Origin of the sequence: Microcoleus sp. B9-D4, assembly GCF_036705105.1 — a bacterium.
Classification (GTDB): Bacteria; Cyanobacteriota; Cyanobacteriia; order Cyanobacteriales; family Microcoleaceae; genus Microcoleus.
Window position 1 is genome coordinate 38091 of sequence record NZ_JAUBTS010000015.1, and the last position, 57671, is coordinate 95761.

Consider the following 57671-nt stretch of genomic DNA (forward strand, 5'->3'; position numbering starts at 1 on the left):
AAGTCCCCGTCATCCCTGTGGAAGTCCCCGTCATCCCTGTGGAAGTCCCCGTCATCCCTGTGGAAGTCCCCGTCATCCCTGTGGAAGTCCCCGTCATCATCGGCTCCGTTCCCGACGACGGCGTAGGCTGCGGCACCGTACCGCTATCCAAACTATCCCCGTTCTCATCGGGTAGCCGCCCTTCGAGAAAAATTAGTGGTACTGCACTTGGCATTGTTCCGACTCCTTGCGACGCTACTCAAAAACTACTAAATAAACTTAAAGTCAGATGCAGTAATGACGGTGCTGAGCGCTCCCGGCACTGTAGGAATAGAATTCAACACTCCCAAATCGAAAGCTGGGAGACTGTCATCTGCCACATTCGGGTCAAAGCCGAGAACGTACTTGTTAAAAGTATTGTTCAGGTAAACGAAGAAAGCTCCCGTTTTGCTCGAACCCTTTTGATTCTTCAACACTGCATTTACTGCTTGAGCGTTATCAAATTTAGATTCAAACAAAATGACTGATTGCTTGCTGATGTCGTCGCCGCTAGACCCGATATTCCTGACGATAAAACTGGTGAAATCGAGAGTAGTTCCTGAGTTTGTTAAACCTGCGAAATTTGACGATCTGAACAAAAATCTGTCGGTCTCGCTGCCGTTAGCGTTAAAGTCAGCTATCACGTCCACACCTTCGCTGGGAGTTTCGTAGTAGAAGAAATCATTGCCAGCATCGCCCGTGAGCAAGTCAGAACCGGCACCGCCACCCAAAATGTCATTGCCTGCACCGCCGGAAAGCGAGTCGTTGTCATCGCCGCCCAATACCAAGTCATTGCCGAAGGCGCCGCTGAGACAGTCGCTGCCGGCACCGCCGTCGAGAGTGTCGTCGCCCGCTTGGCCGTCGAGGGAATCGGTGCCGGCCTCGCCCAACACGTAGTCATTGCCCGAACCTCCGAGTCCCGTGTCGTTGCCTCCTCCACCCAAAATCGTGTCATCGTTGCCGCCGCCCAAGATGGAATCGTTATTGATACCGCCGTCGAGCAAGTTTCTGCCCAGTCCACCGTCGAGGATGTCGTCGCCTGCACCGCCGTCGAGGGAGTCATCGCCAATGCCACCAAGTAAGGTGTCGATCCCAGCGCCACCAAGTATCGAGTCGTCGCCGGATTCTCCCAACATCGAGTCATTGCCTGTTCCGCCGTCAATTGTGTCGTTGTTGTCACCGCCCAAGAGGTTGTCATTGTCATTGCCGCCGAACATCAGGTCGTTGCCCAGTCCGCCGATCAGCGAGTCTATGCCGTCTTGGCCGTCAACGGTGTCGTTGCCCAGTCCGCCGTCGAGGATGTCATTGCCGATCGCACCCACCACCGAGTCGTTGCCTGCTTCACCGAATTGGATGTCGTTGCCGCCATTACCATCGATCAGGTCGTTGCCGTCGCCCCCAGAGAGGGTATCGTCGCCGGCCCCGCCGAGGATGAAGTCGCTGAGGTTGCTGCCTGTAAAGCTGCTGGCCGGGAGTGCGCTGCGATCGACAATATTATCTACCACCGTGATGCTGAAGGATGCCGGCCCGATAGTTGCAGATCCGTCGGAGGCTGTAAACGTGAAAGTGTCGCTCCCACCTGCTGCCAGCAAGTTGTATTTGACGATGTTGTTGTTGATATCGTCTTGGCTGAATTTGCCGCCGACGTTGAGAAACGTGCTACCCCTTTGGACAAAACCTCTGGTAGCATCGGGGGCTTTAGTAATCGTGTAAACGATTTCCAAGGGGCTGTTGTCGGGATCTGTGACTAACAAATCGGCGGCAGTGATTGTCTGGATAGGATTACTTTTGGCAACCACCACACCGTCGTTAATTATTAGCTGGGGCGGGCTACTGACGTTGATGGTTACTACCGCCTTACTTGTGGCGCCGCTGCCGTCTGCGATCGAGTAGCTGAAGCTGTCAGTACCCAAGAAGCCGGGATTCGGGGTGTATTTGAATACGCCACCGCCCACGGGGCTCAGGCTCCCCTTGGCTGTTGGAGTAAAAGTCGTGACAGTCAGAGCGCTTTGTTCCTCGTCAGTGTCGTTCAACAGAACGTTGAAACTGAGTTCTTGACCCGCAACCGTGGTGAAGTTGTCGTTAACTGCTCTTGGAGGTTGGTTCAAGATGGGCGTCGGGAACGTCGGCGTCGGACTTCCTGTCGGCGTCGGACTTCCTGTCGGCGTCGGACTTCCTGTTGTCGGCGTCGGGAACGTCGGCACCGGCTCTGTCGGCGTTGGTGTCGGCGTCGGTGTCGGACTTCCTGTCGGCGTCGGTGTCGGCGTTGGTGTCGGCGTTGGTGTCGGCGTCGGTGTCGGCGTCGGTGTCGGCGTTGGTGTCGGCGTCGGTAGGGGAAGCGGAGTGGCGCTGCCGGGAACTGTGGGGGCAATTACAAATGAGCTTCGCCCTAGGGTTCTGCTGTCTACTCCGGGTAATACTGCTAGAAAGTCGCCGCTGACGCCGTTGCGAATAATCGTACTGCCGGCTTTGGTCTCAGTGCTTTGGAAGATTACCAAATCTTCAAACTTGAGGTCGCCGGTTAACCCGATTAAATCTTCGCCTTGGCGAAAGTCTGTGAAAATGTCGGCATCGGCGATGTCGGGGCCGCCTGTGGTGATAAATGCCGCGTTAGTGCCGTCGCTGCTGCTGCCACTGGGGGAACTGAAGGCACCGATGACGAAGACATCTCTGCCTTCGCCTCCTGCCATTATGTCTTTGCCTGCTTCGCCCCAAAGAACGTCATTGCCAGCACCGCCGTCCACGATGTCATCACCGTCGCCGCCGAATACGATGTCGTCGCCGTCGCCGGAAAAAAATGTGTCCCCGCCGGCGTTTCCGTATAGCCAGTCGCCTCCTTCGTTGCCAAATAGCAAGTCTTCGCCCTCGCCACCGAAGAGCGAGTCGTTGCCTTGGTCGCCCCACACGATGTCGTCGCCTCGATCGCCCAAAAAGCTATCGTCGCCAGCACCCCCACGCAAGCTGTCGCTGCCTTTTCCGCCGTAAGCCGTGTCTCTGCCTTCGCCTCCGATTACCGTGTCGTTGGCGTCATTGCCATACAGCAGGTCAGGGTTATTTGCCCCGTCGAGGCAGTCGTTGCCTTTGCCTCCGTACAGGGTATCGAGTCCTGAACCACCGTCGAGAACGTCGTTGCCCTCATTGCCGAACAGCACGTCGTCATCGTCGTTGCCAAATAGTAAATCGTCGCCTCCGACTCCTTGCAAGGTGTCGTTGCCTTGCAGCCCGGAAATCACGTCTGGGCCGGGACTGCCAGCTAAGGAGTCGTTGCTTTCTGTGCCGCGGACTACGCCGCCGATGACTGCAGGCGAGGTACCTTGGCCTCCGCCCACTGTGTCATCTATGCCACCAAAGGTGTCGTCCCCGGAGGGAGGTGGTGTTGGTGTCGGAGTCGGAGTCGGAGTTGGTGTTGGCGTCTCTGGTGTTGGCGTCTCTGGTGTTGGCGTCTCTGGTGTTGGCGTCTCTGGTTCTGGTTCTGGTGTTGGTGTTGGAGGTGGTATAATTACTAATGGCACTGCACTTGGCATTATTTTGGCTCCTTTAAACGACGATCCCGATTAACTTTAAGAACTGATTAGTATCAGTTTGTTGCCACAAATCTGGCTTAAAATTGATTAATAACCCCATCATTTCTAACATACTAAATCAAAACTGCCACGGCTATAGATATTTTTTAAGCCGGGCATCTTTTGATATCAAAATATTAATGATTGCACGTTTTGATGCCTATGTTGGGTATACTTTAATATCGCGCCAGTTCGAGAGAACCTAGAAGTCGGGCTTGGAGTCAGCCCGGTTTATTTATCCAGAATCAGAAAAAATAAAAATCCTCGCTGTCATAATTTTTTCTTTCCGAATGTCGAATGCTGAATACAGATGTGCCTGCTTTGTAAAACTTACCTAAACTTGTCTAAAATCGTTTTTAGACACAATCCGAGTTCACTTCCTACGCTGTTGGGTAGACGGCTAATCCCAAGATAAGTAGGCTATCCCCCAATAGCCTTGGGTTCCCAGTTTAAAATATTTAAACTCGCATTCAAATCACGATCTAAAGATATGCCACAAGCATGACAGTCAAAAGTCCGAACGCTTAGTGGCATATCTTTTTTATGGCCACACTTAGAACAGGTTTTAGAGCTAGGGAACCATTGATCTACCAGCACTAAAGTTGCTCCATACATTTTGCACTTGTAATCAAGTTGGCGTTTGAATTCGTAAAATCCTATATCTGATATTGCCCCAGCTAACTTGTGATTCGCCATCATGCCTTTTATATTCAAGTCTTCAATCAAAATTCGCTTGAAATTTTTGGCTAAATAAGTTGTTAACTTGTGAATAAAATCTAGGCGAATGCAAGCTATCCGCGCGTGGAGTCTGCTGATCTTATTATAGGTTTTGCGTTGGTTTTGGGAGCCTTTTACCTGTTTTGATGCTTGGCGCTGCAAGGTAGCAAGTTTGGTTTTCGCACTGGCTATTAACGGCTTTGGTGCATCAAATATCTGCTGATTTGACAGTGTGGCCGCATATTTAATGCCTACATCGATTCCCACGGATGCCTGAGACTGTTGAACTGGTAAACGTTCGGCGTCAACACAGAAGGAAATAAACCAACGACTTCCTTCTTTTGAAATCGTAAAAGTTTGAGACACGTAATCGCTTTCTAGGGCTTCGTAGAGCCGAAAAGTTCCCAAGGTAGGAATCTTTATGGTGTTGCCAGCGCTTAGTAGAACTTTTCCGTTAGACGAATCGACTGTAAAAGATTGACCGTCTCGGCGACTAGCGAATCTTGGATGACCTGCTTTCCCAGATCGATACCGACTAAACGCATCTTTTAGATCGATCAACGCATTTTGGTAAACTCGACTAGACAACTGGTTCATCCAGCCGAATTCAGGCTTTTTCTTGACGTAGTTGGTAAGAACTTTTTTGACTTCGTTGATTACCTTCTTGTCGGTAAAGTTCCCCTCACTATACATTTGAGTTCGCAGGCTTAATCCAAAATTAAATACTACACGCCGGAATCCTGCGTGTCTTGCCATCAAAGTCGCTTTGTTGTTATTCAATTTTAGCGCTCGTTTAACGGCAAACATAGAACTTCCTCAAGGGCGATTAAGTATGGATAAGTTTAGCGAACTATTTGGTAATTAAGTCTTGCTCTTGCCTGCTGAAGCGAATGTTATGCTGACTGCTGACAAGAAACAGAGCTGTTAATTAGGGGCAGAAGCGGCCCGGTTTGTTCTTGTCCACTGACGGATAGTTCGCTGTGGCAAAGGTAAAGCAGGGAACAGCGACTTAACAAATCTAGCAGAATTCGCCGCAGTCGCTGTTGGTCGGCCGCCGTTTCCTCTTCGGTTTCCCAGGGACGCCCCAGTTGCGATCGCAAAAATAAGGGAGCGCCAAACAATGTCGCCGCACCGCCGCTCAGCCACAGGGGCGAGCCGGCATCCAGCCAAAAGTGCCATTTGTGGCCGCGGCGGCTGCTGCGGTACTGGAAGATGTTGGCGAGGGTGACGGCTCTGGCTGCTGGGCCTTCTGGACGCACTGGAAAGGGGTTGGCGGTGACGGTTCCTTGGCGCAACAACTGGATGAACCGGGCGATCGTTTCTGAGTCGCCGCCGTTTGTTGGTTCTACGCGCTGCATTCGCCCGTTGATTTCCCAGTAGTGGGTGGCAGTTTCCATTAACTCGCGCAGGGCTGCTAGCCGATCGTAGGGCAGGTATCTGTCGTTCATGAGAAATTTCTGGATGGCTCGATCGAGTAGGGCAATTGGACTCGGCAACAGCCGCTCCTGCTGTTGCGATCGCTGTTGTTCGATCCACTCGACAATGTGCTCGTAGGCCCTGGCTGCTCGGTGTCCCACTCTGTCCCACCGGGGAAAGGCTGTAATTGGCAGCAATTGAGGTCGATCGATATCTGGACAAAAACAGTGATCGGCGATTAAACCTGCTCTCACTTGGTCGATCGATTTTTGATTGTGAATTTGAGATTTTAGATTGAACGTCGAGTTGGAATCTTCTGTTTCCAATGAACGGTGTTTCTGGCTGCCCAACACTACCAGCATTTCGGCTGCGCCGTCTCGATCGACTAAACGGCCGAGTCCCGGATAAACTAAGGCTAACAAAGTGAGTAAAGCTCGAATCTCTGGGGTAGTCGAGAGGGGACGCTGATCGTTGAGAGATACGGCGGCGATACCATCTCGCGCGAGAATTTCCGTTAAACTGTAACGGGCGATCGCATCCATCCCAGGGGCAATTACGGCGATTTCCTGCGGTTCCACGGCTTGTGACTTCACCGCATCGACGATGATTTCGGCGGTTTCTCGCAGCAGTTGAGCGCGGGAAGTGGTTTGGAGCGATCGAACTTTACCGGGCAAACTCAAGCCTAAAGGATAAAAACCCTCAGAATTAACTGCTAAACTTACCGCTAACTCTCCAATCTCTGCGGCTAAACCCGCTTTTGCGTCCAAATTTTCCACACTTTGACAGCGGCTTTCGAGTCGGGCTAGGTATTCCGTGTCAGCTCCCAAGCCCAAACGCACTCCTCCCTCTGGATTGTAGGAGAAAGCCCCCGCTGCACCGAAGTCGAGCATTCGATCGAACAAATGGCGACTTATCGCCGGATAATCGTCAACATCGTCCGCGATCACAGCTTGATATCTAGAGGCCAAATGCTGCTGGTAACTGACATCCGGCAACAAATAGCGCCAGTAGAGTTCGCAAACAATCCCGTAAGTCAGGAGCCCCCGCGTCAAGCACCATTCCCGCCACCTTTCCAGCAACTCTCCCATGCTAGTCCACAGGTTTGTCGAGCCGCCGTCAGCCGCAAATCCCTGTTCCAGAATGCTGGGAATCTCTTCTCTCGGTGTACCGCTGACAGCAGCAAGTTGTAATAAGTCTAGTGTTCGACGCACCATTCGGTTTGGACTTACCCCTGTTTTTTGCAAAATGCCTTCGTCTAGTTCGCGACGCCAGAGTCTCGCGGCAAGTTCCAGTTCTGTTTCAGGTTGCAGCCGTAGGGGAAATTGAGCTCTCACATCCAGCGACTGAACTAGCAGGGGCCAAAATAACAATACTTCCTGCTCAAAAAAACCGAAGGGCGTTGTGGAGTGAAAGGTATATTTTCCTTCGGTAGCAACGGCGATGCGATCGGCCAATTCTAGCCGGTTGTCTCCGTTAGCTGCTAAGACTAAAATTGCTGGGGCAGTTTGTCCAGCCCGGCGCCGCCCCGAACTCGATCGCCCTGAAACTTTTGTGGGCAAAGGCTTGACAGTTTTGCTCCAAATGCAGAACTGCTCGACTAAACGAGTGGTTTTACCGCTGCGGGCAGATCCGACAATCCAAATTGAATCCTCGGTGGCAGTTCCCAATTTATGTAAATTTGTTACCATACCATGAATACTTTAATCAATAATGTCTGCAGCCAACTAACAAGCTTTAGCTATGAATACTTCTCCGTGGCACAGGATTGTAAAATATCTCTACAGCCTTCACCAATGGTATCGAGAAACGCCTGAGAGGGCCCTAGAACAGGCCTACGATGCTGCGTTAGCAATTAAGGCGATCGAAGACGAGCATTTTGGCGGTCAAGGAATCTCTGAGCGATCGGGAGATTACGGACAAAGCACCCTGTCTTACTTTAAATCCGAACTGCAAAAATACCTCAAGGTTATCCAAACCCGAATGGTTGAGTTTAATGCTAGCCGTTCTTTTTTGGAACTGCCGGAGCGAGTGGGGGCCAAACCGAAAACGGGGCACAGCGCGGATCATCACCAGCACGGATTACATCTCAACAATAAAGATAGAGCCTCCCTTATATTTGAGAAGCTAGAGTTTATTGATGGAGTCATCGACAAGTATATTAATACTAGTAGATCGACGGCAATTGTTCCGGTTGTCAGTTCAGTAAATGTGCAGCCAAAATCTACAAAAAATAGCAGCTCTCCACCTGATCAAAATAAAGGTTCAGTTAATTCTGTTAAAATTCACGATGGTGAGGTTGATACTAACTATGAAGAAGTGAATTTATTACCGCGATCGCTTCTGGGAACTTTGAATCGAATTACTAAAGATTTAGACCCGGAAGCGGAAAAAGAAGTAGTTAAGAATTTTCGCAATTCCAAAGTAAAAACAATTATTTCTCTGAGATTTATTTTGCTTTTGATTTTAGTTCCGCTGTTGACGAATCAAATTTCCAAAAACTTTTTAGTCGGCCCGGTAGTAGACCATTTTAGGGGCAAAGAAAATGCTCCACTTTTCATAAATGTTAACCTGGAAGAAGAAGCATTCCAAGAACTGGAGAGATTTGAGCAACACCTCAAATTTGAAAGGTTAATAGGCATTGCTCCGTCGCTTTCTTTAGAGGAAACGGAAAAGAAGATTGCCGAGAAAGCAGTTGAGCTAGCGGAGGAATACCGCGCTGAAAGTGGTGGAGCTATTAAAAATATTTTTGCCGATTTGATGTCCTGCATTGCCTTTGCAGCGATTATCGTCACTAACAAGAAAGAGATTGAGATTTTAAAGTCTTTCATGGACGATGTGATTTACGGCCTCAGCGACAGTGCGAAAGCTTTCGTAATTATTTTGTTTACGGATGTGTTTGTCGGATTCCACTCGCCTCATGGTTGGGAAGTAATTCTTGAAGGTTTATCGAGGCATTTGGGACTACCAGAAAATAGGCAGTTCATATTTTTGTTCATTGCAACGTTTCCAGTGATCTTGGATACGGTATTTAAGTATTGGATATTCCGTTATTTAAACCGGAGTTCGCCTTCGGCTGTTGCTACGTACAAGAATATGAACGAGTAATCAGGGGCGAAGGAAGAAGGAATAAGGAATAAGGAAGAAGGAAGGAAGAAAAGATGTAATAATAGCAAGGGTTTCAGCCATTAATAACGTCCTCAGTAGGGCGTCCACTGCACAGAGAGTGGCTTACTCATAGCGCATAAAACCATTTATTTTTTGCGTCAGGAGTGCTTGAATTAAGTTGATCTACTGAAGATGTGGGGCCTCTAAATTTTATTTTTGGGCGGGTTCTGGCGCGCACCCCACAAGAATTTTATCAAAGTTGACTGTCATCAAGGCACGGCTCAGGAAGCGTAAAATTCAGATGGGCCTTGGCCCATCGAAAAAAAAGGCGATCGCCCGCAGAATTTCTCGAAAGAAATCAAAAGGGCGATCGCATTCCCAAAACTCATTACCAATTACCAATGACCTAATTCCAACGCTTCTTGCGCTGTCGCTGGCTTGCTACAGCCTCCACCAGTCCCAGGCCGAGAAAATTACTCAGCAGCGACGCATTCCCGTAACTTAGGAAAGGCAGTGGAATGCCCGTAACCGGAGCCAAGCCAATGTTCATCCCAATATTCACGAACACCTGAAAAATTAACATTGAGAGTACGCCGATCGCCAGCAAAGAACCAAAATTATCGTTAGCAGTTTGAGCGATCGTCACCAACCGGAAACAAATTAACCAGAACACAAACAGCACACAAATGCAGCCAATAAACCCCAATTCTTCGCCAATAGCTGAAAAGATAAAGTCTGTATGCTGTTCGGGAATAAAGTTAAGCTGAGTTTGCGTTCCCTGAAACAAACCCCTGCCTTTCAGTTCCCCTGCCCCAATAGCAATCCGAGATTGAATCAAGTGATATCCGCTGCCTAAAGGATCTTTCTCTGGGTTTAAAAACCCTGTCAGACGCATTTTTTGATAATCCTTGAGTACATTCCAAAAAAGCTGTCCGACTTGTCCAGAAACAACGTTCACCAACACAGCACCGAAAGTCCCCAACCAGGGCCAAGGCAGGGTTCGCCAAGCGATAATACCTGCAACAACTACCCAGGCTACCCAAATCGGTGTAGACAGGTTATTGAGGAGAACTGAGATGAGAGGAGAGAATAGCAATATTAGCCAGCCGGGATTGACATTACCCCAGTAAAACATCCCCATTGTGATCGCGCCGAACACCAAGGAAGTACCTAAATTTGGTTCGGCAAAGATCAATCCCCAGGGTACAGCCATAATCGCCAGCATCCTCAACATATTACCCACCGTGGGGACAGTCTTGTCGTGTAGGAGAGCTGCTAAAGTGATAATCATGCCTACTTTCGCAAATTCTGACGGTTGCAGGTAAAAGCCGCCGATGTTGATCCACCGCTGGGCACCGAGCCCTGTAGTACCGATAAACCGCACTGCGATCAGGGACAAATTGATTAATATGTAAATCGGCCATTTCCACTCAATCAGTGTTTGGTAACGGCAGCGGGAAATGATGATGGCGAGGAACAAACCGACTGCCCCAGTTACCCAGTGCCGCCACCAGTCGATCAGCCCCTGGTTGATTTCGACGCTGCGGATCATGACTCCCCCGAAGATGGTGAGGGCGATGCAAGCGCCAAACAGCCAAGGGTCTGCTTCTTCCCAGGGTTTGAAGATTGATTTCCAGCGGTTTCTGACTTGTATTCTCTGCAACATGAGGATTTTAGATTTTAGATTTTAGATTTTAGATTATGGAGCCGATTTTCGGAAGTTGTGGATATATTTCGGATTCACAGCCTGCACGTTACTTTAGAAGCGTCGGTGTAAGTATGTAACTTTATTCGGCGAGTTTTAGGGAGGTTCCGGGCCGTCCGCAACGGGCATTGAGTGCGCGGACACACTAATCTGTAAGGTGCGCCAGACCGCGCACCTTACGCGGATTTAGCCCGATCGCCGCGATCGGCAAGTCCGAAAATAGTCAGGCCGGTTCGTAAAGGTACTCGAAGCCGTTCCCATCTGGATCTCTGCCGTAAAAAGATGCAGTACCGTCGCGGTGTTCGTGAATGTGGGTGACGGAAACACCATCGGCTTTGAGTTGTTCGTAGGCGGATTCCATTTCGGTACGATCGTCAAATACAAACCCAAAATGCGGCCCTGCTTGGTCGTAACTCGGACTCAACAGCGCCAATCCGTCCTCTCCTGCTTTCAAATAAGCCCAGTCTGCATCTTTCCAGACTAACTCCATACCCAAGTTGCGGTAGAATTCTGCAGACTTCTCTATGTCTTGCACGCAGACGGCTACGTGTCCCAATCGTTTTAGTTTCATATCTACAAAGTTTATGGTTGTTCTTTCATTTATTGTATCTATTTTCTGATTTGTTGCTGGATTAATTAGGTATTTTTTCGGTTTTTTTGTCGGGGCTAACTGTACTTTTTCTACTTGTTTGCTAGCGTCCATTTCGCTGAACAGTTGAAGGGCGCGGTCAAAATTTTCTTCGTTTTCTCGATGTTACCAATTTTTTGTTCTGTCAGTGCTAGTTGATAGCAAGCTTCGGCTCGGTCTAATTTAGCGCTGGCTCGATCGAGTATTTCTATTGCTTCTGGATGGTGCTGCAGGGCTTGGTCAAATTCTCCCGGTTCTCGGTACAGCGCTGCTATACCGCTGAGAGCTTTGGCTTTGATGCTGCTGTACTGGTTTTGGTCGGCGATCGCGATCGCTTGGCGGTACAAGCTCAAAGCTTTCTCTGTCTCTGGCAGGTTTTGATAGGTGGCGGCGAGAAAAACTAATTTGTATCCCGTACCCACCAACTGACTGTTTTCCCGATCGACATAAAGTTTTTCGGCGAGCTCTTCCGCCTCTTTTTTGGCTCCGATACACGAGTTGAGGAAAGCTAACCCGACATTGATCGAATAGCTATTAATCCCGATTTCGTCCCGCGAATTTTTAAGCTTGACAAATATCTCCATAGCTGATTCTAATTCGCGCATTTCTATTTGACAAAAACCTATCTATATTAATTGCAGCGTTAACTTTCCCAAATTCCAGATTTGCTTGTTTGCCGTTTTCATTTTCGCAGTTTTTCGCTATAATAGGCAAAGATTTAGTGGCTTTTATTTCTGATATTTAATGGCATTCTATGGCTTGATTTATCTCGTTTAAGCTCCGATAATAAATCCCTAAAATACTGTATAAACCGCTCAAATAATAATCAGAAGTGACACGGTTGAGTGTGGAGAAGAAGTTGACAGACAAGCTTCTGACATCCGCACAAATCAAGTCGAGTTTATATTCAGGAGCAAGCAGCTATGTCTATTAACGATGTTGAAACAGCGATCGGGGATGAACAAATTCGCCCTCAAGAATGCGGTGGTGTTCGTTTCCAAAACAGTTGGTGGCAGGCGAAGTGCGATCGTCTTTGAGGGCTTCGCTAACGAAAAATAACTTTGAAACCGGGTGACGTGGTTCGCGTCGCGAGACTTGACAACATTACTTTGATAGTTGAAGCGTAGTTGGGAAACCATCGGGAGGTGGGGAGTTATCGGAGGGTAGAACAAATAAATTTGCGATCGCGTTTCTATTTCGATACATTTCTCTTCAAAAGGGCGATCGTACTTCTCGCCTCTGTTAATTTCCCGATTCTAGAGTTTGACCTCAACCACAACTCACCGCTGACAGTCGCCAGTCCGCCAGACCGCCAGGGAATGAATTCCCTGTCTAATAGCTAAAGTCCTCTGAAGAGGACTAATGAGTTTTTCAGTCCTCATAGCGAGGACTTTAGCTTTGAGGCAGGGGTTTCAACCCTTGCCGGACTGCGGGTTTAACCTAGTTGTTGACACGAAGAAGGACACGGCAATGCCGTGTCCCTAATTACGCAAAGCCTATGTGTCATGCTGAGGGAAACGAAGCATCAAGCGAGATGCTTCGCCCAAATGCCTAAGTCCTATTTTTCATAACGAACTAGAAGATGCCAGAGAAAAATATCCGGGTCGTCATGATCGATCATCTCTTTAAACATCGAAACAAAAGGCTCATAGTCCAAAAACTGCATCTCCAAACTGAGTTGTTTTAATCCCGCTTCTTTAAAGATGCGATTTAACCGCAAGGGAGTGTAATAAATTTGGGGATCTTGCCACTCAGCATCCCAAACTTTATTGCCGTAGACATCGATGTATCCCTCTGTGATGCAGTGAGCGTGTTTGCGACTGAAATAGGCAATTTCTAAGAAGCATAAGGTGGTTGGAAAATATCCGTATATCTTGCCACCTGGCTTGAGAATTTTCCCAAATTCCCGAATCATCTCGCGGTTGGTTTTATCCTCACTGGAAACCACAGAATTTACAAGGAGGACGTAATCAAATTTATCGTTCCACTCCGGTTTTTGTTCGGTGATTCGCGTGGAGTCTACTTGCTCAAACACGATTTGCTGATTGTTGAGTCGAGAATCTCCATCTGCTTTTTTCCAGTCTGCTTGTGCTTTTTCAATCGCTGTTTTGGAAAAATCGGTACAGTAGATTTGTCCAATTTGGGGGCAAAATTCTAGTAAGGTCTTCTGAAGATAAATTTCCGAGCCACAACCGGGAATTAGGACTTTGATGTCAGGGGAATTGGGAATATCATAGCCGGGAGAACGCTCTGGACGGATTAAGTTTTTGCAGATTTTGGGGTCTTGGGTGATGCTGAAAGCGGTGTTGGTATAATCTTCGTGGCTTTTATCCCACATCTCTTTCTCTTCTTCAAGAGATTTCGAGCCAAGGTTATGAGAAGAGGGAATTAGCCATTTGTAATCATTTGTGCTGGTCATAATTTTTAACTCCAAAATGTTCAGTACAGGTCAAATCTGTGTGTCAACCGCTAACAACCAAGCTGCCGTTTTCCAGCACGTACATGACATCCGCACGCAAGGCATGGGCCATGCGGTGGGTAATCAAAATCACCGTGCGTTCTTTGGTGATGCGCTCGATGGTGGCGAGGATTTCGGCTTCTGTGGCGGGGTCGAGGGCGGATGTGGCTTCATCCAGAATCAGAATGGCTGGATTTCTTACCAAGGCTCTAGCTAAGGCAATTCTTTGCCGTTGTCCTCCTGATAACTCTCCGCCCCTGTCACCAACGGGTGTGTCGTAGCCTTGGGGTAAGGACAAAATAAATTTGTGAATCTCGGCGGCTTTGGCTGCGGCTTCGACTTGTTCGTCAGTGGCTTCTAGATAGCCCATGCGGATGTTTTCTCGCACCGAGCAATTAAAGAGAATTACATCCTGAGAAACCAGTCCAATTTGAGAACGGAGGGAGCTTACTGTTGCATGACGTAAATCAACTCCATCAAACAGAATGCGTCCTTTATCTGGGTCATAAAACCGCGTCAGCAAGTTGACAATTGTACTTTTGCCTGCTCCACTTTGACCGACAAATACCGCGAAGTCTCCTTGGCGAATCTTCAGGGATAGATTTTTAACTCCTCCTCTATCTTGGGAGTAGCTAAAGGTAACATCGTCAAAGTTAATATCACTGGAAAAGTGAGGTAAATCAATCGCACCCGGTGCATCCTGAATCGCCGGAGTTTCTGATAAGATATCGCTGATGCGTTGCAGCCCGGCCACTCCATCAATAAATGCAGGTATTGACGAAGTTAAACCAAGAATATTGAGATTCAAACCTACCATTAAAACTTGAAAAGAGGTAAGAGTTCCTACAGAAATTATATTCCTGTAGGTCATCACTGCACCAATACTTAAAACGATAAGCTGCGTCATGACAAAACCAATCATGGGAACTTTCTGCACTAAGTAGGAGAGAAAGGTTGCCCGGACATAAACCTGTTTTAAGTCATTCAAATCCCTGGAAAAATCCTTACTCATTTGGTTTTCCAGCCCGAATATCTTGACAACGGTTTGCGAGAGGATATTCTCTTCGACGACGCTGGCAATCTGTCCTTCTTTTTGCAGCAACTTATAGCCGACTTCGGTGGCAAGGCTGGCAATTTTTGCTGGGGCAATGGTACAGAGGGTTAAACCGATTAAACTGAGCAGGGCTAATTGCCAGTTGAGGAAGAAGAGGAAAACCAGAGAAAATAGGAAGTTAGACAGTTCTAAAACAACGACTGTCAGCCCCATTGTAATTACACCATTTTCCACCTTTTGGACATCGGCGATGAGACAATTGACAATATCCCCGGCTGAACGCCGTCCAAAAAACTCCATTGAAAGGCTTTGGAGATGCTCGAATAGAGAGTGTCGGATATTGTTGGTGATTAAAATGCCCAAACGCGCTCCTAGGAAAATTCCTAGCAAGCCGATGCAGGCATATAGAATTGCTCCGACAACTAGCAATGACAGGATTAGAACCAGAAGACTATAGTTTTGGGGAACGATGGCGGCATCGATGATAAATTTTAAGCTGGCTCGGAAGACTGAATCAAATGCTGCGTCGAATATTAGGCAGGTAAAGAGTAAAATGAATTGCCATTTGTAGGAGGCAATGTATTTGTTGAGGGTTTTAAAGAACCAAATAAGTTCCATGAGTTATGAGAGTTTGTCTACAGGCACGATTTATACTTTTACTTTGGCAGTTTTAATTTGGATAGCCTTCTTATTAAGCAGGGGCTGTTTTAAAGAGCAGAGGTTCGGCAAGTAGGGGAAGGTGGTTAAGGGAGCATCTCATATTTGTAAAAACACTTCTTCTGGCTCCTTCCTTCTGCCTCTTGCCTCCTGCCTCCTGCCTCACAACTTAGATTTCTAGCTGGGCTGCCAAAGTGAGATGCTGTTGGTGGTTAAAGCAGCAATGCTAATCCAACTTGATAAACTGTTGAATTGCCTCTACAACTGGAACCTTGTGGTTCTTATAGTAAACTTCTCCACAATCGAGATAGCATTCAGCCGCATCTTTCAGTTCTTCACAATTGTCAGGATTGTCGATCTCTTCGCTGATTTTTTTAGACTGATTCTTCTGTGTTTTAATGTATTCGTTGTAGGGCTTTTCTCGCTTGGTCAGCGTGGGTCGCAGACGACCGGGCTGTTGTTCTCCTTGGAAGCGCTGGTTTAGATCGAAATCCAAACGCAGATAATCCCCCCCTGTACTTTCCATGATTTGGTAACAGATAGCTTCAGAATTTTGGGCAGCAGGATTCATGAACATATCCGGTAGGTTTTCAGCCCAGCCCAACTGTCCCCACCCATTGATTTCTTCATAGCTGTAGGGACGAGTTGTATTGCCAGTGCCAATGGAGAGGACAGCAATATCGCTCAATTGTAATTGGTTTTGTTTTTCAATCAACAAAGCGTGGGCGATCGCCACTAACGCCGGGTTATTGGCTGAGACACCGCCATCGATATGGGGAAGACTTTGCTCCTCGTTATAGGGGAGGTTGTAAGGGGGGAAAAACGTGGGTGCTGATGCTGAGGCAGTGCAGATTTTCCAGAGTTCAATGTTGTCGTACCACGTTTTTGCATCGGCCGGGTTATTCGTAAACCACGTTGTGTTTCGGGAATAAACGTCATAAGCAGGTATCAGAATATAGGGTCGATCGAGCTCGCTCATTTTCGGAGAGCCCAACTCCGGGTGAATCAATTTTTTCTGCAATATTTTAGCTAAACCCTGCTCTCCCTGTTCGTGGGGGTATAACAAATTACTGCCGATAGCTTGACTTACTTTTCTCCATTTTCGAGCCTCACGAACCGACGGTAGGAATATATTTTTTCTCTCTTCTAAGTAGAAATCAATCATTTGCTGAACATTCATCTGACAGGTAATCGCCGCCGCCAGAATTGAGCCAGTGGATGTGCCAGAAATCAAGTCAAAATATTCATGCAATTTCTGACCTGTCTTTTCTTGTATGGTTGTCTCTACCTGCTTGAGAATTGTAGCAGATAATACTCCCCGGATGCCGCCACCATCTAAGCTGAGAATTTTGAATGTCATGGTATCCTCCCCGATCGGTTAATTGTTAAGTGAACAGTGCCTAACCTTTAGTTAGGATTGGAATTGAGAACGAAATCTTAGCTGTCATTTTTCATTTTTACATTTTCAGACGATCGCCCTGGTGAATATCTGAATTTTTAGAGATCCGAGAATGGGTTGAGATTACACAGGTGTGTAATATTGCCAGAACCAATATCCTAACCCCAAAAAAGTCAGCCCAACTAACAGAGCGATCGCTATCTTGGTAAAATCAATAGATTTTTCGGGCAAAGTATCTGTTACTTCGATCAAACTTCCTGGCTGGTTGAATTTATCGAGTAACTCGTTAACATCGGCTTGGTTTGTCACGACCAGATCGAACCCCCGCCAAATATATTGGCTATTATAAATATTTGGCTGTTTCTTGACTCCACCTAGCTTGGCAAATAACGCATCATCAAAATAGGTGGTGTCGGTTACGGCCTGGTTGTGAAAGGCAATTAACGGAGGATTCGACTCCTTATTAGACAGCGAAAAGTAAATTTTCTTCGTGTGACTAGCGATGCAATCAAAATTAGATGTTTTTTGCCCAAATGCGCGGTCAATCCAAAAACCAGGCTTCACAATTTTGTCATCTTCTCCATGCAAAATTCCAATGGGTAGAATTAACCTACTGCCAATTTGACGGATGTTTATTGGTTTGGCAGTAAACGGAGAATTGAACATTTTTAAAATCCAGATGGCTATCTGAGGAATGCCCATTTCCGTACTTGGGGCTGGAGCGGCAGTAAGAATCTGTTTGGGTAAAAACTTTTGTTGATTTTCCTCGATATAGAGAGGCCAACTCATGGCTAATAATCCTCCCAAAGAATGACCAAATACATAAAAATCAAACTCCGATTGAGCAAGACTGGGATTATCTTGACCTAATTTTTTCCAAGCTGCATCAGTTAGGCCGATAGCTTGTTGAATCCATTCCACTGGGCTGTGCAAAAGACTGAGGTCAACAGTGTAAATAAGCTGCTTCAGATTCTTTCCATAGCGGTTTTTGAACAATTTGATTACTAAAAATAGTACGACCAAGGCTAAGGAAAGGCGAAGGTACTTGAACAGGGTAGGTTTGAGGAGCTTGCGGACAACCGGGCCAATCTTCTTTCGCCGATATTGCAGTAAAGTATCCTCTATCTTGAATTTATCCCATTTTGAAACTACTTTACTCAAAATGTTCAACCAAAAAGATAAGGGTTCTTTTTCTTCACTGCCTTTGTTTGTTGTTATATCGTCGGGATAGCGGCTGTTTTGAAAATCAGGAAAAACTACATAATAGCCTTGCTTAGCCAATTCTTCTAAATGAGATTGATAGAATTTTGGCAGGCACAAAGCAAAGCCGTGCAAGTAAGTAATTAACCTCAGTTTTCCTTCCCCATCCCGGTAAGGATCATCAGGAGCGAAAACTTGGATAAAATTTCCTTTAATGTGACTCCCTGACTGATATATTTTGTAGCCATCTTTGGGGATAATATGCTCCCACTCAAAAGCTGTATCTGGATTTTTGTTTGCCATAAATATCTTCTCTTGTTGTAGGTTTCGAGCTAGTTTTTTGCCGCTTATCTGTACTTTATGCTCTGTTAACAGCAAACTTAGAGCCATTACTAATTCAGATGCGCTACTAGGGAGTGTACCTACTGTAGATGAAGGCATAGCATTACCAAGTAGGGCAATAAATGTTCCTACAAATAACCACGACCATTTCAGCCTGACCCAGATACCGATACCAATCAGTAGCATGAACAAATTAACTACAATGGTAATAATTGGTGGGCCAGTTAAGTTAGCAGGGCTATAACGCAAAATTTCCGCAAAAAACCTTGGCTCCAACTCCAATCCTATGTAGTTGGTGGTAATATCTATCCCCGCGAGTCCGAATGCAACTACCCAAGATAAAACTCGCACTATTGTAGTCGCCCAAGCTGCTCCAGCACGGTGAGCAAGTTCAACACCAATTACAATGAACAGCGGCACAATTAAGTCGTGCAAGAGAAAGCGAACCCTACTGAGAATTTCTAAAAGCTCTCCTTCACCAATTAAATTTCCTATGGACAGAATGAAATTGTCATAGCTAAGGCTGGCTAGCAATAAAGGTAAAACAATCATCGCTAAGCTGGGTGATAGCCGCCACAGCAGAATCCCCCAACCTAGTAATACCCATTCAATCAGAGCTATACCGAGATGTCCAAGGGGATAAATCATGAACAAAATGTTGTTAATCGGCAAGGAATCAGCTATTGATATAACCATATTTGCTAATTTTCTATTGCTAATTTTTCTTGATTTGCGTGACTGAATTCAGCAATGCCTTTGCTGTAAACTAACCAAGTGAAGATAGCAACTCCTGCTTCTGTTCCACCTAAGTCATGGAGAATATGAAATAAAGCATTTAAAGCGACTTGGGGGTTGGTATAGGGATCGCCTCCATATTTGTCGAGAAGAAATACAAAAGTTAAGTTGACTCCTACTGAAAAAATTGGGACTAGAATAATCTTCCAATCTTTGAGAAGCTGATAACCTCGGTAGGTCAAGACTCCAAAAACTATAGTAAGTGCAATATAAATTGGCACTTTAAAGCTAGGGTTATCAGCTTTATAACCTAAAGGGTATAAAATTGATATAACCAACAAACTGATGGCGAACAAAATGTTAACTAATCTCGTGAGGGCAGTTGTCTTGATAACCAGGCCATCTGACCACAATACAAATGCTGAAATCAAGAAAAAGTAGAACATAAAATTCAGCATGGTGAAATCGTTTTGATAATACCAGCATTGGGTAACGTGCCAGCCAATTTCAGCGGCGATCGCTACCATAATAAAAGCTAGACCTAGTTGGGAAGCAAAAATCACTTTGAACCCCAATCCCAAATTTTTTAAACCGTCGTAAAAAATTCTCATTGCTAGCGGAATCAGCGCAAAAGTGAGAATGTGCGTGACAATTAAGCCAAATTTCCAACCGCCAGTAATACAGATTCTATTTGGATTGACTAACTGAGATTGTGCGATTTCTGGCAATATTGTCAGAGTATAACCCAATCCAAATAAAGCTATTAAAAAACAGAATGCGATAAAAGCTAAGTCAGAATTGAATATTTTGCCCCTAGGGCTTTTTTGAATGTTTATCATGGATTAAATGAGTTATTTTCAGTAGTTATATTGCGGCTTTTATGGTTAACTTTATTAGCTGATACCAATTTGATAGGTTGTTGCATATAGCAATCCTAAATGATTCAGATAAATTTGTAGGGGTAGTGCTACCCCTACTCCCCGTGCCTACCCCCTATCTATCGGGCAACCACGGGGGGATTGCCCCTACAATAATTATGAGAATGATTTAGGATTGCTATATATTTCGATCCCCCTCGCATCCCCCGCGGGAGGGGGACTTTGACCACCCTCTTGTCCCCCCCTTATTAAGGGGGGTTAGGGGGGATCGGATTCTATGCAGCCTCATAAAAAATTGGTATGAGCAAAAATCGCATAAAATTTAAACACAAATAGTTATATATTGAATAATATTTAGCTATGTGTGTTTGAAAGGACAGCTATATCAACTCTTTTATCCCAACTAATGAGTGTTATCTTTTTGATTACCCTTAGTTAGATTTGAAGTTAATGCTTAAGATCGCGGGTTCTGTTCCAAAACCACTTCCTTGTGCCTGATATCTGACATCTCCAGCTTCTAAGATCGCTGGTCCACCGCATAATTCAATTAGGTTAGTACCTTGCTGAACTTTGCTAGGCATACAACCAAACTCACGTTTTCCCCCAGTACCAGTAATTTCAATCTTGTCAATTATTCCAGTTGCAGTAGAAGGCTCTAAGGAAACTACAGCAGTGTCAATTCTTTTTGATTCTTTCAGGCATCTTATATTTGTATCAACATTGAAACTTCCGTTATCAATTTTAATCTGTCTCAATGGCTGCGGAATTACAGGATTTTCAGGAGAAGAGCAAGTATCTGCCATTGCTGCTGTAGGAAAACAGAAGATCAAAACTGACAGAGCAAATGCCAAAAACTTGGCCAATCGCATAGTTTTTTTCATTGAATTCATGATGGTGTTACTTGTTGATTTTCTGATTTGAGGCGAGACGAAGTTGTATTTTTGTCTCTACGCCTATAAGACGAATCCAGAGGTCTATTTCTGAATTTTTCGAGTTAGGGGCTGTTTTTTCCTAGATCAACGTACCCTCAGTACAAGAATTTTAATTTCCACCCATTACACCAGGTTTTGTCCTTAACTTAAGGTCAGCAACAAAATATCTAGGGTAGGCGCTGACGGCAGTGCCTACCCTACTACATCAATTTTTAATCACTGATGTTCAATTACTGATAAATATTCCACTATCAGAATTGATTTTTGATGTTATAGTCTCCAGAACTGTCTCATAATTATTTTTCTCCTTTTTGCTAGTTTTAGTTTTTGTTTTTGATTGAGGTTTTATCCTCAATTTTGTTCGAGATGAGTCGAGACGAAATTGTATTTTTGTCTCTACACCTATAAGACGAATCCAGAGGTCAATTTCTGAATTTTTCGAGTTAGAGGCTGTTTTTTCCTAACTCAATGCACTCTGAGAGGTTCAGATCCCCGACTTCCCTAAGAAGTCAAGGCTCTACGCTTTAGCACGATCGCCCTTTCGCCTCTTACCTTTGAGCCGTTTCACAGCCTCCTCAACCTCCCCGCGAAAAGGGTAGAGCAACCGCCGACTCAACGCACTTCGATACGCCTGCACTGCCTCCGTCACATCCCCCAACCCCAACAACGCTCTCCCTTGCCAGTAACTAGCCATCGCAGGATCAAACTCCATCATTTCCTGAGCGAACTGACAAGCCTTTTCCAACCATTTCCGACTCGCCACCTCATCCCCCAACACTCCATAACTCTCCCCCAGCCACACCGCAGCAGACACCGATTGCAGATAACCCCCATTTTCTGGCAACAACTGCCATCCTTGCGCCAAAGCCTCCACCGCTTCCCGGTGTTTCCCCGCCAGCGCCAACACCCGCCCATGACCAAACCAAGCATCAGGTAACTGCGGTTCAAGTTGCGTCCCCCGCACAGAGACAGCACACCCCCGATCGATTTCCTGAAAACTTTCCACCAACACCCGCCCCGCCGTCGTCCAAACACTCCAGCGATCGGGAAAACGATCGAGCATCTCTTCTACTATTGATGTCAGGGTTACTTCACGGTTAGATCCCCCTAAATCCCCCTTAACAAGGGGGACTTTGAGAGGAGTTCCCCCCGTGCAATTAGAAGACTTTGCCTGCTCTAGCTCCCCCCTTTTTAAGGGGGGCTGGGGGGGATCGAGAGGATCTGGGAGACGACGGTTAGATCCCCCTAAATCCCCCTTAAAAAGGGGGACTTCCAGAGGAGTTTCCCCCTTGCAATTAGAAGACTTTGCCTCCTCTGGCTCCCCCCTTGTTAAGGGGGGCTGGGGGGGATCGAGAGGGACTGGGGGAGAGGTTAAAGGCAAAATCTCGCACAACGCCCGATAAATTTCACAATCCTGGGGATACAAACGATAAGCCTTCAGCATCGCCTCCGCCGCCCTCTGATATTCCCCCGTATGGAACAAGTAACGCCCATAGGAATACCAACCCCTAGGATGATTCGGGTGTTCCTCAGTAAACCGTTCCAACACCCCAACCCCGTTAGCCGACTCCCCCCGGAAAAGGTGATAATATGCCAGCAACTCGCGGGCATCCGCCGCATCGGGAGCCAGTTGCAGCACAGAACCAATCATCTGTTTAGTCTGCTTCCCCTCCTCACCGGATACCAATCTCATCCGGCAACGAGTATCCGCCAGTCGTTTGAGTACCCCAAAATCACCAGGAGCCACCTCTAGCACTTTGCTCAACCGCCGCTGGGCTTGGCGCACATTCCCCACCGCCTGACTCGCGTCGTAGCTGTCAATCAGCGCTACAACATCATCCGGGTTCAGTGACAAAACGGCATCAAAGGCTCGCAAAGCTGCAACCGCATCCCCTCTCCCCCTTTGCACCTGCCCCAACGCCAGCCAGTGAGCCGCATTATCTGGTTCTAGGGAAGCCGCCGACTCAAAAGCCAGTATCGCTGCCGGAGTGTCACCTTTACAGAGTGCGATCGATCCACGGATATGCTGCCGAGTCGCCTCATTGCGTGCATTGGCCAAGGCACTTTCATAAACCGCTACGGCCTCAACCTCTCGTCCCATAAGCTGCAAGAGTTTCCCCAATTGCAACCGCACGCCAATCAATGGTTGCTGCCGATCGATCACTTGGCGATATTCCTCAACCGCCTGCTCAATACGACCCATTGCATACAGCAGATTCGCCAATTCCAACCGTTTCTTCCACCCAGAAGGATACTGCTGCACGTACTCACTTAATGTTTTCAGCTTCTGGTCAATTCGGGCTGGCTTTTCGTCGAGAACCAGGTAAGCATTCAACTCCACCCCAGAGGACTGAGTGAGGGATACCACCCGGAGTGTAGTGTTTCTAGACATATTGCTGTTACCTGATAATTTATTGTCTCGCCACTGTTTTGAGGGATGGGGGCGATCGAGTCGGATGCGATCGTTTCATCGAATTGTCGGGGCAATCCCCCCGTGGTTGCCCCAGCCGTGGCTGTCCCAGCCGTGGTTGCCCCAGCCGTGGCTGTCCCAACCGTGGTTGCCCCAGCCGTGGCTGTCCCAACCGTGGTTGCCCCAGCCGTGGCTGTCCCAGCCGCGATCGCCCCAACCGTGGCTGCCCCAGCCGTGGCTGCCCCAGAATCTTGACGGGGTAGGCACGGGGGCACTACCCCTACAGTAAATTCATCGCCCATCGAGGCAACGTCCCCCTTTTTAGAGGACTCCGAGGAATCTAACAAAGCATCATCCAACCCTGACAAATACCTGCTCAAACGCTTTTGCAGAATCTCTCGTGCCTGTTGGATGCGCTTGTAAACGTTATTGAGCGAGAGAGCAAGTTGTTGGGCAATATCTTGATAGGCAATCTGGTGGCAGTAACGCAGGATAAACGGATTGCGTAATCGAGAAGGAAGAGTATCAATAGCGCGGCGAATGTACTGTCCCAACTCATGATGTAGAAGTGCTTCTTCAGGAGAGTTCAAACCAGAAATAAATGCTGAGCTTCCTGTAGCAGCTACTTCTTCAATATCCTCCATTTGCATTGCTTTCCGGCGACGTTCTCGGTGTATATCTATACAGAGATTATGGGTTAAGCAAAGTAGCCAAGCTCGGAGGTTGGTGATTTTTTCGGCATAGTCTGGTAACTTATCCCAAGCTTTGAGCATGGCGCGACTGAGCACCTCTTCGGCATCAGTAGGATTCCCTCCCATCCACTTGACACAGCAACGGTAAAGATAATCTCGATTCTGCTGCCATAGCTGCCAAAATGCTTTCTCTATATCTTCAGGACAATACCGAATGTCTGTTGCAATAAGTGATTGAGAATTTGACATGATTTTAAAGGTGGTGAAAGATAGATGTGAAGGAACATTTTTCTGTTACTTTTTTCGTTGCACCCCAATCCCGCAAACATCTAGCTGAGTCTAGTCTGAGTATTTATCCGGCTAAAGATTGGATTCAGTGTCCTTAGCCAATATTCAAGGTTTATTGTTGTCAGGGTGATTCATGAAGGAGCATCTCAATGAAAGCAGCCCTCCGCTAGAAATTGAAGTTTTGAGGCAGGAGGCAGGAGGCAGGAGGCAGAAGGAAAGAGGAAGAAGGAAGGAGCCAGAAGAAGTATTTTTACAAATATGAGATGCTCCCTTCATGAATCACCCCGATTCAGCAAAATCAAGCAAAAGGAACCGAGAACAAGACACCGCCCTCGGTATAAGGCGCTTGCAAAGGGCTAACAGGAATACCCGGGAAGTTGCGATCGCTCATTTCGCTATAGTTCCCCACTGCAGAAATCGCATTCAAAGCAAAATTATTCGCCAAACCCAGACTTTCACCCACATTTCCTTCCACTCCCAAAAAGCGGCGGACAACTGGATCTGAGCTATTGATTTCCTGGCGCACATTTTCTGAAGTTAAACCCAGTTCTAACGCTTCATAAAGAGAATAAGTAACGCCAGAAACCACATCCTTCCACTGGGATTGATTCTCGTCCACCACCATTGCTAAAGGCTCCTCTCCCAAGACTTCTGGAAAGGGCTGATGCTGGTCTCGCTGCTCTGGGGGTAAGGTGAGAAGACGAGAGATAATCAGACCTCCATCGCCGGTGAGCGCATCCAATTCGCCCTTGATATAACTATCAAATAGGGTCTGGAAGCTATCTAAGGCTACGATTTCCGCATTAATACCCGAAGCACTCAGTTTTTCTCGCAGAGTTGCCTCAGAAGTGGTATTTGCACTCACGCCAATTCGGCGACCTGCAAGCTGTTCAAAAGAGGTAATTCCGCTGGCGGTTGGTGTTACTACAAATTGAGCATCGTAAGTATTAATGGGGGCAAAATCTACCCCCAGCAAAGCATCCCGCTTGAGGTTGTGGGTGGCATTGCGGCTAGTTACATCAACGATGCCATTGGCGACATCGCTGAAGCGCTGAGCACCCGTTTTCTGAATCACGAATTCCACTGCGTTGGGGTCGCCAAATAGGGAAGCTGCTAGTCCCCGACCCAAATCCACATCAAATCCGCTTAAGTTGCCGTTGGGGTCAGCAAAACCGAGTCCAGGTGCATCATTTCTCACCCCAACGCGCACGAACCCCCGGTCTAAAACTTCCTCTAAAACGTTGCGGTTGTCGTTATTTACTAAGGGTACACTTAATTCGTCAGTCCCCGAAAAGGGTGGATAATAGAGCAGTCCCCCAGGCTCGACAAACATTAGTTCATTGAGCTGGCGCGGCAGCACTTCGGGATTGAAATTGCGATTGTAAATCTCTTCGTAATTACCAATTTGTTGGATAACTTTCAAGGCAAAATCATTTTTGAGTCCCAAAGATTCTCCTAAATTCCCTTCCACGCCTAAAAAGCGCTTACTGGCGGAATTTCCATCAAGAAATTCATTCACATTCTGGGAGTTAATGCCAAAGAATTCGGCTTGGATGGGAGCGTTGACCGCCCACCGCACCACATCAGCCCATTCAGACTGATTTTCCGGCACGATGAGTGCTAAAGGCTCTTTGGAAATGGCTTCATCCAGGATGACTTGATTTCCCGGATTGGATAAGGTGGGAATGCGATTGCTCAGCACCCCGCGATTAATCGAAACTGCACCGATTTGTCCCGCATCGTAAGCGCCAAACAGAGCATCTTGTGAGGGGAAAGTTTGGATGTTGAGGGCGATTCCGGCACGTTGAGCGGCATCTATTAAATTTTGCCCAGAGCGCGTTCCTGCTAATACGCCGATGGTTGTTGCTGATAACTGCTCAACAGAACTAATTCCACTATTACCACGCACCAATACCGCTTGAGTGTCAAAGAAAACGGTAGGCGAATAATCTACTCCTAAACTGGCATCGCGGAGCACAGATTGAGTGGGCAGGGTGGCGGCGATATCCACTGCGCCACTGGCAACACTATTAAAGTCTTCACCGGCTTTGACGACTACGAATTCTACTGCATTCGGGTTCCCAAACAAAGCAGTGGCAATGGCGCGACTAAAATCAATGCCAATCCCACTAAATGAACCGTCGGCTTCCCGGTTGCTAAATCCCAGTGCATCCTCGTTAACTGCAACCCGCACAAACCCGCGCTTTAAGATTTCTTGAAGTTGAGATCCTGTGGGTGTGGTACTGGCAACGGGATCTCGACCTTCAGCCGCTCCAAACCGCGCATAATGTTCAAATCCGCTTGAGAAACTACCGTTGGCAACTGCTGCTGCTACCTGGGGGTTAGCATCTAGATAAAATTGCTCGTTGAAGGAAATTTGTGGGTTTCTTTTTTCAATAAAACCAAACTTTACCCAATGCTCGAAGCCGTTGGGAATAATGCCTGAAGCTACGGCTTGTGCCACGTCGGGATTTTCTTGCAGGTAGGTAGTTTCGTTGTAGTTAAGGATGGTCATAATCCTGGTAATTAGATAATTTGTGTGTTAAATTAACAGGGGTTCCGATCAATTCTTATTTCTGCTCCAACCGCAGCCAATTCCGGCACGTTGCTATTGTTGGATGGTTTTGTTAAGCAATAGGTGAATTATGCTATTGCTGTTGTGTTAACCGAGCGATCGCTTTGACTTGGAAAACAGCTAAGTGCACCCACTTTCCTCCATATCTTTCAGCACCTTTCAAAAAGAGCGTTGCATATTTGCGGGATGGTTTTGAATTTTATCAAAGCTGAAAACCCTTATTTTTCCGGCGGGATCTTCGATCGACCCTACAAGATTCATCCCAAAATGATGCAATGCTTTTTCTTGAGGCTGTATCCTTTCCATATCTCTATCTTCGCTCCCCTCCCCTACCCCTGTCAGTCGGAAAAGTCGGATCGTAAAGTCGGAAAAGTCGGACGCCCTGGTTTTACTATCTATCTTTAGATGGAGCAGATCGACAGCATGACTGGCACTGTTATCTGTCTTTTGGTAGATGCTATTAATAGTATGTTGGGAATATAGGCATAAAGCAAGTCGGAAAAGTCGGATCATAAAGTCGGAAAAGTCGGATCTTTGCCTAATGGGCATATTTCTGAGTGAGAATTACACTATCACGCGCTAAAATACATCAGTGATAATACTGAAAATTAAGGGAATTGTCGGCGCTAATCGGCGGATGTTTTTATGTGACCATATAAAAACTAATCAAGGCTTGTCTTTTGGATCAAGACAAGCCTTGATACTGAGTTATACGGTTGTCCGCTAGGTAGCGAACTCAGATTTATGAAAAATGAACCCGTTTTTCAGATTTGTTAAGAGCTTTATGTATGTCAAAGACTCGATGTCGTAGGCGTCGAGGGGGTGACAAGCAACTTAAAAGCCATGTACTGACAAGGGTTTAAGCCATCGCCCTCACAAAGAATTAAGCGGGCGCGATCGCGTTTTTCGGGTTTCGACAAGGTGGAATCACGATCGGGGGCGATCGTCCAGGAGCGTAAGTGTCAATAAGTCTGTCATAATAACTATTAGGAATTTCTCCACCGACTTAGTACGGTGTATAACTCAAAGCTAGGGTGCAAAACTGAAAAACCTTACCCGATGAGATTGATTTGTATATGACTTTTGAAGAAGCTCTAGAATTTATCGAATCAGCCTTAGAGTCCAAAACCAGTAAACCGTTAAATTTTCTTGAGCAGGAAATCTTAAAAGCTGCTTGGAAAAACGCAACTTATAGTGCTGTTGCTGACAGTTTGTACCTCAGCATAGGACATATCAAAGATTTAGCAGCCATCCTGTGGCACCGGCTTTCAGACGTAATGGGAGAAAAAGTTACGAAGAATAACTTTCGCTCTCTGCTAGAGAAGCAAAACACCACAAGTGAGTTCGCCGATGCCAAAGGCGAAGGCAAACTTATGGCGATGGCTGCGGCTGAAACAAGTGACATCAATCAATTAGAAACTCCCAAAGGTAACATCTTAATTGTTGATGACCTCCCAGAAAATCTGCGTTTTCTAACAGAAATTCTCACTAAAAATGGGTATAAAGTTCGCTGCGTAACCAATGGTGCGATGGCCTTGAGAACAGTTCGCAATCATCCCCCCGATGCTATATTGCTGGATATTAAAATGCCAGATATAGACGGCTATCAAGTCTGCGAAGCCCTCAAATCCGATGAAAAAACCTCAGAAATTCCGATTATTTTCTTAAGCGCACTTGACCAAGTATTTGATAAAGTCAAAGCTTTTAAGGTAGGAGGAGTTGACTATATCTCTAAACCTTTTGAGCCGGAAGAAGTGCTAGTTCGCCTCGATACTCAGGTCACTATCCAGCAGCAAAAACGCCAGCTTAAAGAAGCAATCGAGCGACACCAGCAAACCGCAGAAATTGCCTACCAATCTCGCAGCCTGCTGGCAAATTTGCTAAATTCATCTCTGGATGGAATAGCCGCAGTGCAGGCGGTGAGGGGAGATATCGCTGGAGAAATTGAAGATTTTCGCTGCTTGGTAGTTAACCCTGTCTTTGCCAGACTCTTAGGGAAAAAACGAACAGAACTCGCGGGGGAACCCGTGCTCAAAAAACTGTTTAATCAATTAAGTCCCGGAGTCTTTGATTTATTAGTAGAAGTTGTTGAGACTGGAGAATCGCTTGAAGGAGAGGTTCATCTAGAAAGTGATTACCTGGGCAAATGCTATTATTTCACTGCTGTTAAATTGGGAGACGGTTGCTCAATTACCATCCGCGACCTTACAGACTTAAAACTGTCGGCATTAAAGTCAATGATGGAACAGAACCAACCCCGTGCTATCAAATAGCATAAACGGGGCTTACGCAATCTTACCCAGAAACCGGGTTTTTTAGCGAATCAACGGGCTGCAACGCGTCTTTTCGTCAGGATTTACGCACTCCGACGCCTAGAAACCGGGTTTTTTAGCGAATCTAGGGACTTTAACCAAGTATTATCGTAAAAAAACCCGGTTTCTGACCACCCGTGTGTAATTCCTAAAAATATCATCATTCACCAACCAAGGATTCAGTTAAATCGAGAATCTTCTCAAACTGAAACCTCGTCACCCAATTTCTGAGAGTTTGAAGCTCGAAAGCGTGAGATTCAGGAATCTCCTCAAGGAGTTGACAAACTAATTCCGCATCAGCGTCCATAGCTGCTTCATATAATTTTACTATCCATTCTTTTGACATCGCTGCTAATAAATCCGTGAAATTTAACGATTCTCCAGTCACATTAGAAGGGGGAGATGGTAGCTCTTGCTCCTGATAAATATAAAGGACGCCCAAATGTTTAGTCATGATGTCAAAGATGGCCTCTGTGTGGAACGGTTTTCGCACAAAATCATCACAACCAGCCGATAAAATAACTGCCTTTTCTTCTTCCCACACGCTAGCAGTAATAGCAATAACAGCAGTAGCTTGACCTTTGATAGTGCCTTTAATGCGTTTCGTGGCTTCATAACCATCCATAACGGGCATTCTCATGTCCATCCAGATCAGATGAGGTGAGTAGGAATCCCAAATTGCAAGCGCTTCAATACCGTTACTCGCTTCTTGCACTTCAAAACCAACAGGTTTGAGGAGTTTAACTAACAGTTGCCGATTGTAATCTCGATCGTCCACCACGAGGATGCGATATTGGGGTTGGTTAGGCGCTAGCGCAACGACGCGACGACTTTGGGGTTGATTTTGAATTGTGCTGGCATCAGCGATGCCCACAGGAATGTCAAATTTAAATGTTGTACCCGTTGTGTCTTCTAAAAATTCCTTGAGAGGCATTCCAGGGGTGAAAGCTTTACCGTGACTAATGACTGTTATTTCACCTCCCATCAAGCGGACAAATTGACGGCTAATCGTCAGTCCTAATCCGGTTCCTTGCTGCACTTTTTGACCGGATGCTGTTTGCACGAAGGGTTTGAATAGATTCTCCATTTCCTCTACTGCAATGCCAATTCCCGTATCTTTTACTTCAAAGGTAATGGTTGTTGATTGTGGGTTGTTGGTTGTTTTAGTTTCGGCTTCTATTGGGGTTTTTACCTGTTTGTTTTTTACTTTTAAATACACACTTCCAAAAGCGGTAAACTTAACGGCATTACTGATTAAATTAATCAGCACTTGCCGCAACTTAATTTCATCAGCGTAGATATATTTAGGAACATCGGCAGCACATTCAAATCGTAAGTCTAAGCTTTGAGCGATGGCTTTTAAGGCAAACATATCCTCAATTTCAGCTAAAAAATGATGAAGGTTCAAATTATTTTTAGATACCGTCATGCGTCCAGCTTCAACTTTAGAAAGGTCAAGCACCTGATTAATTAGAGATAATAAATGCTCTCCACTGCGCTGAATGATGTTAAGGTTCTCTTTTTGTTCAGTTAACAGATTGGTATCCTGATTCATCAGTTGCGAAAAACCCAGAATGGCATTCATGGGAGTTCGCAATTCGTGGCTCATGTTGGCAAGGAAAATGCTTTTGGCGAGGTTGGCGGCAACGGCTGCTTCTTTGGCTCGTTCGAGTTCTGCTTCAACTTTTTTGCGCTCACTAATTTCCTGTTCTAAGCGGACATTTTCGATCAGCGTTTTTTGTGCCTGCTTGCGATCGCTAATATCTTGAAAAGCTGCGATCGCGTACTCTACATTACCCGTCTCATTGAAAATTGGCGTACTCGTTGCTTCTACAAAAATGCTCCCGTCGCTGTGGTGGAGTTCCAAGTCATCCGCCTGAGCTTTTTCACCGCCAAGCGATCGCACCAGGGGCAACTGTTCGACTGGATATATCTCCCCTGTCCCTGCCCGATAAATGTGATAGGTTTTTGAGAGTTGCTCGATTTCGGCTTTTGGTAAATCTTGAATATTCAGTAACTGCTGTGAAACTGGATTGGCGTAAACCAGTTGTCCTTTGGCGTCGTGAACGGAGATGCCTAGAGGTATAGCATTGAGGAATTTATTCAGGCGATTTTGGGTAGATTGTACCTGAGTATAGAGTCTAGCGTTGGTAAGGGCGATCGCCGCTTGACTTGACAGCAGTTTAATTAGTTCTAGGCGATCGGGTGTAAAAACCCCATCTGCTAAATTATTTTCCAAGTAAACAATTCCAATTAATTGCCCTTGATTGATCAGAGGGGCGCACAGGATAGACTTGGGCTGCTGTGTTTTGATATAAGCATCTTGGGTAAATCTGCCTTCACGGGAAACATTGGTTTCAATCAATCCTTCCTGAGTCCTTTCAACATAGTGAATAATCGACAAAGGCAAACAGGTTTCTATAGGAGTCGATTGCAAAACCATCACCCGATCTGAGTTAGCCTCACCTGAAGCTTCGACTCGCAGTTGTCCTTGAGACTCTAAAATTAGATAGCCAGTTTGTGCACCGCAGCTTTCCAGCAGGATTTTCATCAAAGTGGTGAGGAGTTTATCTAGCTCAATTTCACTGGCAATTGCCCCAGATGCTTTCATCAATGCTGCCAAATCCAGCGTTTCACCTGAAATGCTGTTAGATGTATCAGACAGGCTGTTGCGCGATTTATCCGACAAATTGGCTTTCGTAAAACGCTTTAAAAGTTCTGGATACTGTCGTTCCAAATCAGTGATTTTAGCTGTTGCACCCCAACGTAAATAGCAGTAGTAAGCATTTGTCATATAGGCTTGGGCAACTTGCTCTTTTCCCCAAGCGATGTAGAATTTGGCAGCCAATTCATTAGCCAAAGCCTCTTCGTTGAGGTACTCATGTTCTTTCGCTAAGGCAATAGCGCGATCGTAGTAGTCGATCGCCCTAGCCTTTTCACCCAAAACTCGATGCCGCTCTGCCTCCACTAGATAGAATTTATGGAGGTGAGTCATCGGAGCTGAACTCGCCCATTTCTCGATCTTTTTCTGATTGGATTCAACCTTTTTCAGGATTTGTTTTTGCTCATATTTAGAAACATCAAAATATATAGCAAGATGAGTAAGGGAATTGTAAAAATGAGAAAGAGGAACAGAGCCCACAGCACTGTTTATATTTTTTTCAACCAAGGCGGCATTTTCCAGGGCTTGCTGATAGTCTTGAAAAAGATAGCCGAGGTATAATTTAAAAAAATAGATAGAGTGACAAATATTTGTAGTATTCGCCGCCAAATGAATGGGCAGCATTTTTGTTTCATCATAGCTTTCACCGATTAAACGGCACTTATTTTCAGCCCGACCCATTAAGTTCAATACGACCTGCCACTGGAGTTGATTGTAATAAAAGAATGTTTCTTGATTAAATTGCAGGAAAGCGTTACTGTACATAGCCATCTCGCGTTCCAGCCTTGTCAGTTCCTGGCCCGCTACCAGGGAATAGTAGCAGTATGCGCCGGCTGAAAAAGTCGCATATTCTAAATCTCCGGTTTCCCGTCCAATCAAGTAAGCATCTAGCAAAGGGGCTAAGCTTTCCCTAATATGCTCGTGCCAATGTCTAATAAAGTAATTAAAGATAAATAATGTCCGAGATTTAAGTCCTTCAACTTTGAATTTATCGACTAACAAGAGAGCAAGTTTTCCAAATAGATAGCCGGAGTTAACATCGTTTACGACTTCTCCAGAAAGAATTAGTCCGTAGGTAGCATAAGCATAGGATGACACCGGAGTATTACCATAATTTACTGATAAATTAACCTGTTTAAACACGATCAGCGGAAACAATTCTGGTGTGGCAAAATAGGCAGCAGAAAGCATAATTGATAGGATACGCATGGCGGCTATTTTGTCAGGATCAGTCATTTCTGGCAGGTCGATCAAGTCCTCGATTCGTTTCCCTGCTAGCCCGATCTTTGTCCTGGCGAGTGCAATGATAATATCTAATTTATTTGGGTTCTTGGGAAAGCGAATTCCCAACAGCTTTAATACTGAAAGTGCCGTCTCTATCGCTTCTAACGGTTTGTTTTGTGCTGTATAGGCTTGAATCTTGACTTCATAGACTTTCACTTTGTCCAGCAATGAAGTAGCTTGTTGAAGCACAATGTCAGCCAATTTTTCCATGTCCTCAACGTGACCACTCAAGATAGCAGCTTCTACTGTTTCCACATACAGTGCTAGACTTAGGTCATACTGACGAAGCCAACTATCTGCACTCAGGCAATTTATACCAATGCTTAAGTAATTCCATGCCGGTTTCCAAGCTGCTGATGCCTTCGCTTTTTTGCCAGCAATTAGATTTAATGGAGCAAGTTTATCTTTTTCTAACTGAACGTCAATTGTTTCAATACCAAAGTTGAGCTGATTGACAATATCAAAAATCTTTTGTTGGAGTACCTGTGGTGGTGTATTTTGTAACAACAGTTGCCCGACTTTCCAGTGAACCGCTTGCTTGTCGTCTGGGGGAATTAGGGAATAGGCGGCTTGCTGGATGCGATCGTGAGCAAATTTATAAGTAATTTTTAAGTCATTGGCCTCTCGGTTTGTTTTCAGGAATTTGTAATCATCTCCAAGGGGTAATATCAATCCTGCTTGAATAGCATTCCATAATTCATCAGCCGTTTGTTTTTGAGAAGTTTCATTAATAATTGAAAGCGTTTCTAAATCAAATTGGTTGCCAATGCAAGCGGCTAATCGTAAAACTTTTTGTGCGGAATCTGATAATGTTTGAATTTTATCGGCCATGAACTCAACAACGTTATCAGTAATATTCCTCGTTATAATTTGCTCTAAATCCCAATACCAAGCCCCAGCATTTGGATCAAAATTCAGCAATTGCTCTGTATAAAGTGACTTGAGAAACTCTTTAATAAAAAAGGGATTTCCTTGTGTTTTTTGCCAAACCAACTCGGCTAATCTTTGCGTAGGGACGCACTCGGTTTTCAGCGTATCCGCAATGAATTCATTAACCTGGCTTAAATTCAATGGTGAAAGAGAGAGATGATTAATTACTACTCCCTGTTTTTTCATCTCAGATAAAGTCAGCATAGTAGGATGAGTTGCACTGACTTCGTTATCTCGATAAGATCCGATTACAAACAGATATTGAGTAGTAAAATCGGTCATGATCAACTGGAGCAATTGCAACGTAGCGCTGTCTGTCCACTGAAGGTCGTCTAGAAATAGGACGAGGGGATGTTCTTTTTGGCAAAAAACTTGAATAAAATTTTGAAAAGCTAAATTAAACCTATTTCTTGCTTCTGTTGCAGGTAATTCTGGGACGGGATTCTGTTTGCCAATAATCAGTTCCACTTCGGGGATGACATCAATAATAATTTGTCCGTTGATTCCTAATGCACGTCGAATCTTCTCTCGCCAATGTTGTAATTGGGGTTCAGTTTCGGTGAGCAATTGTCGCACCAATTCTTGGAAGGCCGCGACTAAAGCTTGATAGGGAATATCGCGTTGCAACTGGTCAAATTTACCTGCAATAAAGTAGCCGCTTTTTTGAGTTATGATCTTATACAGTTCCTGAACTAAAGCTGATTTACCAATACCAGAGTATCCCGAAATTAGCATGAGTTCAGTTTGTGTCTCTACGGGTCGATTTTGTGACTGAGTTGTCGTTGGGTTACTCAGGTTATTTGCTAAACCAGCCCCTACTTGTTTTTCTTGTCTCGACGCTAGACGATCAAAGGCACTCAATAAGGACTCAATCTGTGATTCTCTCCCGTACAGTTTTTGAGGGAGTTGCAATTGAGGATAAATATCTTGGTATCCCAAGGAAAAAGCTTGAAATTTACCATTTCTAAATTGAGCGAGACAAGTTTTTAAATCTGCGTTGATTCCCCAAGCACTTTGATATCTATCTTCCGCCATTTTGGCCATTAACTTCATGACAATTTCTGAGACAGTCAAGGGAATTTCTGGATTATTTTCATGAGGTGGAGTGGGTTGTTTTGCAATATGGCAATGGACTAACTCAAGTGCATCAACGGATTCAAAAGGCAACTGGTTGGTTAGCAGTTCATAGAAAGTAACGCCAAGAGAATAAAAGTCAGTGCGATAGTCTAGTGAGCGATTCATCCTGCCTGTTTGTTCTGGAGACATATAAGCCAATGTCCCTTCTAGAAGATTAGGACTTTTGAGGCTGGGATTCTCTTGGGATAGGATGGTAGATAAGCCAAAGTCAATAATTTTTAATTTTCCAGTTTGAGGATTCAAGACAATATTAGATGGATTGATATCTTTGTGAATGACATTTTTTTGATGAACTTTGCCTAACGCATCTGTGATTTGGATGGCTAGGTGGAGAAACTCTGGTAATGCCAAGGGACTGCCATCCAGCAGGATTTTTAAGGACTCTCCTCCAAAATCTTCCAACAACATGAGTTGTGTGTTATCGTATTTTCGCAGTTCGTAGGCTTTAATCGTTTCCTCTAGGTTGAGAAGGCGAGTGATTTCGTATTCCTGCTGATAGCGGTAGAGTTCGGCTGGGGTGGGGTAATCCTCTTTGAGGAGTTTCAAAATTACAGGTTGCTGATTAGATTTGAGGATGCCTCGGTATACGAGGGAATTAGCACTTTCGTAAATCTGGCTGACAATTGTGATATCTGGCAGTGAAATCATGTTGGGAATTATTGCTGCCTAAAAAAGTTGAGTATACAAATAAATATAACATGGGGAGGAGCGGGTGAGAGCAACAGTAAACTCGCTGCGAATATACATCCTTGCCTTACACCCCCCACAACTCCGGATCTTTTATTATTGCTTTTTTGCTCTGGACTTACTTACGCTATATGTATGGTACAAGTGTACTGGCACTTGAAGCGTCTAGCTATTGTACGATCGCCAAAAATGAAAATTTTCGTAACGGGCAATAATTAATGATAAAATAGCTTAAGGATTCAGTTACCCAATTGTGGTAATCTGACAACAATCCACTTTCATTCTCGATCGAGTGCGTGCAGCTATGCGAATCGGTAAAATTTTACAAAAGTTTCTGCTTTTCACAATAGCGTTAATTTTCGCAGTATCGCTGTTAATTAAAGTTACTAAATTTCACAATTATTTCGGCATCAACCGCGCCGATACCGAAGTGAAAGTTGTTGCCCTCACCTACGACGACGGGCCCTATCCTCCCTATACAAATCAGCTTTTAGATATCTTAGACCGCTATAAAGTTAAAGCAACTTTTTTTGAAATCGGTCGCAATATTGAGAAACATCCAGAAATCGTGAAAATGATTGTGGCGAGGGGAGATGAGTTGGCAAACCATTCCTACTCTCACAAAGATATGATGTTTAAACCCCAGGAAGTTTTGCTGTCTGAGATTGAAAAAACGGACAAACTTTTGCAGGAAGTTGGGGTGAAGCAAGACAGTATTAGTTTTCGGCCACCTTGGGGTAGGCGATTTGTAGTTTTGTCTTATTTGTTATCCCAAATGGACAAAAAACTGATTATGTGGGATGTGGATTCCCAAGATTATGAAAAAACACTCACGGCGGAAGATATCGCAAATCGGGTGATTGACAATGTGCGACCGGGTTCGATTGTGGTGATGCACGACGGTGGGGGCGATCGCTCGAAAACCGTAGCAGCAACTGAGATGATTGTCAAGGATTTGCAGTCGAAAGGTTACGAATTTAAAACTGTTTCTGAGTTGTTGAAATAATAGTAGTAGGGTGCGTCAGCTTCGATTATTTTCGCGACAAACCAACAATCTTATGCTGACGCACCAAAAAATAAACGGTGCGTCAATATCAGACTTTTGGTGCTATCGAGAATGTCAACACTGACGCACCCTACTACTTAAATCAAAGATTGTTGACCACATAATTAGCAATTTTTATGCTGCCGCCCGATCGCCCCATTCTCTCTAAACCATTTTGAATGCAACTGGCTAAATATTTATCATTTTGCAAAGTGCGATCGACGGCCCTTGCAGTTTCCTTGAGAATATCAGAATTTGCTGGTTGCGTGCCAATAACCTGCACGGAATCACCTAAAAGCCGATTTTGAGCCTCCGCAAACCGATAGGTAAAGGCTGGGCCGTTTCCCGGTACTGCAATTACAGGTTTTCCCAAGCCCACAGCTTGTTCGACAGCAGTTCCAGTCATCCCAATTACTAAACTCGACTGCTGCAAAATATCGGCGAAAGCATCGGCCCAGCACATCACTTCGACTATTTTTTCTTCATGAAAAGACCGTTTGATTGCTGGAAAAATCAGCTTTCCCGATCGCATTTGCCATCCGCATCGCGCCGCAATATCCTCTAATTGAGTCATTAAATCCGGAACTAAAGCAGCCCGAAACTGCACCGGTACAGTAGAGTTACTAGCAATTTTTTTAACCAGTTCCAGGAGCAAAACGAGGTTGTTAGTGGCTTCCCGGAGGCGAGAACCTGGGAGAAGGGCGATCGTCCGAACTCCGGGTATTAACTGCAAATCTTTGCCCGTAGAATTGAGGTTGTCCATGACAGGATTGCCGACAAACTGAGCTTTCTTTAAACCCTGTCGGTTTAAGTCAGCAGCAGTCAAAGCATCTCTAGTAAAAACCGCCAGACATTTCTCTGAGCAAAGCAACTGCCACAAGATTAAACCCAAATCGACTCGCCCCTCGTAATAACTAGAATGGGCCGATAGAAAAATTATATAGGGGCGGTTGCTGGCATGGGCGATCGCCGCCGCGACAATATCCCCAGTGGCCACCACCAAATCGCAGTGGCGCGAATGCGTCCAAACAGCCTGCAATTGCTGCCAAGTCAAAGCAATCAGCCCGGCCCCAATATCTTTGAGGAAAAACAGGGGATTCATGTAAAAAACTCCCCCAGACGGCATTTGACTGGTGGGCCCAATAATGGGCACGGTTGATCGGCGGTAAGCAGCCCCGTCACCTACAATCGGCATCGCCGAAACATCAACATCCGTGCCAGATGCTCTCAAAGCTTGGAGAATTTGACAGTTAATCGCGTCTTCCCCGTGGCCGTTGCTGAGGAAAAGTATCCCCTTCGATTTCATAAAATCCAATCAAGATCAGGCTTTTTAAACTCATTTGCGCGATCGCTACCTGCCGACCGGCTACGATTTTGTTACTCTAATTTAAATACATTGTGGAAGTGAAACAGCGTGAATATTGAAATTGGGCGGGGCAAAAGTGCTCGCCGAGCTTACGGCATAGATGAAATCGCGCTTGTACCAGGACAGCGCACCCTCGATCCGAGTTTGGCAGATACCAAGTGGCAGATTGGCGGGATCGATCGAGAAATCCCGATTATCGCCAGCGCAATGGACGGAGTAGTCGATGTCCGCATGGCCATTTTGCTGTCGGAATTGGGAGCAATGGGCGTGCTCAACCTAGAAGGAATTCAAACCCGCTATGCCGACCCCCAGCCAATATTAGAGCGCATCGCCAGTGTCGGGAACCACGAATTTGTTTCCCTGATGCAGCAACTCTATGCCGAACCCATCAAGCCAGAATTAATCGAGCTGAGAATTAAAGAAATTAAAGCAGGAGGAGGGATTGCCGCCGTCAGCGGTACACCGGCGGCTGCGAGCAAATACGGCCGGGCGGTTGCTGAATCGGGAGCCGATATATTTTTTGTGCAAGCAACAGTAGTCTCGACAGCTTTCCTTTCCCCTGAGTCGATCGCGCCTCTAGACTTAACTCAATTTTGTCAAGAGATGCCGATACCAGTAATTTTGGGCAACTGCGTCACCTACGAAGTCGCCCTAAATTTAATGAAAACTGGCGCCGCGGGCATTCTCGTGGGCATTGGGCCGGGGGCTGCTTGCACATCTAGGGGCGTATTGGGTGTCGGCGTTCCCCAAGCCACAGCGGTAGCAGACTGCGCCGCCGCGCGGGACGACTACTATCGCGAAACTGGCAAATACGTGTCGGTGATTGCTGACGGCGGTTTAATTACCGGCGGCGATATCTGCAAGTGCATTGCCTGCGGTGCCGATGCAGTGATGATTGGTTCGCCCTTTGCCAGGGCTGCCGAAGCTCCTGGCCGCGGCTTTCACTGGGGGATGGCGACTCCCAGCCCAGTTTTGCCGCGTGGCACTCGCATTCGCGTGGGGACTACGGGTACTGTGGAGCAAATTTTGCGCGGGCCTGCAGTGCTAGATGACGGTACGCACAACTTGCTCGGAGCTCTGAAAACTAGCATGGGTACCTTGGGCGCTAAGGATCTTAAGGAGATGCAGCAAGTGGAAGTGGTAATTGCTCCTTCTCTGCTGACTGAGGGTAAAGTCTATCAAAAAGCTCAGCAGTTGGGCATGGGTAAGTAGATTTACCGATCGAATACCAGTATACCTTGACAAAATTTGTTCCACAGTCTCGAAATTTACAGAATATTGTGGAATTATCGAGAAGGAGATGTCACAATAGAAGAAGCGGAGACGCATGTTTCCGTTCACTCCTCACACCACACTCCGCCCGGACTACTGTTCGGGCGGTTCCTTTTTTGCCGAAAATCTTCGCTCTTGCTTACTAGGTACAGGGCTGAGGCTCTTAGCTCCGGAGAGGGGGAGAGTGGGAAAGTGGGGGAGAGTGGGAGAGTCTGGGGGTGGGAGAATTTTTTTTCTACATAAGTGCATTCTGCCTTGGGAAACATCAGTGCCTTGGGAAACATCAGTGCCTTGTTCCTTCAGGAATGAGAATTAAATAACTTCCACTCTTGAAAGTGGGATGGGCGTCCCGCCCGTCCAAAAAAGACGGGCGGGACGCCCATCCCACAATAACAATTAAAATTGTAAGTTATTTAATTCGCGATCCTCAGAAACCTTGTGCCTTCTTCCTTCTACCGTCTTCCCTCTTCCTTCTTCGTTCAGAAGCCTTCTCTTAAAATCGTTGACCGAAAGCAGACTCAGTACCCAGAAATAAAAAACCTGTATCCGAGGAAACTTGCCGAACGTATTTATCCGTGGGGTCAATGCTTCAATTCTTTAATCTAAAATCTAAAATCTAAAATCTAAAATCGATTGACGCAAGTGGTTACACTTTTTGCTAGACTTGTTATCCGAGAAATAGTATTTACAAGGATGGCTAGGGATGTCAGCAGCCGCGCAAGTAACCGACTCTACCTTTAAGCAGGAAGTGCTCGATAGCGAAGTTCCAGTTCTAGTGGATTTTTGGGCTCCCTGGTGCGGGCCCTGTCGGATGGTGGCGCCCGTCGTAGACGAAATTGCCCAGCAATATGAAGGGCAGGTCAAGGTAGTAAAAGTTAATACCGACGAGAATCCTAACGTGGCCAGCCAATACGGTATCCGCAGCATTCCGACGCTGATGATATTTAAGGGCGGTCAACGTGTGGATATGGTGGTTGGGGCAGTTCCGAAAACTACTCTGGCCAACACTCTGGAAAAGTACATTTAACTGAACTGCGAGGGGTTTCGCGCTGTTCTTTGTGGGCCGCGAAAGCTAACTCGCTTCAGAACCGGGGCTAAGCTACGGGAAAAGTTATTAGTGGCCAGCATGGCAATTTGCTGGTGGCTATTGGCTTCTAACTTTGGCTTGCCCCTTAATTTTTAGTAGCGACAATTTGTTACCGTTTCGGAAAAATTCATGATTCGTTCTGGGTCTGGTCAAGGTTTTGAGTCCCTCCAAGCTGAATTGATCGATTTGCTCGATCGCTTGCCAATGTTGAAGCACTCTGAGTGGATCGAACGATCGCTCTCTACTATAGTGCAAATGGCCGGAGAGGATCTCGATCGCCTAGACTGGAAGATTATTGCGGCGTCGCTCCGAGATATGGAGAGCGCTTTTGAGATGTTTTATCCTTACCGCCACGTTCGCAAAATTGTGATTTTTGGTTCGGCAAGGGTGTCACCGCAATCTGCGGAATATTTGATGGCCAGAGACTTTGCGCGGGCGATGGCCCAGCAGGGGTTTATGGTGATTACTGGCGGCGGCGGGGGAATTATGCAGGCGGGGAACGAGGGGGCGACTGCTGAACGTTCTTTTGGGCTGAACATTCAGTTACCTTTCGAGCAGAGTTCTAATCCTTTCATTGCCGGCGATCCCAAATTGCTCAATTTTAAATATTTTTTCACTCGTAAGTTATTTTTTCTCCGGGAAAGCGATGCTTTAGCTCTGTTTCCGGGCGGTTTTGGCACTCTGGACGAGGCTTTTGAGTGTCTGACTTTGACTCAAACTGGCAAGTTCGGGCCGGCTCCTTTGGTATTGATCGATCGACCGGGAGGAGATTATTGGCTTGATTGGAATTATTTTGTGCAAAAACAATTGCGGGGCCGGGGTTTGATTTCAGCCGACGATCGCAGCCTGTATACGATTACTGACGATGTAAATGTCGCTTGCGAGGCGATCGGTAGTTTTTATCTGGTTTATCACTCCTGCCGCTACGTGCGCGAAAAACTGGTAATTCGCTTGAAAACAGAGCTTTCTGAGGAGAATGTCGATCTGCTAAATACTGATTTTAGCGATATTGTTGTCACCGGAAAAATTGAAAAAAGTCAAGCTTTGCCACCGGAAATAGGAGATGCAACTTTCGATCTGCCGCGCCTGACTTTGCATTTCAACCAGCGGGATTTAGGGCGGCTTTATCAGCTAATTGCTGCTATAAATCAAATGGGTGCAGCTTCGCCGGCTGCCGCGCGTCCAGCACAAAAGTAGTTATTAGTCATTAGTCATTAGTCATTAGTCATTAGTCTGTAGGGGCTGGGTTCACGAGAAATAGTTGTAACTAACTCAGGGGATAAATAAACCCGCCCCTCTGATGGAGATAAATTTGACCACGAATTTCAAAGGTGGTACCCGCCACGTGATTTATCCGTGGAATCAATCCCAAATCTAAAATCTAAAATCCTCAAGAAAGAGCATTTATCTCGCGCAAGTCAATCGAAAATCGAAAATCGAAAATCGAAAATCGATTGACCGACAATCTTTTGACAAAATTGATAGGCTGCATTTATGATAATCAACACTAATAAATTATCAATCAGCAGTAAAAAAACTAATAACTAATGACTGCTGACTACTGACTCAAAATGCTAGACCTGCTGCTAATTAGCGCTTTGGGATTTCTCGGCAGTTTCGGTCACTGCGCGGGGATGTGCGGCCCGCTGACAATGGCGTTTTCTCTTTCTAATTCCGGCAACGATAAATTAGCTGCTTTCCGCTTTCACCTGCTGCTGAATTTGGGAAGAATTGCTGCTTACGCTTTGGTTGGTGCTGCAATTGGCGGGCTGGGTTCGGTGTTAATTGCTGGCGGACTTTTGGCAGGTACGGGTAGCGAATTGCGGCGGGCGATCGCACTTCTGACGGGCACGATGCTGATTTGGTTCGGAGTAGTGCAAATTAAACCGGGTTTGCTGCCGGGATTGCCACTGCTGCACCCAATGTCGCACGATCGAGTCGGACAAGCAATGAGCAAGCTTTCGGCGCAAAAAAACTGGTGGGTGCCGGTTGCTTTGGGTTTGCTTTGGGGTTTGATTCCCTGCGGTTTCCTCTACGCGGCGCAGATTAAGGCGGCGGAAACCGGAAACCCGGTTTTGGGTGCGGCGACGATGCTGGCTTTTGGACTGGGCACCTTGCCAACTATGCTGGGAGTGGGTTTTTTTGCTGGCAGATTGAGCGCGGACAAGCGCAGTCAACTGTTTCGTGCGGGTGGTTGGGTGACTGTGGCGATCGGGATTCTTACCTTGCTGCGAACCGATGAAATGGTTGATTTTACTGGCCACGCAGCGCTGCTGTGCTTGATGCTAGCACTGTTGGCGCGTCCGGTGAGCAAGTTTTTGCCGCAAATGCTGCGCTACCGCCGCGCCTTGGGTGTGGGCGCGTTTGTCCTCGCAGTCGCCCACACGTTTCATATGCTGGATCATACGCTGAAATGGAATTTGGATGCTGTGTCCTTCATGTTGCCACAGCATCAGTTGGGAATGGCGGCTGGGATGACGGCGCTGCTGTTGATGTTGCCGGCGGCGGTTACAAGTTGCGATCGCATTCAAAATTATTTAGGCCAACTGTGGCGAATGCTTCACCTGTTAAGCGTTCCAGCTTTCTTGCTGTGCGCTGTACACGCGGCACTCATCGGTTCCCACTATCTCGGCGGTTTTGAATGGAAGTTGCACAATCAACTGCTGACAGCGGTGTTAGCGGTGGTTGTGGTGTTAGTTATGTTTGTGCGATCGCGTTTATTTTGGTCAATTTTATCACTGGAGAAGTTCTATGTTTCGCCTGTCAAACAAAAGTAAAAATTTAGGATTGTTAGTTTTTTTAGGATTGCTAATTGAAGCAGCAATTCCGAGTGCGCCGCAGTTAAACTCAATTTCTGTTTGGGCGCACGAAGTCGAAGTATCCGCAGATGTAGCCGCTACCTTTCACCTAGAACCCAACCACAACCCCCGCGCCGGACAGCCTGCGAGAGTGTGGTTTGCCCTAACTCGCAGGGGCGGTCAAATTATCCCACTAGAGCAGTGCAATTGCAAATTAGCGGTTTATCCGAAAGAGCGCAAAGAAGGAGATAAACCCCTGATGCAGCCGCCTTTAAAAGCCATCTCTGCGGAAAAATATCAAGGAATACCAGGAGCAGACATCGTGTTCCCCAAGGGGGGGATTTACGAACTTGAATTGAGCGGAACAGCCAAAAATAAAGCTAATTTTAAACCCTTTAAACTGACTTATACAGTCACGGTTCGCTAAGATAATATTTCCCTCACCGAACATAAATCTTGTAGGGGCGGGTAAACCTGCCAATAAATGCCTAAAACCCACAATCTCATAAACCCGCCCCCACCCAACGACAAAGCAGAATCTACCTATTTTAACATACAAAAAAAATACAACCGAAATCTGTATAAAACCTTAAAAATTCCCCACTCTACAAAATGTCACAAATTTTTACACTACATTATAACCAGTGTCCATTATGGAATTTGTGCAAGCTAACCTCTTTTGAACTGAGCAAAGGAAATAACGATGGATATCTTATCTAACACCGTGGCGCTATCACGGATGCAATTTGCGCTAACCGCCATATTCCATATGCTGTGGCCAGTTCTGACTACGGGAATGGGAATTTATCTGGTAATTGTTGAAGGAATGTGGCTGAAAACTCGCAATCCCGACTACTACCATCACGCTCGTTTTTGGTCTAAACTCTACGTCCTCAACTTCGGTATTGGAGTAGCTTCAGGAATTCCGATGGAATTTCAGTTTGGCACGAATTGGGCACCATTTTCCGAAGCAGTAGGTGACTTTTTTGGCAGCATTTTAGGCTTTGAAGCTTCAATGGCATTTATGCTAGAAGCCGGCTTTTTAGGCATTATGCTGTTTGGTTGGGAGCGCGTTAACCCGATCGTCCATTATTTCGCTACAATCATGGTAGCCTTCGGCGCTAACCTATCCACAGTATGGATTTTAGTCGCTAACTCTTGGCTGCAAACTCCTGCCGGCGGAGAAATGGTCAATGGCAAGTTTATTGTCAGCGATTACTTTCAAGCAATTATGAACCCGTTCGCATTAAACAGCATTCTCCATATGTTTTTTGCGACGTTAGAAACTTCGCTGTTTGTCATTGGGGGAATTAGCGCTTGGTACATTCTCAATAAGCGCAACCAAGCCTTTTTTTCCAAGTCTTTAAAAATTGCCATAGCGACAGCCATCGCCGTTGCACCTTTGCAAATATACATCGGACATTTGAGCGCCGAACAAGTTTATCACTATCAACCCACTAAATTAGCAGCAATCGAAGCTAAGTGGGAAACCTCACCAGCGGGAGAGTCAGCCGATTGGACTTTGCTAGCTTTGCCTAATGAAAAAGCCCAAAAAAATGACTGGGAAATTAGCGTACCCAATGGCTTAGGATATGTTCTGGAATTCAAACAAAAACTCTCCGAACCCGTACTCGGATTGAAGGAATGGAAGCCAGAAGATAGACCCCGGATGGTGGGTTTAATCTACTATTGTTTCCGCATCATGTCCGGGATTGGCTTCTTCTTTTTAGGACTGATGCTGTTCAGTATAATTCAGTGGATGCGAGGAAAACTTGCTGCTGAAAATATTAGCAGTCAACCTTGGCTGATGCGCGCTTGGGTATTAGCTGCTCCCCTGGGATATATTGCTGTAGAATCGGGTTGGATTGTGCGCTGTGTCGGCAGACAACCGTGGGCTTTATACGGGCAAATTCGCACTGCTGACGCGGTATCCAACATCCCCGCCAGCAATGTTTTAACTTCTCTCAGTTTCTTTGCCGTTGTTTACAGCTTTTTGTTTGTTTGTGCCTTGTATTTTGGCAGCAGAATTATCCGCAAAGGCCCTAATTTAAGTCTGCCTGTGCCAGGTTTAGACAATGAACCTGCAATCGAAAGTCAACCTGCAGAACACATTCCCGATCAACGTCCCGTAGAAGCACAACAATAGGAGATTTTATGCAAGCTTTGGAGCATTTTCTCCCGCAAGTTTGGTTTGTAGTTTTGGCTTTGTTTCTCCTGCTATATGTCATGCTAGACGGTTTTGACTTAGGAGTAGGCATCCTGTCTTTGACTGCTGACGACGAGGAACGCAGGGGCATTTTAATGACGAGTTTGGGCAACGTTTGGGACGCGAACGAAACGTGGCTGGTGTTGATGGGAGGCGCTTTATTTGGCGCATTTCCCCTAGCTTACGGCACGATTTTGACAGCGCTATATATACCGATTTGCATGATGCTTTTTGGTTTGATATTTCGCGCTGTAGCCTTTGAATTTCGGGAGCATTCTAATCGCAAATTATTCTGGAATTATGCCTTTGGTGCTGGCAGTTTTTTAGCAGCTTTAGCTCAAGGATTTGCCCTCGGTGCGGTGCTCGAAGGCATTGCGGTTGATGAAGCAGGTCACTTTGTGGGTACTACTTGGGACTGGCTGGATTGGCGATCGATCTTGGTTGCTTTGACGCTGATTCAAGGCTATGTTTTGATCGGTTCAACCTATCTAATTATGAAAACGGAGGGCGAACTGCAAACAAATCACTATCGCACGGCTAAAATTGCGGCGGTGACAACTTTAATCGGAGCGATTTTAATTACGATCGCCACTCCGATTTTTTACGAAAGTGCTAGATCCAGGTTGTTCGAGAAACCCCTAGTTTATGTCTTTGCCACGATTCCTTTGTTGGGAGTGCTTTTGGTGGGACTGCTGCTGAAAAGTCTCGCAAGTAAAGAAGAACGAACCCCGTTTATCTGGACGATTCTGATTTTTTTGCTTACTTTCATCGGCTTGGGATTGATTGTTTTTCCCTACATTATTCCCTCGCAAATCACGATTTACCAAGCCGCAGCTTCGCCCAGCGCCCTGGTATTTATGATTGTGTTTATGGGCATTCTGATCCCGATTATGATTTTTTACAACATCTACAATTATGTTGTGTTTCGGGGTAAGGTTGTCGGTGGACACTACGGGGAATAAAGCATAATAAAACCGCAGATGCAGGCTAATGTACGCAGATAGTATCAAGTTTATATCCTGGTTTATCTGCGTATATTTCCGGTTAAAAATTACAAGTAATTGTTTTCTGATACCATTACAACTTACGCAACCATACTATACATAAAATAGCGTAAATAGTGCGGAGTAGGCAAAGGAACTAATTTAGGATTAGCGATCGCACGTCATGCGATTTGAAATTTGAGATTTGATATTTGAGATTGCTCACACGGATGAGTCCGGGACTTGCGATCGGGATGCGGAGATTTTTTCACAGGTACACGGATGAATCCAGGGCCCCGCAGCAAATTGCTTTCGGTCAAATAATAGTTGATAAACATCGGGGAAAAATTACAGTTAATTCTGTCCCTAGCGAGGGTGCAGAGTTTGCGATCGCTATCTTTGTCCAATAATAAAATACAATGGAATGGAATGGAATGTTTTAATTTAACTGTTGTATAATATAGGGTCAACAAGTTATGGATGCGATCGCAAATTTGTCAGGTTATCAGATTACAGAGCAACTTTATGCAGGTACACGTACCCTAGTCTATCGAGGCATCCGTACCCGCGATCAATACCCAGTCGTCATCAAACTGCTGCGAAACGAATACCCCACCTTCAACGAGCTCGTCCAGTTTCGCAACCAATATACCATTGCCAAAAATCTCGACTTTCCTCACATCGTCAAACCCCTGACGCTGGAAGTATACCAGAATAGCTATGCCCTAGTAATGGAGGACTTTGGTGGAGTCTCCCTATCTACTTACCTCCAAACAGCAACAAATCAAACCCAACCATCTCCAGCTTTACCTTTAGCAGAATTTCTCCAACTCGCCATACAACTAACAGACATTATTCACTATCTCTACCAAAACCGAGTCATTCACAAAGATATTAAACCCGCTAATATTCTCATTAATCCCGATACCCAAGAAATTCAACTAATTGACTTTAGTATTGCATCCCTCCTACCACGAGAAACCCAACAAATCCAGAACCCTAATATCTTAGAAGGAACATTAGCCTATCTCTCCCCCGAACAAACAGGACGGATGAATCGAGGCATTGACTATCGTAGTGACTTTTATTCCCTGGGTGTGACTTTTTATGAATTGTTGACAGGAAATTTGCCATTTATCTCGGATGATCCGATGAAATTGGTGCATTGTCACCTCGCCAAACAGTCGATACCGATCCATCAAATAAATCCCGAAGTTCCCCTAATTTTATCGAAAATTGTCAGTAAGCTGATGGCGAAAAATGCCGAAAAACGCTATCAAAGTGCATTAGGACTCAAGCACGATTTAGAAAATTGTTTATTTCAGTTACAAAAAACAGCCAAGATAGAAGATTTTGAGCTCGGAAAGCGAGATATTAGCGATCGCTTTACTATCCCCGAAAAGCTCTACGGTAGAGAAAAAGAAGTTGCTCAACTATTAGCTGCCTTTGAGCGAGTCAGCCTGGAAGCAACAGAAATGATGCTAGTAGCAGGTTTTTCGGGAATTGGGAAAACCGCGGTTGTCAATGAAGTTCATAAACCCATAGTCCGTCAGCGCGGTTATTTTATCAAAGGCAAATACGATCAATTTCAACGCAACATTCCCTTCAGTGCCTTTGTGCAAGCCTTCCGCGACTTAATGGGTCAATTGCTATCAGAATCGGATACCCAAGTGCAAACATGGAAAACCAAGATTTTAGCAGCAGTGGGAGACAACGGACAAGTCTTGATTGACGTGATTCCTGAGTTAGAACGTATAATTGGCGCTCAACTTCCTGCAACAGAATTGTCAGGAAGTGCCGCCCAAAATCGCTTTAATCTGGTCATGCAGAAATTTGTGCAAGTTTTCACGAGCAAAGAACATCCTTTAGTGATGTTTTTGGATGACTTGCAATGGGCGGATTCAGCATCCCTGAATTTGCTACAATTATTGATGATGGAGACAGGATATTTATTAGTATTGGGCGCCTATCGAAATAATGAAGTTTCGCCAGTACATCCATTTATTTTGACAGTGGATGACATAGTTAAAACAGGGGCAACAGTTAATACGATTACTTTGCAACCGTTAAGCGAACCAGATATGAATCTGTTGGTGGCGGATACGCTGAATTGCGAATCATCCCTTGCCAAACCTTTAACAAAATTAGTCTATCAAAAAACTCAGGGAAATCCTTTCTTTGCCACTCAGTTTCTCAAGGCATTACATGACGATCAGCTAATTAGCTTTAATTGGGATATTCGGCATTGGCAGTGTGATATTGCCCAAGTCAAAGCCTTAGCTATCACTGATGATGTGGTTGAATTCATGGCATTGCAATTGCAGAAGTTGCCGCCAGAAACTCAGGATCATCTCAAATTAGCTGCTTGTATTGGCTCGCAGTTTGATTTGAAGACCTTAGTAATTGTCAGTGAGAAATCTGCTGGAAGGACGGCTACGGCTTTATGGAAAGCATTGCAGGAAGGTTTGGTGATTCCCACGACCAAAATCTATAAGTTCTTTACCCAATCGGATTGTGATGAAGTTTTCCAGGCTTCAGCTAATCCAACTTATCGATTTTTACACGATCGCGTCCAGCAAGCCGCATATTCGCTAATTCCCGATTCCCAGAAAAAAGCAACTCATCTCAAAATCGGACAGTTACTCCAGCAAAATTTATCAGAAATAGAGCAAGAGGAAAAACTATTTGATATTGTCAGGCATTTGAACCAAGGAGAAGAGTTAATTACCCAACCGAGCGAACGAGAAGCATTAGCTCAACTAAACTTAAAAGCGGCACAGAAAGCCAGAAGTTCTACAGCTTATGCTGCGACAAGAGTCTATGTGCAAACCGGGATAGAGTTACTGACAGCTAACTGCTGGCAAACTCAGTATGAATTGACCCTGAATCTCTATGTTGCTGCTACCGAAGCCGCTTATTTGAATGCTGACTTTGACAGCATGGAACAAATGGCAGAATTGGTATTGCAAAAAGCTCAGTCGATTTTAGACAAAGTTAAAATTTACCAAATTTCAATCATTGCACAGACAGCTCAGGGCAAAATATTAGAAGCGATCGCCGTGGGCAGAAATGCGCTAGGGCAATTAGGGGTTGAACTCCCCACTGAACCTGACGAAGCCTCGATCGGCAAAGCACTACAAGGCCTGGCTGCCCAACTCCAAGACAGACGGATTGAAGAATTAGCTAATTTGTCAGTAATGACCGATGCCAAGGCTAAGGCAGCAATGGAAGTGATGGCAATGTTGTTTTCACCCATTTTTATTGGAATGCCTGGTTTGCTGCCCCTACTTAGCTCCGCTATGGTGAGTTTATCGCTCTCCTTTGGGAATACATCCGCATCGACGGTAGGGTATGTAATTCATGGCATGGTGCTGTGTGCCTTTTTCTCAGATGCAAAAACGGGCTATGGTTTTGGCAAATTGGCGATCTCATTGTTTGACAAGTTCAATGTACAGGAATTCAAATCCGTAATTGCAAATCTATTTGGAAGCTTTGTTCAGCATCACCAAGAAGCCGTGAGGGCAACGATACCCATGTTGAAAGCTGGATATACCGCTGGCATGGAAACTGGCGATTTTCTTAGCGCAGGCTTCAGTATATTGGATTATTTCTACGCCAACTTTTTCAGTGGGGTAGAACTGGACACTTGGGAGCCTGAAATAGCAGGTTATAGCGCTGCCTTGGCTCAGGCCAAACAATATACTCCTCTGGCTTATTTGGATATGAAGCGGCAGACGGTACTGAACTTGACAGAAGCCGTTAGTCAACCGGATTGCTTAATGGGAAGTGCCTACGATGAAACCGTGATGCTTCCTAAGCACTATCAGGATAATGAACTCAGTGCGATCGCTCTTGTCTACATTTACAAACTGCTGCTTGCCTACTTAGGCGGCAATTATCCGGCTGCCTTAAACCATATTTGCCAAGTCAAGCCGTATTTGATGGCATTATCGGGATTGGTTCATGTTCCGGCTTTCCATTTCTATGCAGCCCTGACGTACCTGGCAGTGTTTTCCACACAGCCAGAAACCGAGCAAGCTGATATTCTGGCCTCTGTGGAAACCCATCAAACGAGTCTGCACCAGTGGGCGCAAAATGCTCCCATGAATCATCTGCATAAGTGGTATTTAGTTGAAGCAGAACGGCAGCGGGTTTTGGGTTACAAGGCAGATGCACTGGAAATGTACGATCGCGCCCTATCCCTCGCTAAAGAAAATCAATTCATCAACGAAGAAGCCCTCGCCAACGAACTAGCAGCGAAATTCTACTTGGAATGGGGCAAAGAAAAAGTAGCTCAAGCCTACATGATTGAAGCGTATTATTGTTATGCCCGATGGGGAGCTAAAGCCAAAATAGACGATTTAGAAAAACGTTATCCTCGCCTACTCGCTATTATCCTTCAGCAATCTCAATCATTTAGTTCCTTTAAGGAAACGATCGCCCGGGGAACGATTACTTCTACTCAATCTTCTAGCAGCAACTCTGAATTTCTAGATTTGCCTACTCTAATCCAAGCCTCTCAAGCCATTTCTGGGGAGATTGAACTAGATAAACTCCTGACTACTCTCTTAAAAATAGTGATGACAAATGCTGGCGCCACTAAGTGTGTCTTATTGCTCAAACAAAAACAGTATTTACAGGTAGCGGCTCTTGTAGCAGAGGGACAGGAACCTGAGCTATTACCATCAATACCTCTAGAATCAAGTAAGGATGTAGCAATTAGTTTGGTTAACACTGTCAAGCGTAGTTTGAAACCTGTGGTAATAGTTGATGCTAGGGTAAGTTCCCAGGTTGCGAGCGATCGCTATATTGAACAGCACCAGCCGATCAGTGTTCTTTGTATTCCAATTCTTAATCAAGGGCAGTTGATTGGGATTTTATATCTAGAAAATAACCTGACGGTTGGCGCATTTACGAGCGATCGCATTGAAGTGCTAAATTTGCTGGCTTCTCAAGCTGCTATTTCCTTAGAAAATGCCCGTTTGTATCAAGAATCTCAACAAGCATTTACCGATCTCAAACAAGCACAAATAAAAATAGTTCAAAGCGAAAAGATGTCAGCCTTGGGAAACTTAGTGGCTGGGGTTGCTCACGAAATTAATAATCCAGTTGGTTTTTTGGTTGGTAATATTCAACCCGCTTTAGATTATATCAAAGATTTGTTTGGATTGCTCGATTTGTATGAACAAAAATATCCGCAACTCGATCCAGAGATTCAAGAAGAAATCGAGAACATCGATCTGGAGTACATCCGGGAAGATTTACCGAAATTAGTAGATTCGATGCGGGAAGGCGTGAAGCGGATTCGGGATATTAGTACCAGTCTACGGACATTCTCCCGTGCCGATACTAACTATCCCATAGCTTGCAATATCCACGATGGCATCGATAGCACCATTATGATCCTGAAACATCGGCTCAAGGCTAACGATACTCGTCCAGAAATCAAAGTGATTAGGGAATATGGGAATTTGCCACAAGTGGAGTGTTATGCCGGACAGTTGAATCAAGTATTTATGAATTTGTTAGGTAATGCGATCGATGCTTTGGAGGAATCAAATCAAGGACGGCATTATGCAGAAATAGCCAATCAAATTACCATTAAAACCGACATTTTTGTGGACAATAAACAAGCAATAATTCGCATTAAAGATAACGGTTTGGGCATGAGTGAAGCAGTGCGAGAGAAGATTTTTGATGAGTTATTTACTACCAAGGAAGTAGGCAAAGGAACGGGGTTGGGATTGGCGATCGCACGGCAGATTGTGGTAGAGAAACACGGCGGTACAATCGAGGTAAATTCTGTATTGAGAGAAGGGACGGAGTTTACAATTTTATTGCCAATGAAAGGATAATAATAGCTTGATAGATGGCAATCTTTCTCTTCAAAAGTGAAAAAAAAATAAAAGCGGTAGAGTCTGTCGCCGGGAGATTTCGCAGTTCTATTTTTCTCAGACTTGACGAATAAAAGTGTATACTTAGTTACAAGAGTCAATGTCTGAGATGGAGTAATCCAGATGAATGCAGTAGTGGATTTGACAAACCGAATTTCGGGATATCATCTGGTTGAGCAATTATACTGTGGTTCGAGAACCCTAGTTTATCGAGCCATCCGAGAAACAGATCAGCTTCCGGTTGTCATTAAACTATTAAATCGAGACTATCCCAGCTTCAGCGAACTGCTGCAATTCCGCAACCAGTACACCATCGCCAAAAACCTACGTCTGCCGGGAGTCGTTGAACCCTACAATTTGGAATCCTATCGCCACAGCTATGCCCTAGTAATGGAGGATTTTGGCGGTATTTCTCTGCGAGACTACGCCCAAGAACGCAAGCTGACTCTAGCAGAAATATTGGCAATTGCTATTCAAATAACTGACATTCTTGACGGACTGTACCGAAACCGAGTCATTCACAAAGATATTAAGCCAGCTAACGTTCTGATTCATCCCGAAACTAAACAAGTCCAACTGATTGACTTTAGCATCGCCTCCCTACTGCCGAGAGAAACTCAAGAAATTCAAAATCCCAACGTTTTAGAAGGAACCCTCGCCTATATTTCACCCGAACAAACCGGACGAATGAACCGAGGCATCGACTACCGCACCGACTTTTATTCTCTGGGAGCCACATTTTACGAACTGCTGACAGGAAAACTGCCATTTGAATGTGACGACCCCATGGAGTTGGTTCACTGCCATATTGCCAAACAACCTCCTTCAATAAACAGCAAAGAAATCCCGCAGGTGGTTTCGGATCTGGTGATGAAGCTAATGGCAAAGAATGCCGAAAAACGCTATCAAAGTGCCTTGGGATTGAAACATGACTTAGAAAGGTGTTTGCAGCAGTGCCAAGAAACTGGAAAGATTGAAACTTTTGAGTTAGGAACGCGGGATGTATGCGATCGCTTCCTGATTCCTGAAAAGCTTTATGGTCGAGAAACAGAAGTACAAATCCTGTTGAATGCCTTCGATCGCGTGGCAAATGGCACATCAGAATTAATGCTAGTCGCGGGGTTCTCCGGGATTGGAAAAACGGCTGTAGTCAACGAGGTGCATAAACCAATTGTCCGACAGCGCGGCTATTTCATCAAAGGCAAATTCGACCAGTTTAACCGCAACATTCCCTTCTCGGCATTTGTCCAGGCATTTCGCGATTTTATGGCACAATTACTCAGTGAAAGTGATGCCAAAATCCAAGAATGGAAAACTCAAATTCTCGAAGCGCTCGGTGACAGCGGACAAGTTATTATTGAAGTCATTCCCGAACTAGAACGGATTATTGGACCCCAACCCCCAGCCCCGGAATTATCGGGAATTGCTGCTCAAAATCTCTTTAATTTGCTCTTCCACAAATTCATTGCAGTCTTCACCAAAAAAGAGCATCCCTTGGTGATATTTTTGGATGACTTACAATGGGCGGATTCGGCATCGCTGAAGTTAATGCAATTGCTAGTCAATGAGTCGCAATTGGGTTATCTGTTGCTGCTGGGAGCCTATCGGGATAATGAAGTATCACCAGGCCATCCCCTGATGTTGACCCTCGATGAAGTGAGGAAGGCAGGAACCACACTCAACACTATTACATTAGCACCGCTTGGCCAAATCAGTTTAAATCAATTGGTAGCGGATACGCTAGTTTGTGACCCTGATTTAGCACAAACGCTGACAGAATTAGTGTATCAAAAAACTCAAGGAAACCCATTTTTTGCGACGCAGTTTCTCAAAGCATTGCATCAGGATGGATTGATTACTTTTGAGAACCAATCGGGACATTGGCAGTGCGATATTAGCAAAGTGAGAGAGGCAGCTCTCACTGATGATGTGGTGCTATTTATGGCGCAGCAGTTGCAAAAAATGCCAGCCACAACTCAGTCTGTTTTAAAATTAGCCGCTTGCATTGGCAACCAGTTCGATCTGGCAACATTGGCAATTGTTTCAGAGAGTTCGGAGACGGAAACCGCAACCGCATTGTGGAAAGCTTTACAGGAAGAGCTGATTATTCCCCAAAGTGAAGTTTATAAATTTTATGTAGGCGCTCAACAGGCGATTTCTGAAACGACTACTCAAACCGTTGCCTATCGTTTCTTGCACGATCGCGTCCAACAAGCTGCTTATTCTTTGATTCCCGAAGAAGAACGCGCGATCGCTCATTATCAAATCGGGCAACTGCTGCTGCAACAAATTTCAGCAGAAGCCAGAGAAGAACGCATTTTTGAATTAGTCAATCAGTTGAACTACGGAACCATACTGGTTGTAGAACAACCCGAAAGGGAGGAACTCGCCCAACTCAACCTCACTGCTTGCCACAAAGCCAGAGCCGCCACTGCCTATCAAGCCGCCCGCGAATATGCCACAGTGGGCCTGAAACTGCTGGGAACAGACGCTTGGCAACGGCAGTACGAAATGACCCTATCTTTGTACGACTTGGCTGCCGAGGTGGCTTTCTTGGCTGGCGATTTTGAGCAGATGCACCAGTGGATTGAAGCGGTGATTCATCATGCGAAAACACCTTTAGAACAGGTGCAAGTTTACCAAGTCAAAATTCAGGCATTGGTTGCCCACAATAAATTTGTTGAGGCGATCGCGATCGGTCAATCAGTCTTCCAAATGTTAGGCGTAAACCTACCAAATGAACCAACCCTAGACGATATTCGGCAGTTGAAGCAAGAAATTGATGCCTTAATTGAAGGTCGCTCTATTGAATCATTCTTTGATCTGCCGAAAATGAGCGATCCTCAGCAATTAGCCATTATGCAAAATGCCGCTCGCCTAACACCCGTCTGTTATATGTCCGGCACCAAGCTTTATTTCCTGGTGGTGGCACTGCAGGTTAAGTTGTCCATCCAATTCGGCAATAGTCCGGTTTCCGCTTTTTGCTACGTGGGTTACGCCTTCCAACTGAGGATGCTGTGGGGCGACATGACGATGGTGCCTCAGTTTGGGCAATTAGGATACCAACTCGCCTTAGAACCCGATGCCAAAAACATTCGAGCCGCCACCGCCATGTTAATGGGGGCATATGTGGGTTCTTGGACGATCCATCTGCAAGAAACGCTGCCCATTCTTCTCGATGGCTATCAAGCTGGATTAGAAACAGGCAATCTAGAATTTATGGGCTATGACGCCCAGTTGTACTGTTTCAATGCTTATTGGTACGGTCAACCGCTGGCTGAACTCGAACCGCAAATTCGCGCCTATTATCAACAGTTGTGCGACCTCAACCAATTGACGGCAGCAAACTGTGTGTTGGCATACTGGCAGGCGGCTCAAATTCTCTTGGGTGAGTCAGAGGAAGAAATTCCCTTACGCCAGGATTCATACGAAGAAAAAGTCTTGGATGAGGCCAAAGTCGATTTTTACCGACTATCCTTCTTCTACTTGTATCGATTCACCTTGGATTACTGGTTGGAAGACTTTGCTAAAGCAGAACATGATGCCGCTCAAACGCGACAGTATTTGGCTGGAGGGATGGGAAGTATTGTTGAACCGATCTTCTATTTCTATGATTCTCTGAACGTGCTGGCGACTCCTGGTGAATCAATGTCGGAGTCAGAGCCGCGATGGCTGCGAATGGAAGAAAATCAAGCCAAGCTAAAAGATTGGGCAGATTATGGCCCCATGAATTACTTGCACAAATATCATTTAGTTGAAGCCCAAAAGTATCAACTCCTCAATTGCAAAACAGAAGCTCTAGAATTTTATGATTTAGCAATTCAAGGAGCCAAGGAAAACGGTTATATCCAAGAGGAAGGGTTGGCCAACGAACTCGCGGCCAAATTCTACTGGGAATGGGGTAAAGAAAAAGTGGCCGCCAGCTATATGCAGGAAGCATATTACTGTTATGCCCGTTGGGGTGCACTCGCCAAGGTTGAAGACTTAGAAAAAAGGTATCCGCAGTTACTTCATCCCATCCTGAATCAGCCCCAACTTCGCTTTAATCCTCTAGAAACGCTAGCAACGATTAGCCACTCTTCACACACTTCCAGCACCAGCAGCACCAGTATTTCCGATGCCCTTGATTTCGCATCTATTGTGCAAGCTGCTCAAGCTTTATCCAGTAAAATTCAGCTTGATGAATTGTTCGGAAGCCTCAACCAAATTATTTTAAAAACTTCGGGCGCAGAAACTTGTGCTTTGCTACTCCCCCATGAGGATGAATGGCAAATCCGGGCAATAACTCACATAAATCCAGATAACGAGTTACCCACAACCTTACTGCAAACCCAACCTATAGATGGCTCGGCGGTGATTCCGCTCAAGCTGGTTTATTATGTCAAACACACCCTGGAAACTGTGGTGATTGAAGGTGGCAAGACCGATATTCCGGGTTTAATGAATGACTGTACGCTCCAGTATCACTCTCAGAGTATGCTATGTACTCCGATTCTCGATCGCGGGAACTTAGTTGCGATACTTTATCTCGAACATAGCTCGACAAAAGGAGTGTTTACTCGCGATCGTCTCCTCGTCCTCAACTTCCTCTGCACTCAGGCTGCCATTTCCTTAGAAAATGCGCGATTGTATCAGCAAGCGCAGGACTATGCCCACCAGGTGGAACAATCACAACTGCAATTAGTGCAGAGCGAAAAAATGTCGGCGTTGGGGAACTTAGTGGCCGGGGTTGCCCATGAAATTAATAATCCAGTCGGATTTATTTCTGGCAATATTCATGAGGCGATCGCCGCCGTCAAAGATATTACAGAATACTTACAACTCTATAAAGAAAAATTTCCCAGTCCGGGTGAGGAGATTGAAGAAAAAGCTGAAGAGAGCGATATCGAATATCTCTTAGAAGATTTACCCAAAATGTTGAAATCGATGCAAATCGGGTGCGATCGCATTCAAGGTATCAGCACCAGTCTTCGTACCTTCTCTCGCGCCGACAAAGATTACAAAGTTCCTTTCAATATTCATGACGGAATTAACAGTACGATTTTGATTCTCAAACACAGATTGAAAGCGAACGAACAGCGTCCAGCGATTGAAGTTGTGAAAGAGTACGGGAATTTGCCATCAGTTGATTGCTTCCCCGGACAATTAAATCAAGTGTTTATGAATATATTAGCCAATGCCATTGATGCACTGGAAGAATCTAATCGGGAACCGAGTTTAGAGAAGATTAAAGCCC

The 57671-nt window shown here is 45.6% G+C and carries 32 protein-coding genes (1 of these 32 only partly in view); 14 read left to right on the forward strand and 18 right to left on the reverse strand.

The window, feature by feature from the left end; all coding sequences use genetic code 11:
- The 4 genes from QUB24_RS11860 to QUB24_RS11875 all read right to left on the reverse strand — a co-directional run.
- A partial coding sequence (locus QUB24_RS11860) for a hypothetical protein (protein WP_333153356.1) occupies nt 1-214 on the reverse strand: 214 nt, incomplete at its 3' end.
- A 34-nt stretch (nt 215-248) separates the two neighbouring features.
- Nucleotides 249-3542, reverse strand: coding sequence for an Ig-like domain-containing protein (locus QUB24_RS11865; protein WP_333153357.1), 3294 nt, complete (start codon nt 3540-3542; stop codon nt 249-251).
- Nucleotides 3543-4001: 459 nt separating this feature from the next.
- A complete protein-coding gene (locus tag QUB24_RS11870) occupies nt 4002-5105 on the reverse strand; it encodes a transposase (RefSeq protein WP_333153358.1) in 1104 nt (367 codons plus the stop codon).
- An 86-nt stretch (nt 5106-5191) separates the two neighbouring features.
- Nucleotides 5192-7402, reverse strand: a complete 2211-nt coding sequence (locus QUB24_RS11875; RefSeq protein WP_333153359.1) for a recombinase family protein — start codon at nt 7400-7402, stop codon at nt 5192-5194.
- A 52-nt stretch (nt 7403-7454) separates the two neighbouring features.
- Between QUB24_RS11875 and QUB24_RS11880 the strand changes: the two genes are divergently transcribed.
- Nucleotides 7455-8819, forward strand: coding sequence for a proton extrusion protein PcxA (locus QUB24_RS11880; RefSeq protein ID WP_333153360.1), 1365 nt, complete (start codon nt 7455-7457; stop codon nt 8817-8819).
- Between the two features lie 406 nt (nt 8820-9225).
- On the opposite strand, the gene rodA is transcribed toward QUB24_RS11880, so the two are convergent.
- The 3 genes from rodA to QUB24_RS11895 form a co-directional block, all read right to left on the reverse strand.
- Nucleotides 9226-10485: a rod shape-determining protein RodA gene (gene rodA, locus QUB24_RS11885; RefSeq protein WP_333153361.1), complete on the reverse strand. Its 1260-nt coding sequence runs from the start codon at nt 10483-10485 to the stop codon at nt 9226-9228.
- 262 nt (nt 10486-10747) lie between these two features.
- Nucleotides 10748-11095, reverse strand: a complete 348-nt coding sequence (locus QUB24_RS11890) for a VOC family protein (protein ID WP_190661613.1) — start codon at nt 11093-11095, stop codon at nt 10748-10750.
- Between the two features lie 110 nt (nt 11096-11205).
- Nucleotides 11206-11757, reverse strand: coding sequence for a tetratricopeptide repeat protein (locus QUB24_RS11895; RefSeq protein ID WP_333153362.1), 552 nt, complete (start codon nt 11755-11757; stop codon nt 11206-11208).
- Nucleotides 11758-12297: 540 nt separating this feature from the next.
- Between QUB24_RS11895 and QUB24_RS11900 the strand changes: the two genes are divergently transcribed.
- Complete coding sequence (locus QUB24_RS11900) at nt 12298-12495, forward strand: hypothetical protein (RefSeq protein ID WP_333153363.1); 198 nt, start codon at nt 12298-12300, stop codon at nt 12493-12495.
- Between the two features lie 215 nt (nt 12496-12710).
- Here QUB24_RS11900 and QUB24_RS11905 read toward each other — a convergent pair whose 3' ends face one another.
- The 9 genes from QUB24_RS11905 to QUB24_RS11945 all read right to left on the reverse strand — a co-directional run bounded on the left by QUB24_RS11905 (nt 12711) and on the right by QUB24_RS11945 (nt 26712).
- A complete protein-coding gene (locus tag QUB24_RS11905) occupies nt 12711-13571 on the reverse strand; it encodes a class I SAM-dependent methyltransferase (RefSeq protein WP_333153364.1) in 861 nt (286 codons plus the stop codon).
- A 43-nt stretch (nt 13572-13614) separates the two neighbouring features.
- On the reverse strand, nt 13615-15282 hold the full coding sequence (locus QUB24_RS11910; RefSeq protein ID WP_333153365.1) for an ABC transporter ATP-binding protein: 1668 nt from the start codon (nt 15280-15282) through the stop codon (nt 13615-13617).
- A gap of 265 nt (nt 15283-15547) precedes the next feature.
- A complete protein-coding gene (locus QUB24_RS11915) occupies nt 15548-16681 on the reverse strand; it encodes a patatin-like phospholipase family protein (protein WP_333153366.1) in 1134 nt (377 codons plus the stop codon).
- A gap of 162 nt (nt 16682-16843) precedes the next feature.
- Nucleotides 16844-18958: a hypothetical protein gene (locus tag QUB24_RS11920; protein WP_333153367.1), complete on the reverse strand. Its 2115-nt coding sequence runs from the start codon at nt 18956-18958 to the stop codon at nt 16844-16846.
- Between the two features lie 5 nt (nt 18959-18963).
- On the reverse strand, nt 18964-19836 hold the full coding sequence (locus tag QUB24_RS11925; RefSeq protein ID WP_333143249.1) for a hypothetical protein: 873 nt from the start codon (nt 19834-19836) through the stop codon (nt 18964-18966).
- Between the two features lie 470 nt (nt 19837-20306).
- Nucleotides 20307-20756 carry a hypothetical protein gene (locus QUB24_RS11930; protein ID WP_333153368.1) on the reverse strand — a complete coding sequence of 150 codons (450 nt, stop codon included), beginning with the start codon at nt 20754-20756 and terminating at the stop codon, nt 20307-20309.
- Between the two features lie 568 nt (nt 20757-21324).
- The gene (locus QUB24_RS11935) at nt 21325-23199 is read right to left on the reverse strand and encodes a tetratricopeptide repeat protein (RefSeq protein ID WP_333153369.1); all 1875 of its coding nucleotides are present in this window, start codon (nt 23197-23199) and stop codon (nt 21325-21327) included.
- Nucleotides 23139-24158 (reverse strand): sigma-70 family RNA polymerase sigma factor, encoded by a 1020-nt coding sequence (locus tag QUB24_RS11940; RefSeq protein WP_333153370.1) that lies wholly within the window; start codon nt 24156-24158, stop codon nt 23139-23141. Before QUB24_RS11940 ends, QUB24_RS11935 begins: the two co-directional genes overlap by 61 nt.
- Nucleotides 24159-24495: 337 nt before the next feature.
- Nucleotides 24496-26712: a transporter substrate-binding domain-containing protein gene (locus QUB24_RS11945; RefSeq protein WP_333153371.1), complete on the reverse strand. Its 2217-nt coding sequence runs from the start codon at nt 26710-26712 to the stop codon at nt 24496-24498.
- A 1136-nt stretch (nt 26713-27848) separates the two neighbouring features.
- Between QUB24_RS11945 and QUB24_RS11950 the strand changes: the two genes are divergently transcribed.
- Nucleotides 27849-29045, forward strand: a complete 1197-nt coding sequence (locus QUB24_RS11950) for a response regulator (RefSeq protein ID WP_333153372.1) — start codon at nt 27849-27851, stop codon at nt 29043-29045.
- Between the two features lie 199 nt (nt 29046-29244).
- Here the strand turns inward: QUB24_RS11950 and QUB24_RS11955 are convergent, their stop codons facing one another.
- Nucleotides 29245-35745, reverse strand: a complete 6501-nt coding sequence (locus tag QUB24_RS11955; protein ID WP_333153373.1) for an AAA family ATPase — start codon at nt 35743-35745, stop codon at nt 29245-29247.
- 343 nt (nt 35746-36088) lie between these two features.
- Here QUB24_RS11955 and QUB24_RS11960 point away from each other — a divergent pair, with 343 nt between their 5' ends.
- Nucleotides 36089-36790 carry a polysaccharide deacetylase family protein gene (locus QUB24_RS11960; RefSeq protein ID WP_333153374.1) on the forward strand — a complete coding sequence of 234 codons (702 nt, stop codon included), beginning with the start codon at nt 36089-36091 and terminating at the stop codon, nt 36788-36790.
- Between the two features lie 142 nt (nt 36791-36932).
- On the opposite strand, the gene QUB24_RS11965 is transcribed toward QUB24_RS11960, so the two are convergent.
- Nucleotides 36933-38135: a lipid-A-disaccharide synthase-related protein gene (locus tag QUB24_RS11965; protein ID WP_333153375.1), complete on the reverse strand. Its 1203-nt coding sequence runs from the start codon at nt 38133-38135 to the stop codon at nt 36933-36935.
- Nucleotides 38136-38243: 108 nt separating this feature from the next.
- Here QUB24_RS11965 and QUB24_RS11970 point away from each other — a divergent pair, with 108 nt between their 5' ends.
- The 10 genes from QUB24_RS11970 to QUB24_RS12015 form a co-directional block, all read left to right on the forward strand.
- Nucleotides 38244-39407 carry a GuaB3 family IMP dehydrogenase-related protein gene (locus tag QUB24_RS11970; RefSeq protein WP_333153376.1) on the forward strand — a complete coding sequence of 388 codons (1164 nt, stop codon included), beginning with the start codon at nt 38244-38246 and terminating at the stop codon, nt 39405-39407.
- A 763-nt stretch (nt 39408-40170) separates the two neighbouring features.
- Nucleotides 40171-40494: a thioredoxin gene (gene trxA, locus QUB24_RS11975; RefSeq protein ID WP_006631199.1), complete on the forward strand. Its 324-nt coding sequence runs from the start codon at nt 40171-40173 to the stop codon at nt 40492-40494.
- Nucleotides 40495-40683: 189 nt separating this feature from the next.
- The gene (locus QUB24_RS11980) at nt 40684-41751 is read left to right on the forward strand and encodes an LOG family protein (protein WP_333153377.1); all 1068 of its coding nucleotides are present in this window, start codon (nt 40684-40686) and stop codon (nt 41749-41751) included.
- A 374-nt stretch (nt 41752-42125) separates the two neighbouring features.
- Nucleotides 42126-43331, forward strand: coding sequence for an urease accessory protein UreH domain-containing protein (locus QUB24_RS11985; protein ID WP_333153378.1), 1206 nt, complete (start codon nt 42126-42128; stop codon nt 43329-43331).
- Complete coding sequence (locus QUB24_RS11990) at nt 43306-43779, forward strand: hypothetical protein (RefSeq protein ID WP_333153379.1); 474 nt, start codon at nt 43306-43308, stop codon at nt 43777-43779. The genes QUB24_RS11985 and QUB24_RS11990 overlap by 26 nt, the downstream gene beginning before the upstream one ends.
- 276 nt (nt 43780-44055) lie before the next feature.
- On the forward strand, nt 44056-45498 hold the full coding sequence (locus QUB24_RS11995) for a cytochrome ubiquinol oxidase subunit I (RefSeq protein ID WP_333153380.1): 1443 nt from the start codon (nt 44056-44058) through the stop codon (nt 45496-45498).
- A gap of 8 nt (nt 45499-45506) precedes the next feature.
- Complete coding sequence (gene cydB / locus QUB24_RS12000; protein WP_333153381.1) at nt 45507-46520, forward strand: cytochrome d ubiquinol oxidase subunit II; 1014 nt, start codon at nt 45507-45509, stop codon at nt 46518-46520.
- A 233-nt stretch (nt 46521-46753) separates the two neighbouring features.
- Complete coding sequence (locus tag QUB24_RS12005) at nt 46754-46951, forward strand: hypothetical protein (RefSeq protein WP_333153382.1); 198 nt, start codon at nt 46754-46756, stop codon at nt 46949-46951.
- Nucleotides 46952-47017: 66 nt separating this feature from the next.
- A complete protein-coding gene (locus QUB24_RS12010) occupies nt 47018-52396 on the forward strand; it encodes an AAA family ATPase (RefSeq protein ID WP_333153383.1) in 5379 nt (1792 codons plus the stop codon).
- A 162-nt stretch (nt 52397-52558) separates the two neighbouring features.
- A protein-coding gene (locus tag QUB24_RS12015; RefSeq protein WP_333153384.1) for an AAA family ATPase crosses the window boundary here: on the forward strand, nt 52559-57671 show its 5' portion. The gene runs 263 nt beyond the window's last position; 5113 of the gene's 5376 nt are visible here — the first part of the coding sequence; it begins with the start codon at nt 52559-52561; the stop codon falls past the right edge of the window.

What these genes read in the sequence shown, in the direction of transcription:
- QUB24_RS11865 (WP_333153357.1), bottom strand. Translation starts at nt 3,542, where the DNA reads ATGCCAAGTGCAGTGCCATTAGTAATTATACCACCTCCAACACCAACA.
- QUB24_RS11870 (WP_333153358.1), bottom strand. Translation starts at nt 5,105, where the DNA reads ATGTTTGCCGTTAAACGAGCGCTAAAATTGAATAACAACAAAGCGACT.
- QUB24_RS11875 (WP_333153359.1), bottom strand. Translation starts at nt 7,402, where the DNA reads ATGGTAACAAATTTACATAAATTGGGAACTGCCACCGAGGATTCAATT.
- QUB24_RS11880 (WP_333153360.1), top strand. Translation starts at nt 7,455, where the DNA reads ATGAATACTTCTCCGTGGCACAGGATTGTAAAATATCTCTACAGCCTT.
- rodA (WP_333153361.1), bottom strand. Translation starts at nt 10,485, where the DNA reads ATGTTGCAGAGAATACAAGTCAGAAACCGCTGGAAATCAATCTTCAAA.
- QUB24_RS11890 (WP_190661613.1), bottom strand. Translation starts at nt 11,095, where the DNA reads ATGAAACTAAAACGATTGGGACACGTAGCCGTCTGCGTGCAAGACATA.
- QUB24_RS11895 (WP_333153362.1), bottom strand. Translation starts at nt 11,757, where the DNA reads ATGCGCGAATTAGAATCAGCTATGGAGATATTTGTCAAGCTTAAAAAT.
- QUB24_RS11905 (WP_333153364.1), bottom strand. Translation starts at nt 13,571, where the DNA reads ATGACCAGCACAAATGATTACAAATGGCTAATTCCCTCTTCTCATAAC.
- QUB24_RS11910 (WP_333153365.1), bottom strand. Translation starts at nt 15,282, where the DNA reads ATGGAACTTATTTGGTTCTTTAAAACCCTCAACAAATACATTGCCTCC.
- QUB24_RS11915 (WP_333153366.1), bottom strand. Translation starts at nt 16,681, where the DNA reads ATGACATTCAAAATTCTCAGCTTAGATGGTGGCGGCATCCGGGGAGTA.
- QUB24_RS11920 (WP_333153367.1), bottom strand. Translation starts at nt 18,958, where the DNA reads ATGGTTATATCAATAGCTGATTCCTTGCCGATTAACAACATTTTGTTC.
- QUB24_RS11925 (WP_333143249.1), bottom strand. Translation starts at nt 19,836, where the DNA reads ATGATAAACATTCAAAAAAGCCCTAGGGGCAAAATATTCAATTCTGAC.
- QUB24_RS11930 (WP_333153368.1), bottom strand. Translation starts at nt 20,756, where the DNA reads ATGAAAAAAACTATGCGATTGGCCAAGTTTTTGGCATTTGCTCTGTCA.
- QUB24_RS11935 (WP_333153369.1), bottom strand. Translation starts at nt 23,199, where the DNA reads ATGTCTAGAAACACTACACTCCGGGTGGTATCCCTCACTCAGTCCTCT.
- QUB24_RS11940 (WP_333153370.1), bottom strand. Translation starts at nt 24,158, where the DNA reads ATGTCAAATTCTCAATCACTTATTGCAACAGACATTCGGTATTGTCCT.
- QUB24_RS11945 (WP_333153371.1), bottom strand. Translation starts at nt 26,712, where the DNA reads ATGACCATCCTTAACTACAACGAAACTACCTACCTGCAAGAAAATCCC.
- QUB24_RS11950 (WP_333153372.1), top strand. Translation starts at nt 27,849, where the DNA reads ATGACTTTTGAAGAAGCTCTAGAATTTATCGAATCAGCCTTAGAGTCC.
- QUB24_RS11955 (WP_333153373.1), bottom strand. Translation starts at nt 35,745, where the DNA reads ATGATTTCACTGCCAGATATCACAATTGTCAGCCAGATTTACGAAAGT.
- QUB24_RS11960 (WP_333153374.1), top strand. Translation starts at nt 36,089, where the DNA reads ATGCGAATCGGTAAAATTTTACAAAAGTTTCTGCTTTTCACAATAGCG.
- QUB24_RS11965 (WP_333153375.1), bottom strand. Translation starts at nt 38,135, where the DNA reads ATGAAATCGAAGGGGATACTTTTCCTCAGCAACGGCCACGGGGAAGAC.
- trxA (WP_006631199.1), top strand. Translation starts at nt 40,171, where the DNA reads ATGTCAGCAGCCGCGCAAGTAACCGACTCTACCTTTAAGCAGGAAGTG.
- QUB24_RS11980 (WP_333153377.1), top strand. Translation starts at nt 40,684, where the DNA reads ATGATTCGTTCTGGGTCTGGTCAAGGTTTTGAGTCCCTCCAAGCTGAA.
- QUB24_RS11985 (WP_333153378.1), top strand. Translation starts at nt 42,126, where the DNA reads ATGCTAGACCTGCTGCTAATTAGCGCTTTGGGATTTCTCGGCAGTTTC.
- QUB24_RS11990 (WP_333153379.1), top strand. Translation starts at nt 43,306, where the DNA reads ATGTTTCGCCTGTCAAACAAAAGTAAAAATTTAGGATTGTTAGTTTTT.
- QUB24_RS11995 (WP_333153380.1), top strand. Translation starts at nt 44,056, where the DNA reads ATGGATATCTTATCTAACACCGTGGCGCTATCACGGATGCAATTTGCG.
- cydB (WP_333153381.1), top strand. Translation starts at nt 45,507, where the DNA reads ATGCAAGCTTTGGAGCATTTTCTCCCGCAAGTTTGGTTTGTAGTTTTG.
- QUB24_RS12010 (WP_333153383.1), top strand. Translation starts at nt 47,018, where the DNA reads ATGGATGCGATCGCAAATTTGTCAGGTTATCAGATTACAGAGCAACTT.